Raw genomic sequence first — 42992 nt, forward strand, 5'->3', positions numbered from 1 at the left:
TCCCGCCCCTGTTCGGAAGGGGGGTGACAGACACCACCCCCCCCCCGTGGTTCTGCCCCCGGCCCCCGGAGGGGGGCGGGGAGACGAGGAGGTGGCCGGGGCGGCACCCCCCCCGCCCACTTCGTCATGTGTGCCAAGTGGTCATGAGTTCCGCATGGCCGTGCCGACTCCCCGGCCGTGCGGACTACTTCTTCCGGCCGCGCTTCTCGCGCACCCGCACCGAGATGTGGATCGGGGTGCCCTCGAAGCCGAACTCCTCGCGCAGCCGGCGCTCCACGAAGCGGCGGTAGCCGTGCTCCAGGAAGCCGGAGGCGAAGAGCACGAAGCGCGGCGGCTTGGTGCCCGCCTGCGTACCGAACAGGATGCGCGGCTGCTTGCCACCGCGGATCGGGTGCGGGTGGGCGGCGACCAGCTCGCCGAGGAAGGCGTTGAGGCGGCCGGTCGGGACGCGGGTCTCCCATCCCTCCAGTGCCGTCTCGATCGCCGGGACCAGCTTGTCCATGTGCCGTCCGGTCGCGGCCGAGACATTCACCCGGGGCGCCCAGGAGACCTGCTGCATCTCGGTCTCGATCTCGCGCTCCAGGTAGTAGCGGCGCTCCTCGTCGAGGGTGTCCCACTTGTTGTACGCGATCACGAGGGCACGGCCCGCCTCGACGGCCATCGTGATGATGCGCTGGTCCTGGACGGAGATGGACTCGCTGGTGTCGATCAGTACGACGGCGACCTCGGCCTTCTCGACGGCGGCCGCGGTGCGCAGCGAGGCGTAGTAGTCGGCGCCCTCCTGGAGGTGGACCTTCTTGCGGATACCGGCGGTGTCCACGAACTTCCAGGTCGTACCGCCGAGTTCGATGAGCTCGTCGACCGGGTCGCGGGTGGTGCCGGCCATCTCGTTGACGACGACCCGCTCCTCGCCTGCGACCTTGTTGAGCAGGGACGACTTGCCGACGTTCGGACGGCCGATGAGGGCGATACGGCGCGGGCCGCCGACGGCGGTGCCGAAGGTCTGGGCAGGGGCGTCGGGGAGCGCCTTGAGGACCTCGTCGAGGAGGTCGCCGGTGCCGCGGCCGTGCAGCGCGGAGACCGGGAACGGCTCGCCGAGACCGAGCGACCACAGCATCGCCGCGTCGGCCTCGGCGGACGGGCCGTCGACCTTGTTGGCGGCGAGCACGACCGGCTTGCCAGCGCGGCGCAGGAGCTTGACGACGGCCTCGTCGGTGTCGGTGGCGCCGACGGTGGCGTCCACGACGAAGACGACGGCGTCGGCGGCCTCGATGGCGAACTCGGCCTGGGCGGCGACGGAGGCGTCGATGCCGAGGACGTCCTGCTCCCAGCCGCCGGTGTCGACGACCTTGAAGCGGCGGCCGGCCCACTCCGCCTCGTACGTGACGCGGTCGCGGGTGACGCCGGGCTTGTCCTCGACGACGGCCTCGCGGCGGCCGATGATGCGGTTCACCAGGGTCGACTTGCCGACATTCGGACGGCCGACGACGGCGAGGACGGGCAACGGGCCGTGACCGGCCTCCTCGATCGCGCCCTCGACGTCCTCGAGGTCGAAGCCCTCCTCCGCGGCGAGCTCCATGAACTCCGCGTACTCGGTGTCGCCGAGTGCCCCGTGGTCGTGCTGGTCGTTCATGAAGTCCGTTCCTCGTTCATTCGTGGTGATCGGTGAGCACGGGACAGGAGGTCCCGGGCTCACTACTGAAGTCTCGCTCAGCGCCCGGTGAGGCGCTTGGCGTTTTCCAGGTGGGCGGTGAGCCGCTCCTGGATGCGTGCGGTCGCTTCGTCGAGCGTCTTGCGGGTGCGGCGGCCGGTGCCGTCGCCCGCCGCGAAGGCGTCACCGAAGACGACGTCGACGCGGCTGCGCAGCGGAGGCAGCGCCCGTATCAACCGTCCGCCGCGCTCACTGCTTCCCAGGACGGCCACGGGAACGATCGGCGCACCGGAGCGGACGGCGAAGTAGGCGAGCCCGCCGCGGATCGAGGTGAAGTCGCCTTCGCCTCGGGTGCCCTCGGGGAAGATGCCGAGGACGCCGCCGTTCTCGAGCACGCCGAGGGCGTTGGTGATGGCGGTGCGGTCGGCGCTCGAACGGTCCACCTTCACCTGCCCGATTCCGGTCAGGAACGGGTCGAGAGGTCCGGCGAACGCCTCCTGCTTGATCAGGAAGTGCACCGGCCTGGGCGAGGTCCCCATGAGCATCGGACCGTCGATGTTGTGCGCGTGGTTGACGGCGAAGATCACCGGGCCGGTGGCAGGGACCCGCCAGGAGCCGAGGACCCTCGGCCTCCACAGCGTGTGCATGAGGCCGATGCCGATCACCCGGCCGACGGCGGCGCCCTGCGCGGACGGGAGGGTCACTTCGCTGCCCGCTTCTCCTCAACGAGGGTCACGACGCACTCGATGACCTGCGGGAGGGTGAGGTCGGTGGTGTCGACCTCGACGGCGTCGTCCGCCTTGGCGAGGGGGGAGGTCTTGCGGTTGGAGTCGGCGGCGTCCCGCTTGATCAGCGCGTCACGGGTGGTGGCGAGGTCGGTCGCCTCCTTCCCCTTGAGCTCACCGCTGCGGCGGGCGGCGCGGGCCTCCGGGGAGGCCGTCAGGAAGATCTTCAGGTCGGCGTCGGGGAGGACGGTGGTGCCGATGTCCCGGCCCTCGACGACGATGCCCTTCTCGGCGGCCGCGGCGATGGACCGCTGCAGCTCGGTGATCCGGGCCCGCACCTCGGGGACCGCGCTGACCGCGCTGACCTTGGAGGTGACCTGCTGGGTGCGGATGGGGCCGGACGCGTCCAGACCGTCGACGGTGATCGTCGGGGCGACCGGGTCCGTGCCGGACTCGATCACCGGCTTCCCGGCGGCGCTCGCGATCGCGACCGGGTCGCCGACGTCGACGCCGTTGCTGATCATCCACCAGGTGATCGCCCGGTACTGAGCGCCGGTGTCCAAGTAGCTCAGGCCCAGCTCTGCGGCGACCGCCTTGGAGGTGCTCGACTTGCCCGTGCCGGAGGGGCCGTCGATGGCGACGATCACGGATTCCACGGTGTCGGAGACCTTCCTCATACGCGTTTGCGGGCAGGCCGGAATGCCAAGGTGCCCCGCACAAGGTTACCGAGTGCGGCCCCTTGCCCATGCACCCGTTCCCGGACCCCGCACCGAAGGGCCTCCGGGCTCCCTCCCCGGAGCCACGGACGCCGTCCCGCGCCGGGTCGGGACGCCCCGCGCACGGGTGCCGCCGACCCGTGCGCCGCCGGCGCCGCGCTACTGCCGCAGTGCCCAGTGCTGCCGTGCCCAGTGCTGCCGTGCCACTGCCGCAGTAGTGCCGGTGCTACTGCCGCAGTGCCCAGCCGCGCTCGCGCAGGGACGCGCTCAGGACCGTGGCCGCGGCCGGCTCCACCATGAGCTGGACCAGGCCAGCCTGCTGGCCCGTGGCGTGCTCGATGCGGACGTCCTCGATGTTGACGCCCGCGCGGCCGGCGTCCGCGAAGATGCGGGCGAGTTCGCCGGGCCGGTCGCTGATGAGGACGGCGACGGTCTCGTACGTCGTCGGGGCGGCGCCGTGCTTGCCGGGGACGCGTTCACGGCCGGCGTTGCCGCGGCGCAGGACGTCCTCGACGCCGCCCGCGCCGTCGCGGCGCTTGTCCTCGTCGGAGGACTGCAGGGCCCGCAGGGAGCGCACCGTCTCGTCGAGGTCGGCTGCGACGCCCGCCAGGACGTCGGCGACCGGGCCCGGATTGGCGGACAGGATCTCGATCCACATCCGGGGGTCCGAGGCCGCGATGCGGGTGACGTCCCGGATGCCCTGCCCGCACAGCCGTACCGCCGTCTCGTCCGCGTCCGCCAGTCGCGCGGCGACCATCGACGAGATCAGTTGCGGTGTGTGCGAGACCAGCGCGACCGCCCGGTCGTGGGCGTCGGCGTCCATCACGACCGGCACCGCGCGGCAGAGCGCGACCAGCTCCAGCGCCAGGTTCAGCACCTCGGTGTCGGTCTCCCGGGTCGGCGTGAGCACCCACGGCCGGCCCTCGAAGAGATCCGCGGTCGCCGCCAGCGGCCCCGAGCGCTCCTTGCCGGACATCGGGTGCGTACCGATGTACGCGGTCATGTCCACGCCGAGCGCCTCCAGCTCGCGCCGCGGCCCGCCCTTGACGCTGGCCACGTCGAGGTAGCCACGGGCAGCGCCCGCGTGCATCGCCTCGGCGAGGGTGGCGGGCACGAGCGCGGGAGGCACGGCGACGACGGCGAGGTCGACGGGCCCTTCGGGCGCCTCGTCCGTACCGGCGCCGAGCGCGGCCGCGGTCCTCGCCCGCGCCGGGTCGTGGTCCGTGAGGTGGACCGTGACGCCGCGCGCGGCGAGCGCGAGCGCGGCAGACGTACCGATCAGTCCGGTTCCGATGACGAGGGCGGTTCTCACTGGGCGATGTCCTTGCGGAGGGCGGCCGCGGCACCGAGGTACACGTGCGCGATCTCGGACTTGGGCAGGTCGGACTCGATGTGCGCGAGGATCCGCACGACGCGCGGCATGGCCCCGGTGATGTCCAGCTCCTGGGCGCAGATCAGCGGTACGTCGACGATCCCGAGCCCTCGTGCCGCCGCGGCAGGGAAGTCGCTGTGCAGGTCCGGCGTGGCGGTGAACCAGACGCTGATCAGATCGTCCGCGGTGAGCCCGTTCCGCTCCAGGATGGCGGTGAGCAGCTCACTGACCTGCTCGTCCATGTGCCCGGCCTCGTCCCGTTCCAGCTGGACGGCTCCCCGGACGGCTCGTACCGCCACGTCGTGCTCCTTAACTCCGCGAGTGCTCCGGTCAGCCTAGTCAGCTGCCCGGAGGCACCTCCGCGGCGACCGTCCTCCGAGACGAGGGGCGGCCGCCCCTCGTCTCGGAGGACGGTGCCGGACCGCGGGCCGGATCGCCTGCTGCCCGATGATGTCCTCCGGGAGCCGGACGGCAGCCGCCCGTTCGGCGTCAGCTCGTCACCGGCCTGGGGCAGGGCCCGGGCGATCCCGTCGGCGGCCTTCTCCGGGGGCAGATTACGGCCAATGTCGCCCACACCCGACCCTGCCGCCACTCGGGCTATCACCGACTGTGCATCCGTTGGACACGTGGCGTCACGTCCGGTTGCATGGGAGTTCCCCCTGCCCGCCCGCCCCTGCGAGAGGCGTCCATGAAGCGCTCAGGACCGCTGTTCACGCTGGCCGCCGGGCTGTTGCTCGGCCTGTTCATGCTGTCGCTCAACGCGACGACCGGGGAGCCCGCGACCTCGTCGTACGAGCGTCCGGCCGCAAGCCGGAGCCCCGGCCCCAGCAAGCCCGTGTCTCCGCCCCCGCCGCCGTCCCCGACGCGGACCCCGCCGCCGTCCCCGGCCCCGACTGCGCAGACGCAGGCCAGGTACGCGGGCCGTACGGCCGACGACACCGCGTCCGTCGCCATCACGCTCCGTGGCACCAAGGCCGTCGCGTACTTCTGCGACGGCCGCACCCAGGAGGCCTGGATGCGCGGTGATGTCGAGAGCAACGGCAGCATGCGGCTGACCAGCGACACCGGCGCGGAGCTGGACGGCACCGTGAACGGGGCCGAGGCCACCGGAACGGTGGAGATCGGCGACCGCAACTGGCAGTTCACCGCCCCCAAGGTGGGCAAGCCGTCCGGGCTGTACCGGGCCAGCGCCCAGGCCGGCGGCAGCAAGATCAAGGGTGGCTGGATCGTCCTCCCGGACGGCCGCCAGGTCGGCATCGTCACTCGCGACGGCAAGCCCGCCGCCGCTCCCCCGATCGACCCGGCCACCGGTGCCGTCACCGTGGACGGGACCCAGCTGACCGCCCGCCCCGTCGAACCCTGAGCCTCCCCGAGGTGCGTCATGAGCGTGGACCCGAATGCGCAGAGCCGCGACTACCCGCCGCCGCCACCGCCGCCACCGCCGGGGGCCCCGCCCGGCCGGGCCGGCCCGGGAGCGGCGCGCTTCCTCGTCCCGGCCCTGGTCGCCGCGGTCGTCGCGGTCGGCCTGGGTGCTTACGGGAAGCTGCACGACCCGGCCGGCACCGCATTCAATCTGGCCGGTTTCAGCAGCCCGAGTGCGGTGAAGGCGTGGCTGGCCACGGCGGCGCTCGCCCTCGGGTTCGTGCAGGTCGTCAGCGCGCTCACGATGTACGGGCGGCTGCCGGGCATACAGGCCGCGTCCTGGACGCCCGCACTGCACCGCTGGTCGGGCCGGGTGGCGTTCCTGCTGGCCGTGCCGGTCGCCGTGCACTGCCTGTACGCGCTGGGCTATCAGACGTACAGCTCGCGGGCGATGTGGCACTCGTTCCTCGGCTGCTTCTTCTTCGGGGTGTTCAGCGCCAAGATGTTGCTGTTGCGCATGGAGCGACTGCCGGGGTGGCTGCTGCCGGTCGTCGGCGGGCTGGTCTTCGCCACGCTCATGCTGGCCTGGGCGACCTCGGCGCTCTGGTTCTTCAGCACGTTCGGAGTGACGACATGAGTGACGACACGAGTGACCGCGGGAGTGACCGCGGGAGTAATGAGGGCACCACCCGCCGTACGGTTCTGGTGACCGGTGCCGCCGTACTGGTGGCAACAGGCTGCAGCAAATACGGCGAAGAGAGCGGCGGCGGTCAGACGTCCGCCCCGGCGCCGGCCTCACCGACGCAATCCCCGCCCCCCGCCCAGGAGGAGAGCGCCGGCGCGCAGCCGCCCGCGGGCGAGGCGCTGGGCACCACCTCCGAAGTGCCGGAGGGCGGTGGGAAGGTCTTCACGGCCCAGAAGGTCGTCGTGACCCAGCCCGCCCAGGGCGACTTCAAGGCCTTCACGGCGATCTGCACCCACCAGGGCTGCACGGTCAACAAGGTCGAGAACGGCACCATCGACTGCCCCTGCCACGGCAGCAAGTTCCGTATCGAGGACGGCTCGGTCGCACAGGGGCCCGCGAAACGGCCGCTGGAGGCGAAGCGGATCACCGTCTCCGGGGAGGAGATCCGGCTCACGTAGCCTGTCGCGCATGACTCCGACTCCCGAGGCGCTCGTCCGCGACCACACCATCTACTCCTGTGTGATGGGCTCCCGGGCCTTCGGTCTCGCGACGGACGGGAGTGACACCGACCGGCGTGGCGTCTTCCTCGCGCCGACGCCGCTGTACTGGCGCTTCGAGAAGCCCCCGACGCATGTCGAGGGCCCCGCCGACGAGCAGTTCTCCTGGGAGCTGGAGCGCTTCTGCGAGCTGGCGCTGCGCGCCAATCCGAACGTCCTGGAGTGTCTGCACTCCCCGCTCGTCGAGCACATCGACGACACCGGCCGCGAACTGCTCGCGCTGCGCGACGCGTTCCTGTCGCGGCAGGCGCATGTGACCTTCGTCCGGTACGCCGTGGGGCAGCGCAGGAAGCTCGACGCGGACATACGGCAGCACGGCGCGCCGCGCTGGAAGCACGCGATGCATCTGCTCCGGCTCCTGGCGAGCTGCCGCGATCTGCTCCGTACGGGCCGGCTGGAGATCGAGGTCGGCGAGGACCGCGACCGGCTGCTCGCGGTCAAGCGCGGCGAGGTGCCGTGGCCGCAGGTCGAGTCCTGGCTGGACCGCCTCGGCGCCGAGGGCGACGAAGCGGCCGCCGCGACCCCGCTGCCGGCCGGGCCCGACCGGGCGAGGGTCGAGGACTTCCTCGTACGCGTACGGCGTGCCTCGGCGCTGCAGCAGCATCAGCCTGGTCCGCACGACGAAGTCGCGGAGCGCGTCGTACGCGGCCGCGGGAGCACGGGGTAGCGACGCCCCGGCCGGGGCCTCGTCCAGGACGTCGTGCGGCGCCTCCACCTCAGGGCGCAGGGGGAGGGCCGGGCTGCTCCTCGACGACGGGCGCGAGGTCGGCGGGGAGCAGGGACAGTGTCGTGGATCAGGCATCCCTGCCGTGGATCAGGCGTCCCAGAGAGCCCCCAGCGTCAGCAGTTCGCTCCGGTACTCGATCCGCTCCGCCCACTCCTTGGGCCAGGCGCGCGCGCCCAGGTGCGCCCCCGCGAACGCGCCCGTCAGGCAGGCGATCGAGTCGGAGTCGCCCCGGGTGCAGGCGGCGCGCCGGAGTGCCAGGAGGGGCTCCTCGGGGAAGAGCAGGAAACACTGCAGCGCCGTGGCGAGTGCCTCCTCCGCGATCCAGCCGTCGCCCGTCGTGAGGCACGGGTCGATCTCCGGGTTGGGCTCGCGCAGCGCGGACGTGAGGCGCTCCAGGACGTGCAGGCACTCGTCCCAGCCGCGCTCGATGAACTCCTCGGGCGTCGCGTCGTGCGCGTACGTCCACAGGTCACCGAGCCAGCCGTGGTGGTAGCGGGAGCGATTCTCGTACGCGTACGAGCGCAGCCGGCCGACGAGACCGAGTGGCTCCGTGCCCTGGGCGAGCAGGAACACCGCACGGGCCGTGAGGTCGGACGCGGCCAGCGCCGTGGGGTGGCCGTGGGTGAGCGCGGCCTGGAGCTGGGCCGCGCCGGCGCGCTGTCCCTCGCTCAGCCCGGGTACGAGTCCGACCGGCGCGACGCGCATATTGGCGCCGCAGCCCTTGGAGCCCATCTGGCTGGCCTCCTGCCAGGGCATGTCGCTGTCGAGCTTGTGGCAGGCGACCAGGCAGGTGTTGCCGGGGGCCCGGTTGTTCTCCGGGGAGTGGTACCAGTTCACGAACTCCTCCCGCACCGGCCGGGTCAGCCGCAGCGGGGCGAGCAGCCCCCGGTCCATCGCGGTGCGTATGCCGCGCGCGAGGGCCAGGGTCATCTGGGTGTCGTCGGTGACGATCGCCGGCTGCGGCAGCGCCATCTCCCGCCATGGCCCGCACTTGGCGAGGATCGACGGCACATCGTTGAACTCGGTGGGGAAGCCGAGCGCGTCACCCAGCGCCAGTCCGGTCAGGGTGCCGGTGGCGGCCTGCTTGGTGACGGTCCTCGTCGCGGTCATGTCGTGTGCCGTCCTTCCGGTCGCAGAAGTGGAGGGTGCAGGGCGTTCGCCGGCCCCGCCCGGTAGAGCGCGGCCGGTTTCCCGCGGCCGCCGGTCAGGCGCGCTCCCCCCGCCACGGCCTCGACGAAGCCTGGTGTGGTGAGGACTTTGCGCCGGAAGTTGGGGCGGTCGAGCTCGACGCCCCAGACGGTCTCGTACACCTGCCGCAGCTCGCCGAGGGTGAACTCGGCCGGGCAGAAGGCGGTGGCGAGACACGTGTACTCGAGCTTGGCGCCGATGCGGTCGTGGGCGTCGGCGAGGATGCGGTCGTGGTCGAAGGCGAGCGGAGCGAGATGGGGCTCCCCCCGGCCGGAGGCCGGGGGACTGCCGTGGCTGCCGTAGGGCATCCACTGGGCGTGCGCGGCGTCACCGCCGCCGTGCGGCTCGGGCAGGTCGGGTACGAGTGCCGTGTACGCGACGGACACGACCCGCATCCGGGGGTCGCGGTCGGGATCGCTGTAGGTGCGCAGCTGTTCGAGGTGCAGCGCGGCGGCGGTGCTCGCCGACAGGCCGGTCTCCTCGGCGAGTTCACGGCGGGCGGCCTGGCCCGCGGACTCCCGGGGCAGGATGAACCCGCCGGGCAGCGCCCAGGCGCCCTTGTACGGCTCCTGTCCGCGTTCGACGAGGAGGACGTGGAGCTGCCCCTCGCGGACGGTGAACACGGCGAGGTCGACGGTGACGGCGAACGGCTCGAAGGCGTACGGGTCGTACCCCTCGGGCACCCGCGGGGCGCTCATCGTCGCTCCGGGAGGGGATCGGCGAGGTGCCACCCTTCGGCGAGCAGTGCGTCGACCGCGGCCACGGCGGTGGCCAGCCGTTCTTCGTGCGGGCCGGTCACCGTGACGAACTTCCGTCCGGTGCGGGCGAGCCGGTCGGCGAACCGGGCGGTCATCCAGGGCCGCAGCTGCTCACCGTCGCGCAGCCCGTCATCCTCGAACGGCACCCCCCGGTGGTCGGTGAGCAGCCACAGGTCGCCGCGGCCGCGCGCCGCGATCTCGGCGACCTCGTCGTTCGGCCCGCCCATGTACCGCTCGTGCCAGACGGTGGTCGCGAAGGCGTCGGTGTCGCAGATGAGCACGGGTGAGCCGGTGCGGGCCGCGGCGTTCTCCCGTTCGGTCTGCCGCCGGGCGATGAGCGGGAATTCACCGGCGGTGAAGCGGACGTCGGACCAGGTCGCTCCGGGCCGTTCGGCGCGCAGTCCGGCGAGTTTCCGCTCGCTGAACTCCCTGCCGTACTCGGCGACGCAGCCGGTGCGCGCCCACACCCCGCCGCGTGCGCGGTAGTGCCCCGCGAGCGCCGTGGCCAGGGTGGTGGTGCCGGTCGACTCGGCGCCGAGGACGACGACGCGGCGGGCGAGGGCCGCGCGTACGGGCGGTTCCAGGAAGTCCCAGCAGCCGACGGGGTCCTTGCGTACGGCCGTACCGGAGACCGGGAAGACCGTGCGGCCCGGGTCGACGCACACGGAGTCGGCGCGGAACCTCCGGGCGAGCTCGTCGCCGTACGCCTCGGAGGTGAAGACGGCGTCCACGCGCCGGGGGACGGCCGCGCGGAACACGGCCATGTGCGCGTCCCAGACGGCCGGGTCGGTCAGATCGACGGGGATGTCGTCGATGGCGCCCACGACGCGGACGTCCGGGTGCACCTCGCTTATCCACGCCATGCGTTCGTCGAGCGGGATGGACTCCACGGACGCGGCGCAGACGAGGACGGTCAGCCGCTCGCAGCGGTCGCGTGCGGTCCGTACGAGATGGTGGTGGCCGGCGTGCGGCGGGTAGAACTTGCCGAGGACGAGCCCGTGCCGGTACCGCTTCATGCCGTCGCCTCCGCCAACTGTCGTTCCTGTACGGACAGGTCGCGCGACCAGTTGCGCAGTCCGAGCGCGCAGAGGGTCATGAACCCGATGTACAGCAGCGAGGTGAGATAGAGCTGCTTGTACGCGTACAGCGGTACGTACACGAGGTCCGCGGCGATCCAGAGCCACCACGACTCCAGCCGCTTGCGGCACTGTCCGTACGTCGCCATCAGGGAGAGCGCGGTGGTCAGCGCGTCCCAGAAGGGGACGGTGGAGTCGGTGGCGCGGTCCAGGAGCATCGTCAGTCCGAGGGTCCCCACCACCCCCGCCGCGAGCAGCCACGTCCACTCGGTGCGCGTGGTGCGGCGCACCGGGAGGGCGTCCGAGCCTGGTCCACCCCCGTGGGTCCAGGTCCACCAGCCGTACCCGGCGAGGGTGATGAAGACGACCTGCAGCCCCGCGTCGGCGTACAGGCCGGCCTGGGTGAACAGCAGGATGAAGAGGACGTTGTTGGCGATGCCGATGGGCCAGTTGGCGAGGTGCTGGCGGGCGACGAGCCAGACGCAGAGCGCTCCGCTGCCGAAGCCGAGGACTTCGGTCCAGCTGACCGGGGTGCCGAGCAGCGTGAACAGAGGCCGCTGCAGTGGTTCGAGTACGTCCGCGAGGCTCACTCCGCCCCCTATCTTTTAGAGTCACTCTGACTATAAAGCGGGGAGGGGCCGGCCACAAGCACAAAAAACCCGCGGCCGTCGGACGGCCGCGGGCTCTCCTGGGAAGGGGTGTCTAGTGCCGCGACCGGCAATGTTTGCCCGTCAAGGAGCGTCGTCCGGTGCGTGCCATCGCAAGGCGGCCGGAAGTCCTTGTAGCGGAGCTACCAGGGCTTTTGGCCAACGCAGCGAGGGTGCGTGCCGGACGACGCGACAGGGCAAAGCTTGCCGGGAGGGGCACTAGAGACCGACTTCCTTCATCAGCATGCCGACCTCGGTGTTGGTCAGGCGGCGCAGCCAGCCGGACTTCTGGTCGCCGAGCGAGATCGGCCCGAACGACGTCCGGACGAGCTTGTCGACCGGGAAGCCCGCCTCGGCGAGCATGCGGCGCACGATGTGCTTGCGGCCCTCGTGGAGGGTGACCTCGACCAGGTAGTTCTTGCCGGTCTGCTCGACGACGCGGAAGTGGTCCGCGCGGGCGTAGCCGTCCTCCAGCTGGATGCCTTCCTTGAGGCGCCTGCCCACCTCGCGCGGGAGCGGACCCTGGATGGCGGCGAGGTAGGTCTTCTGGACGCCGTACTTGGGGTGGGTGAGACGGTGGGCCAGCTCGCCGTGGTTGGTGAGCAGGATGATGCCCTCGGTCTCGGTGTCGAGGCGGCCGACGTGGAAGAGCCGGGTCTCGCGGTTGGTGACGTAGTCACCGAGGCACTGGCGGCCGTCGGGGTCCTCCATGGTGGAGACCACACCGGCCGGCTTGTTCAGCGCGAAGAACAGGTACGACTGGGTGGCGACGGTCAGGCCGTCGACCTTGATCTCGTCGTGCTCCGGGTCGACGCGGACGCCCTGCTCGATGACGATCTTGCCGTTGACCTCGACGCGGCCGGCGTCGATCAGCTCCTCGCAGGCGCGGCGCGAACCCATGCCGGCGCGGGCGAGCACCTTCTGCAGACGCTCGCCCTCCTGCTCCGCTCCCGGGAAGGTCTTGGGCGTCTTGATCTGCGGCTTGTTCGCGTAACGCTCGCGGTTGCGCTCCTCGGCGCGGGCGTCGTACTCACGGGAACGGGCAGGGGCGGTGCGGCCGCCGCCGCGCTGCGGGGACTGCTTCGGGCCACCCTTGGCGCCACCGCGGGCGGCTGCGCCACGGCCCTTCTTCGGACCATCGGACGCCGATCCTCCGACGTCGTAGCGGCGCTCCTCGGGACGCGGCTTGCCCGCGCGCTTCTGCTTGTCGTCGCGCTCTCCCCCAGCCTTCGGCCGGGCGGTGCCCCCATCCGGCCCCCGGTAGTTACCGCGTCCGCTGCTGTTCCTGCCGCTGCTTCGCATCAAAGTTCCGTCGTCGTCGTGTCGTCTGCGTCTGTGTCCGGAGCGTCCGGATCGAACGACGGTACGCCTTCCTGCGTCTCGGCCTCGATCGCCTCCGCCTCGGGGAGAAAGGGCGCGAGCTCCGGGAGCTCGTCCAGGCCGCGCAGGCCCATCCGCTCCAGAAAGTAGTTCGTCGTCCTGTACAGGATCGCACCTGTTTCGGGTTCCGCGCCCGCCTCCTCGACGAGACCGCGCTGGAGCAGGGTGCGCATGACGCCGTCGCAGTTCACGCCGCGCACGGCGGAGACCCGGGACCGGCTGACCGGCTGGCGGTAGGCGACCACGGCGAGGGTCTCCAGCGCCGCCTGGGTGAGCCTGGCCTGCTGGCCGTCGAGGACGAAGCGTTCGACGGCCTCGGCGTGCTCGGGGCGGGTGTAGTAGCGCCAGCCGCCGGCGACCAGCCGGAGCTCGAAGCCGCGCCCCTGGACGGTGTACTCGTCGGCGAGCTCGCGCAGCGCGTCCGAGACCTCCCTGCGGGGCCGCTCCAGCACCTTGGCGAGGTGCTCCTCGGTGGCCGGCTCGTCGACGACCATGAGGACGGCTTCGAGCGCGGGCTTGAGATCGCTCATGCCTTTTCCTCTGCTTTCTCAAGGGGCTCGGGGGCTCGGTCGAATTCATCGGTGACGGTCGCCGTCGCATCGCCACCGGCCCAGGTGACGATGAGCTCGCCGAGGGCGTCCTCCTGGTCCAGGGTGACGGCCTTCTCGCGGTAGAGCTCCAGCAGGGCGAGGAAGCGGGCGACGACGGTGAGCGTGTCACCGACGCCCTCGGTCAGTTCGCGGAAGCTGACCTTGCCGCGTTCGCGCAGCATGCCCACGACCACCTCGGCCTGCTCGCGCACGCTCACGAGGGGCGCGTGGATGTGGTCCACGTACACCTGGGGCTTCGGCCTGGGCTGCATGGCCTTGACGGCGAGCTTGGCGAAGCCCTCGGCGCCGATGCTGATGACGACCTCGGGGAGGAGCTCGGCGTGGTGATCCTCGAGCCCCACGGTACGGGGGTAGCGCCGGGCCTCCTCCTCCAGCCGGTGCTGGAAGATCTCGGCGATCTGCTTGTACGCGCGGTACTGCAGCAGCCGCGCGAACAGCAGGTCCCGGGCTTCGAGCAACGCGAGGTCGGCCTCGTCCTCCACCTCGGCGGCGGGCAGCAGGCGGGCGGCCTTCAGGTCGAGCAGAGTCGCCGCGACGACGAGGAACTCGGTCGTCTGATCGAGATCCCAGTCGGGTCCCATGGCCCGGATGTACGCCATGAACTCGTCGGTGACCTTGGAGAGCGCGACCTCGGTCACATCCAGCTTGTGCTTGGAGATCAGCTGGAGGAGCAGGTCGAAGGGCCCTTCGAAGTTCGCCAGCCGTACCTTGAACCGCCCGTCGCCGGCGGGTCCGGGGTCGTCTTCGCCCGCGGGTGCGCGCTCGCCGAGGTGGGTTCCGGGGGGCTCGGTCCCGGATTCCGCGGCGACCACGGGCCCGGGCTCCTCGCCCTCGCTCCCCGCGGGCTCCACCACAGGATCAGCCGCACCAGGGGCCGCGTCGGCCGCCGGGTGGGAGTCGTGTGCCTCACCCCCGGGCTCCACGAGGTCCGCCGGCACGGGCTCCACGATGTCCGCCGCCACGGGGACCACGAGGTCCGCCGCCACAGGCTCCACGAGATCCGCCGCCACGGGGACCACCGGACTGTGTGCCGCCTCGGCCGGCAGGTCGGCGGGGGCCGGGGGGGCCGAGGGGGCCGAGGGGGCCGCCGGCGGCTCGGCCGAAGCCGACGGCTCACGGGGCTCCGGGGGGAATCCCACGGAACGGCCCCCGGGAGGGGACCCGGACGCACCCGGGCCGCGGCCCAGCGCACGCCGGGAGGCGCGCGGCGCTGGGGTGGAGGCGTCGTCGGTCGGGGGCATCGTGGTCCAGGGAGCGGAAGGAACGTCGCGCGCAGGCTACCCCGTCAGCGACCGCGCAGGCGCCGCACCAGGATGCTCGCGTCGCCCCGGGACTCCAGGTCCGCGAGCACGACCGCCACCGCTTCGCGGACGATGCGCCCGCGGTCGACGGCGAGGCCGTGCTCGCCGCGGAGCACCAGACGTGCGTGCTCGAGGTCCATCAGTTCCTCGGCCGAGACATAGACCGTGATCTTCTCGTCGTGCCGCTCACGGCCGCTGGGCCGACGGTTGGCCGTACGGCTCCGCCGGCGCTGAGCCGGAGCCGCAGCAGCGGCGGGACGGCCCGTCGCGGCGGCATTGGCGGGAGACCCGGCCGGGTCGCCGTCCGCGGCCGTACGGCTCCGGGGCTCGGCGGCCTCCGCCTCCGCCGCCGAGTGCTCCTCCGACGCCGGGGACGCCGGCGCGGAAGCGGCCGGCTGCGCGTCCGCCGCCGGGTCGCTCTCGCCCGCCGGCGCCGGCACCCGCGCCTCGCCGTTCGCGCCGGCCGCGCCCCGCCTCGGGGACGACGACTGCAGCGCCGTGCCGCCGGTCGTACGGAACAGCTCGTCGGCCCCCGGCAGACTCACTCGGCGTGACACCGGGCGAGCACCTCCCTGGCGAGCTGGCGATAGGCGGCGGCACCGACGGAGTTGGACGCGTACGTCGTGATGGGCTCACCGGCGACCGTGGTCTCCGGGAAGCGCACAGTGCGCCCGATGACCGTGTGGTAGACGTGGTCGTCGAAGGCCTCGACCACGCGGGCCAGGACCTCACGGCTGTGCACCGTGCGCGAGTCGTACATCGTGGCGAGGATGCCGTCGAGCTCCAGGTCGGGGTTGAGCCGCTCCTGGACCTTCTCGATCGTCTCGGTCAGCAGCGCGACCCCGCGCAGCGCGAAGAACTCGCACTCCAGCGGCACGATCACCTTGTGGGCGGCCGTCAGGGCGTTCACGGTCAGCAGACCGAGCGACGGCTGACAGTCGATCACGATGTAGTCGTAGTCCTGCATCAGCGGCTTCAGCGCACGCTGCAGCGTGGACTCGCGCGCGACCTCGCTCACCAACTGCACTTCCGCCGCCGAGAGGTCGATGTTGCTCGGCAGCAGGTCCATGTTGGGCACGGCGGTCTTCAGCAGGACCTCGTCCGCGGACATGCCCCGCTCCATGAGCAGGTTGTAGACGGTGAGGTCGAGCTCCATCGGGTTCACGCCGAGGCCGACCGACAGGGCTCCCTGCGGGTCGAAGTCGACGAGCAGGACCCGGCGTCCGTACTCCGCGAGCGCGGCACCCAGGTTGATGGTCGACGTCGTCTTGCCGACGCCGCCCTTCTGGTTGCACATCGCGATGATCTTCGCGGGGCCGTGGTCGGTCAGCGGGCCCGGGATCGGGAAGTACGGCAGCGGCCGCCCGGTGGGGCCGATCCGCTCGCGGCGCTGGCGGGCCGCGTCGGGCGCGAGCGTGGCCGCGTACTCCGGGTCCGGCTCGTATTCGGCGTCTGGATCGTAGAAGTGCCCCTCGGGCACTTCGTCGTAGTCGGCGAAGTGGGTGGACTCTCGGCCACTCTCGTTGCCGGCCATGGCGTTCACGTGTTGGCCGTCCATCATCTTCATCGTGTGGGCTGTCGTCGTCATGTGCTGGTGGGTCGCGAAGGTTCGGACAGCGACGGAGCCGACAGCTTCGAGCCCGGACGCAGGACCCTGGTCCTGCGCAGGGATCCCTGCATGACCACCCCCGGGAGAAAATGTCGACTCATTCACAAGTCGTCTTACCTCCTTGGACGTGACCAGGAAAATTTATCGATAGGTCAGCGTGGCACCATGCCGACGGTTGGCGACTCTATGGCGTGTCACCGGTCCGCAGCAACACAATCCGCCGGACCCGGCCCGATGTGTCGGGAACCGAACACCCCGCTGTCAAGGGTGCACAGGCCACTTGGCAAGGTATGGCCGTCGGGTTTCACGGGTGCGCGAAACGGTTAAAGGGTTACGTTCGAGGCGAGTTGAGCGAGAGCCCGAAGTGTCCGGACACACATCCGGCCGGACCTTGCTCGACAAGGTCCGGCCGGTTGCGTGATGTTGACGACCCCTGTTGACAGGCCGGTCGCTCGTCGGTCGCGGTGTCAGCCGAGCAGCGTGCTCAGTTCGACCGACTCGAGGCCGTGCGCCTCGGCGACCTCCTTGTAAACGACGTGGCCGTCATGGGTGTTGAGGCCCTTGGCCAGCGCGGGGTCACGGCGCAGCGCCTCGACCCAGCCGTTGTTGGCCAGCGACACGATGTACGGCAGCGTGGCGTTGGTCAGCGCGTAGGTGGAGGTGTTGGGCACCGCGCCCGGCATGTTGGCGACGCAGTAGAAGACCGAGTTGTGGACCTGGAAGGTCGGCTCGGCGTGGGTGGTCGGGTGCGAGTCCTCGAAGCAGCCGCCCTGGTCGATGGCGATGTCGACAAGGACACTTCCGGGCTTCATCTTGGCGACGAGCTCGTTGGTGACCAGCTTCGGGGCCTTGGCGCCCGGGATGAGGACGGCACCGATGACGAGGTCGGCCTCGACGACGGCCTTCTCCAGCTCGTAGGCGTTGGAGACGACGGTCTTGACCTTGGTACCGAAGATCTTGTCGGCCTCGCGCAGCTTGTTGATGTCGCGGTCGAGCAGGGTCACGTGGAAGCCCAGGCCGACGGCGATCTGGGTGGCGTTCCAGCCGGAGACGCCACCGCCGATGACGACGGCCTCGCCGGCGTGGGTGCCCGGGACACCGCCCGGCAGCACGCCACGGCCGCCGACCGAGCGCATCAGGTGGTACGCGCCGACCTGCGGGGCCAGCCGGCCCGCGACCTCGGACATCGGGGCGAGCAGCGGCAGGGCGCGGTTCGGGAGCTCCACCGTCTCGTAGGCGATCGCGGTGGTGCCGGACTCGAGCAGGGCGTCCGTGCACTCGCGGGAGGCGGCGAGGTGCAGGTACGTGAAGAGGGTCTGGTCCTTGCGGAGGCGGTGGTACTCCTCGGCGATGGGCTCCTTGACCTTCAGCAGCAGGTCGGCAGTGGCCCAGACCTCGTCGGCGGTGGGCAGGATCTGCGCACCGGCGGAGACGAACTCCTCGTCCGTGATCGAGGAGCCGACACCGGCGTTGGCCTCGATGAAGACCTGGTGGCCGTTGCGCACGAGCTCGTGCACTCCGGCGGGGGTGATCGCCACCCGGAACTCGTTGTTCTTGACCTCGCGGGGGATGCCGACCTTCACGTCGATCACGGTCCTTGACTCAGGGGGATTTCTGGTGCACTTCCATAGTTACCCGGATACGCCGGGCGCAACGGGAGAGACCGGGGCGACACCCGGCAGAGCCAGTCTAATGAAGGACTTCTCGCTGTCTAGCCTTGCAAAGCAAAATTCTTTGACTGAAGCACTACGGATTTCGCAGGCCGGAAGTATCGGTTCCAAGCAGTTGCTCGGCCGCGGCACGGTGTAGCCGGGCGGCGGCAGGGTCACCGAGCCGCTCCAGCGTGTCGGCCAGTCTGAGCTGGAGCGCGGCCTGCAACCGCAGGTCCCCGGCCTGCCGCGCCCAGGCGACCGCCTCCTCGCAGGTGCGCAACGACTCCTGCGGCCGGCCGGCGTACTCCTGTACCCGGGCCGCCTCGCTCAACGCCCGTGCATGGCCGGGCAGATCGCCGAGGCGTCGATATCCGGCCGCGGCCGCCCGCCAGCTGCGCAGTGCCTCGCCGTAGCGGCCCGCATAGGTGTGTACGGCACCGAGCCGGCCGTACAGCCGTGCCTCGTCGGCGCGCTCCCCGCGGGCGAGCCGCTGGGAGAGGGCGCGTCCGTACCAGTCGGCGGCGCGCTGCCAGTCCTCCATCTCCTGGTACGCACCCCCTACGGATTCCATTGCGCGGCCGGTCGCGTACGGATCATTCGCCAGGCGTCCGGCGTCCAGCGCCGCCCGGTATCGCACCAAAGCGTCTTCTGTGCGGCCGGTCTGCACATCCAGGTCGGCGAGGTTCAGCAGCGCGGCCGCCCGCTCCCGGTGGAGCTCGCGGCGCTCGGCGACGTCGAGGACCAGCTGATGCAGCCCGTACAGCTCGGGCGCGGCGGCCTCGGTGCCGCGATGCGCGGCCAGGGCCCGGGCGAGCGCTGCGATCAGCCGGCGGGCCAGGGTGTCGAGCTCGCCGTCCGCCACCGCGGCCCGCGCCGCCGCCAGCAGGGCCGGCTGCCGGGCCCGCAGCCAGCCCTCGGCGGCGGCCGCGCTCTCGAAACGCAGGGCGCGCGGCAGCCCGGCGAGCTTCCGGCGGGCCGTGGAGCCGTCCGGTTCGGTGATGGCGCGGCAGGAATGCAGCAGCCGTACGGTCCGCTCCAGCATCCGCGCCCGGGCGAGCTGCACCTCGGCCGGCCGGTCCTCGTCGGCCATCAGCCCGTGCAGCAGCGGCGCGAGGCAGCCGGGCACCTGGTACTGATCACGTTCGGCGCCCGTCCGCAACAGCCCGAGGGCGGCGAAGTCCTCCAGCGTCGACTGGGCCGCCGAGACCGAGCAGCCGGCCAGCGCGGACGCGGTGTGCGCGTCGGCGAGCCCGGCGGGCGCGAGCGCGAGCAGCCGCAGTGCCCGGGCGGCGGGCGCCGGCAGGGATTCGTACACCAGCCGGAACGCACGCGACAGCGGCCTGGCACCGGCCGGCTCCTCGGGGTCGTCGGGCAGCGCCCGCAGCCGCTTGGCGGCGTCGGCGACCGAGGCCTTGGGGCGTGCCGCGAGCCAGCCACCGGCCAGCGCCATCGCGGCGGGCTGTCCGCCGCACTGCTCAACGAGCAGTTCGGCGGCCTGCGGGTCGACGGTGATCCGCACCGAGCCGGTGAACCGGCTCAGCAGCTCGATCGCGGACTTGGGGTCCATCCCGCCGATCGTGCACGGCCGTACGTCGGGAATTCCGGTGAGCGGTCCCTGAGCGACGGCGACGACGAGGCATTCGGGGTTGTCCGGCAGCAGCGGGTCGACCTGCTCGGCGTCGTTCGCGTCGTCGAGAAGCAGCAGACAGCGGCGCACGGCGAGCGCTTCGCGGACCATCTCGCTGAGCAGGTCCTCCGCCGCGCCGGGCGGTGCGCCGATCCCGAGGGCGTCGAGGAGCCGGCGTGCGGTGCGGTCGGTGGGCACGGGCTCGCCGCCCGGTTCGGTGAGGCTCGCCCGGAGCACCCCGTCCGGGTACGCGTCCGCGAGCCGGCGCGCCAGCTCCCGGGCGAGCGCGGTCCGCCCGGAGCCGGGCCGCCCGGCGACGAGCAGCACCCTGGCCCGCGGCGCTTTGCGCCCGGAGATCGTGTCAAGACCGGCCCGCTCGATGTCGGACCGCAGCGCCTTCAATTCCCGCTGCCGCCCGATGAATTGCCCACCCACACCGCTTACGGTGCCACGCCCGGCGGGGTCCGCGGCCACCGGCCCACTCGGTCCGGCCGGCATCGGGCGGTCCGGGGACGACGGTGCACCCGCCCCCTCGGGGCCGTTTCGGTCCACCGCCTGATCCGTCACGGGCCACGCTCCCCGTCCGCCACGAGCCGAGCCCACCGGGGGTCTCCCCGCGGGCGCTCCGAGCGTAATTCAGGCATCTCGCCGAACCGGGCAGACCGCGACGGCGCGTGGCGATCAGATCCCCCGATCGGATCAGCCGATCGTCGGACCGCCCGGACCCGGGCCAAAGCAGCCCCCCACAGCCCGCAGTCGGGAGACGCCCCACCACCCACCGGCAGGCAGCAGCCACACCAAGCCCGTCCGGCGCTTGAGGACGGACACACCGGCCGCGACCGCGGCACCGGGCACACCGCCACCGCACCCCGCCGGAGCCGCGCCGCACGCAATCCGCACCCCCGCCGGAGGCGCCCCGCACACCCCCGGAGGGCTACGCCTCGAACGGCCGCGCCGGCCACTCCGCCTCGGCGGGACGCAGCGCCTCCACACCGTCGCCGGCGAGCGCCGCGGTGAGCGAGAGCACGCCCACCACCAGGCAGTTGTTGTGCAGCTCCCCGTCGAGCACGCCCCGGACCAGGTCCTCCAGCGGCACCCGGGCCAGCTCCATGTCCGCCTCCTCCTCGGAGACGTGGAAGCGTTCGCCCTCCGCCTCGGACAGATCGCGGGCCAGGAAGATCCGTACGGCCTCGTCACAGCCGCCCGGCGTGGTGTAGACGTCGGCGAGAACCCGCCAGTCGACGGCCTTGACGTGGGCCTCTTCGTACAGCTCGCGCTGAGCCGCGGTCAGGGGGTTCTCACCCGGCACGTCGAGCAGGCCGGCCGGGATCTCCCACAGCTTCTGCCGCACGGGGTGCCGGTACTGGCGGAGCACGAGGACGCGGCCGGACTCGTCGAGGGCGAGCACCGCCACCGACCCGGGGTGGACCTGGTAGTCACGGCGCGCGACCGAGCCGTCGGGCATGACCACGTCGTCGGTCCTGACGCTTGTCTTGTTGCCCCGGAACGGGGTCGCCGTCGCAGTGACCCGCCATTCCTCGGGGGTGTCCTTGATGGCCATGAAGCGTCCTCCAGCGAACGAACAACAAACGAACCGTGCCGAACAGAAAGCCGGGGTACGGGGCCCGAAGGACCCGTACCCCGGCCAACCGTATCGCCTGACGCCTACGCGTCCGTCTTCCGCTTGACGGCCGCCTTGATCAGGCCCGCGAACAGCGGGTGCGGGCGGGTCGGGCGGGAGCGGAGCTCCGGGTGCGCCTGGGTGGCGACCAGGTACGGGTGCACCTCGCGCGGGTACTCGACGTACTCGACGAGCCTGTTGTCGGGGGACGTGCCCGAGAAGACGATGCCCGCCTTCTTCTCCAGCTCCGCGCGGTAGGCGTTGTTCACCTCGTAGCGGTGGCGGTGGCGCTCCTCGACGTACGGCTGGTCGTCGTAGACCTCACGGACGATCGAGCCCTCGGCGAGCTTCGCCGGGTACAGGCCGAGCCGCATCGTTCCGCCCAGGTCGCCCGCGCCCTCCACGTACGCCAGCTGCTCCTCCATCGTCGAGATGACGGGGTGCGCGGTGACGGCGTCGAACTCCGTCGAGTTCGCCTCGGGGATCTCGGCCAGGTTGCGCGCGGCCTCGATCACGATGCACTGCAGACCCAGGCAGAGGCCCAGCAGCGGGATCTTGTTCTCCCGGGCGAACTGGATCGCGCCGACCTTGCCGCTGACACCGCGGTCCCCGAAGCCGCCGGGGATGCAGATCGCGTCCACGTCGCCGAGCTGCTTCTTCGCGTCGGCCGGGGTCTTGCAGTCGTCCGACGTGACCCACTTGATCTTGACGCGGGCACGGTTGGCGAAACCGCCCGCGCGCAGCGCCTCGGTCACCGACAGATAGGCGTCGGGCAGGTCGATGTACTTGCCGACGAGCGCGACATTGACCTCGTGGTCGGGGTTGTGGACACGGTCAAGCAGGTCGTCCCACGTCGTCCAGTCGACGTCGCGGAACGGCAGGTCCAGCTTGCGCACGACGTAGGCGTCCAGGCCCTCGGTGTGCAGCACCTTCGGGATGTCGTAGATCGACTTGGCGTCGATCGCGGCGACCACCGCGGCCTCGTCGACGTCGCACATCAGCGAGATCTTGCGCTTGATCGCGGTCGGTACGTCACGGTCGGCACGCAGCACGATCGCGTCCGGCTGGATACCGATGTTGCGCAGCGCGGCGACCGAGTGCTGGGTCGGCTTGGTCTTCAGCTCGCCGGACGGGCCGATGTACGGCAGCAGCGAGATGTGCACGACGAAGACGTTGTCCCGGCCGACCTCGTGGCGGACCTGGCGCACGGTCTCCAGGAACGGCAACGACTCGATGTCGCCGACCGTGCCGCCGACCTCGGTGATGACGACATCGACGTCGTCGGTGGCCATGCGCCGGATGCGGTGCTTGATCTCGTTGGTGATGTGCGGGATGACCTGGACGGTGTCGCCCAGGTACTCGCCGCGCCGCTCCTTGGCGATGACCGTGGAGTACACCTGACCGGTGGTGACGTTCGCGGAGCCGTCCAGGTCCACGTCGAGGAAGCGCTCGTAGTGGCCGATGTCCAGGTCGGTCTCGGCGCCGTCGTTGGTGACGAACACCTCACCGTGCTGGAACGGGTTCATGGTGCCCGGGTCGACGTTCAGGTACGGGTCGAGCTTCTGCATCGTGACCCGCAGGCCCCGCGCCTTGAGCAGCGCACCCAGGCTCGAGGCGGTCAGGCCCTTGCCGAGCGAGGAGGCGACACCCCCGGTGACGAAGATGTGCTTGGTCGTCGTGGCTGTGCTGTTTCGAAAAGCAGCGGGCGGCATGGCCAAGAGGGGGCTCCCGTGGTCGCGAGGTCGTCGTGCGTACCGGCGGTCCCGCTGAGGAGATCCGGAGATTTCCGGGGGTGCCGTCGCTGCGGTTCGGGGGCCGCCATCGCAATGGGGGCGCACCACCGGTCCACGGGCTACCAGGGTATCAGCGCCGCAGGGAGACTGCTTCCGGCCACACAGGGCATCATGGCCATCACGGGCTTCTCCGAGCTCACCCGCCGCTCACCCGTTCGGCGGCGCCGCATTGCCGGGAGCGTCGCGCGGATCACCGGGGTGCGTCGTATCCTGCTCGGACACTTGATTCGGAATATCGCTGCCGACCCAGGCAGGCGACCGGCACAACCAACCCCCGCCCTCCACCAGAACTTCGCCTGGGCGGGACCCCCATACCGGAGCAAGAGCTCGTCAACGACCCATTGACCGTTTGACACCCTTGACCGCAGTAAGAGCCACGCAGGGCGGACGTGGCCGTTCGACTGGAGATCCACGTGGCCGGGCGCATCGAGGACTACGCACTCATCGGAGACATGCAGACCGCTGCCCTGGTCTGCCGGGACGGCACAGTCGACTGGCTGTGCCTGCCCCGCTTCGACTCGCATGCGATCTTCGCCGGGCTGCTCGGCACCGAAGAACACGGTTTCTGGCGGCTCGGACCCGCGTATCCGGGGGGCGCAGAGCCGCCCACGGCCGACCGCCGCCGGTACCGGGGGGACTCCCTGATCCTGGAATCGGAGTGGGACACGCCGCGCGGCACGGTCAGAGTGACCGATTTCATGCCGCCCCGTGACGGGGCACCGCAGCTGATCCGGATCGTGGAGGGCCTCAGCGGGCGGGTGCCGATGCGCTCCGCGCTGCGGATGCGTTTCTCGTACGGGCGGATCACGCCGTGGGTGCACAAGGTCGACAGCCGTACGGTCGCGGTCGCAGGCCCCGACTCGGTGTGGCTGGACACGCCGACGGAGACGTACGGCAAGGACCTGACCACGTACTCCGACTTCACCGTCTCCCCGGGCGACCGGATCGCCTTCACCATCAGCTGGCAGCCGTCGCACCACCAGCCGCCGGCGCTGCCCGACCCCGAGGGGTCGCTGGAGGCCACCGCCGACTTCTGGCGCGAGTGGGTCGAGCACTGTACGTACCACGGCCCCTACCGGGAGTCGGTGGTCCGCTCGCTGATCACGCTGAAGGCCCTCACGTACGCCCCGACCGGCGGGATCGTCGCCGCGCCCACGACCTCGCTGCCGGAGGAGATCGGCGGCGTACGGAACTGGGACTACCGCTACACCTGGCTGCGGGACGCGGCGATCACCCTCTCCTCGCTGCTGCGCACCGGCTACCGGGAAGAGGCCCGGGCCTGGCGCGAGTGGCTGCTGCGCGCCGTCGCGGGCGACCCGGAGAACCTGCAGATCATGTACGGCATCGCCGGCGAGCGTGAGCTCGGCGAGGCGGAGCTGGACTGGCTGCCCGGGTACGAGAACTCCGCCCCGGTCCGGGTCGGCAACGGCGCCGCCAACCAGCTCCAGCTCGATGTGTACGGCGAGGTCACCGAGGCCCTGCACCTCGCGCACATGACCGGTCTGTCGCGCAACGACTACGCCTCCGTCCTCCAGCTCAAGCTGATCCGCTATCTGGAGGACCACTGGGACCAGCCCGACGAGGGCATCTGGGAGGTCCGCGGGCCGCGCCGCCACTTCGTGCACTCGAAGGTCATGGCGTGGGTCGCCGTCGACCGCACGATCAAGCTGATCGAGTCGGGCGACGCGGACGGGCCGCTGGAGCGCTGGCGCGAGCTGCGCGACGACATCCACCGCGATGTCTGCGAGAAGGGCTACGACAAGGAGCGCAACACCTTCACCCAGTCGTACGGCTCGAAGGAGCTCGACGCCTCGCTGCTGCTGATCCCGCAGATGGGCTTTCTGCCGCCGGACGACAAGCGCGTCATCGGCACGATCGAGGCGATCCAGCGGGAGCTGTCCACCCCGGACGGTTTCGTCCTGCGCTACCCGACGGCCGGCGACGAGGCCGGGGTCGACGGTCTCGAGGGCGACGAGGGGGCCTTCCTCGCGTGCTCGTTCTGGCTCGCGGACGATCTGGCGATGATCGGGCGGGTGGACGAGGCCCGGCGGCTCTTCGAGAAGCTGCTTTCGCTGCGGAACGACCTGGGCCTGCTCGCCGAGGAGTGGGACCCGCGGCTGCAGCGCCAGGTGGGCAACTTCCCGCAGGCGTTCAGCCATGTTCCGCTGATCGACACGGCACTCCGGCTCACCGCCTCCGGCGCGTACGGCGGGTGAGGCAGGCCGCTGAACCTGCGTGCATATGCGCGGCAGGACCGCTCGTACCTACGATGAAACGGTCCTGTTCGCGTCCCGGAAGGGGGCCGTCATGGCGCCCCAGCCCGTCGCAGAAGCGGCCCTGAAAGGACTGCGCGAAACCCTCACCGGCGATGTGATCACCCCGGGCGATGCGGGATACGACGAGGCCCGCAAGCTCTTCAACGCGATGATCGACCGGCGGCCCGCGGTGATCGCCCAGTGCGAGACGGCGGCGGACGTGGCCGCGGCGGTGCGCTTCGGCCGTGAGAACGAGCTGGAGCTGGCCGTCCGCGGCGGCGGCCACAGCGTCGCCGGTCTCGCGACCACCGATGGCGGTCTCGTCGTCGATCTGCGCAGGATGCACGCGGTCACGGTCGACCCGGACGCCCGTACGGCACGTGTCGGCGGCGGAGCCACCATGAGCCATCTGGACCGGGCCACCCAGCCGTTCGCCCTGGCGGTCACCGGCGGCCGGGCCTCCACCACTGGGGTGGGCGGCTTCACGCTGGGCGGCGGCTCGGGGTGGCTGGAGCGGAAGTTCGGCCTGGCCTGCGACAACCTCGTCGCCGTCGATCTGGTGACGGCCGACGGGACCGAGCTGCACGTCGACGAGGACGAGAACCCCGAGCTGTTCTGGGCGCTCCACGGCGGCGGCGGCAACTTCGGTGTGGCCACGTCGATGACGCTGAGGCTGCACCCGCTGCCGGAGATGTCCGTCGCCTTCCTCTTCTTCCCGGCGGCCAAGGGGGCCAAGGTGCTTCCCGTCTACCGGGACGTGCTGGAGTCCGCGCCGGACGAGGTCGGCGGAGGATTCATCTATCTCACCGGCCCGCCCGAGGACTTCATGCCCGAGCACCTGGTGAACAAGCCGGTGTGCCTGGTGCTGATCACCTACGCGGGCCCGGAGTCCGAACTGCGCCAGGGGGCCGGGCCGCTGCTCCGCCTCGGACACGAGGCGGAAGTCATCACAGAGCTCCCGTACGCGGAACTTCAGTGCATGATCGACGATCCGCCGGGCCTGCGGAACTACTGGTCGGCGGAGTATCTCCAGGCCTTGCCGCAGGAGGCCGTGGACCTTTTCTGCGCCCGTGCCGACAGCATGATCGTGCCGTCGAATTCGCAGCACATCCTCTTCCCGATGGGCGGTGCGCTGGCCCGCGGCGACTCCGCCTATCCCGTGCCCTGGCGGAGCGCCGAGTGGGTCTCCCACCCCTTCGGGATCTGGGACAGCCCCGCCGACGACACGCGGGGCAGACAGTGGGTCCATGACGCGCGGAGGGATGTCGCGCCCTGGTCCATCGGCCAGGTGTACCTCAACTTCATCGGTGACGAGGGCGAGGCACGGGTGGTGGCCGGCTACGGCGCCGACAACTACCGGCGTCTCGCCGCCGTCAAGGCCCGGTACGACCCGGACAACGTGTTCAGCCGGAACCACAACATCAAGCCGGGCTGACAGTTGTCCTTCGAACTTTTGCCCAGGTAGCGTCCCGGCCATGGAAACACAGGGCGGAATCACCGTGCAGCGGGCGCTCGAGCTGCCCGGGCTCCGCGGCGGGCTCCCGGAGGTCGTGGCGGGCGCCGACCGGCTGAACCGCACGGTCCGCTGGGTGCACGCGGGCGAGGTGCCGAACATCGCGTCGCTGCTCAAGGGCGGTGAGCTGCTGCTCACCACCGGTCTCGGCCTGGGCACCCGGCCCGCCGAACAGCGCGCCTTCGTACGGCGGCTCGCCGAGCGCGGGATCGCGGCGCTGGTGGTGGAGCTGGGCCCCCGCTTCACCCGGCTGCCCGCGACCATCGTCGAGGCGGCGAGGTCCGCGGGGCTGCCCCTGATCCAGCTGCACCGCGAGGTGCCGTTCGTCTCGGTGACGGAGGAGGTCCACACCGAGATCGTCAATGGGCACTACGCACTGCTGCAGCAGGCCGAGGAGGTGCACCGGCGGTGTACGGAGGCGCTGCTCGAGGGCGGCGGAATCCCCCAAGTGCTCCGGATCCTCGCGGACTTCACGGCCAATCCGGTCTTCCTGGAGACCCCGGACGGACAGCTGCTGTACGCGGCCGACAGCGAGTCCGGGCCTGCCGCCGCCGATCCGCTGCAGGTCTGGGACGGGCTGCGCGGCCGGCGCGCGGCCCGGGAGGCCGGTCCGCCGGCGGGGACGGTGCTCGTGGATGTGCCGGGCGGGGGCCACGGCGCCGGCGCGGTACGGGCCCGCCTCGTCCTGCTCGCCGTTTCGTCCCCCTTGCTTCCGGTGCACCGGATGGCCGCGGAACGGACGGCGGGGGTGCTCGCGGTGGTCCTCATGCAGGCGCGCCAGGAGGAGGAGCTGGCGGCGCGCGGCCGGGGAGACTTCCTCACGGATCTCGCCGAGGGGCGGATCTCGGCGGAGGACGCGCCGGCCCAGGCGAAGGTCCTGGGCTTCAAACCGGGCGACGGTCCGCTGCTGCCCGTGGTGATGCGGCTGGCCCCGGAGCTGTCCCCGTCGGGCAACTGGTCGCTGCTGGCCCGCGCGGTGCTCGAAGAGCTGTCGTCCGTCGGCGTACCCGTCCTGCTGGGTGTACGCCCCGTGGAGGGCCGTGTCCCGCTGCTGCTCGGGCTGCGTTCGGAGTCAGAACGTACGGCGGTGGCGGACCGGGTCGCCGCGGCACTGCACGCGGGGCTGCAGCGCGCGGGCCTCGAACGCGCCGGGGCGCACCCTCCGGTGGTCGTCGTCGGCGTGGCGGGCGGCTGGGCGGCGGCGTCGGCGGGCCTGCGGCACGCGGCCGAGACCGCGACGGCGGCGCAGGGCCTCTCCGACCGCCCCTGGTACGACGCACGCCGCCTCGACACCGACCTCCTTCTGTGGCGGCTGCGGGACCACCCCGACCTGGCGGCCTTCGTGGACCGCGCGATCGGCCCCCTCCGGGACCACGACCGCACGTCCCGCCCGCCCCTGCTGCCCACCCTGGAGACGTATCTGGCCCATGCGGGCCGCAAGGCGGAGACGGCACGCGAACTCCACCTCAACCGCCAGACGCTGTACAACCGCCTGGCCCGTATCTCGGAGCTGCTGGGCACGGACCTGGACGACCCCCAGACGGTCCTGGCTCTCTCGTTGGCCCTCAGGGCGCGCCGCCACGCTCCTTGACGGGGTGCGCTTGGACTGGGTGTGCTGTGACGCGGGCGCGCCTTGATCGGGGCGTCTTGACGCGGGCGCTCCTCGATTGAGGCGCCTTGACGCGGGTGCGCCTCGATTGAGGTGTCTTGACGCGGGCGCCCTCGATTGGGCGTGCTGTGACGCGGGCGCCTCGATCAGGGCACGGTCCCCAGGGACTTCAGCCCCCGCCCGGCATGCCGCCGTCAGGCCCGGCCGAGGCGGGGAGGCTGGGTGAGTTCGTCGTAGACGCTCAGGACCTGGGCGATGGTTTCGTCCTCCGTCGGCCAGGTCGCGGCCTGCGCGCGGCCCGCGGCCGCGAGCCGCCGGCGGCCGTCCGGGTCCGCCAGCAGGCCGGTGACGGCGCTGGAGAGGGCCACGGGGTCGCCGTAGGGAACGAGCTCCGCGGCGTCGCCGACGAGTTCGGGGATGCCGCCGACCCGGGTCGCGATCAGCGGCACCCCCAGCCGAAGCGCCTCCTGGGCGAGGAGCGAACGGGCCTCCCACCGGCTGGGAAGCAGGGTCAGATCCGCCGCGGCGAGGAGTTCGGTGATGTCGTCCCGGCGGCCGATGAGCCGCACCGGCAGCCCCTCCGCCTCGATGCGCCGCTGCAGCGACACCCGCTCACGGCCCTCTCCCGCGATCACGACCAGCGGTACGGGGTCGAGTTCGAGCCAGTCGCGGGACGCGTCCAGCAGGGTTCCGTACCCACGGCCGGGTTCGAGCCGGCCCACCGCCATCAGCAGCGGCCGGTCGACGGCGCCCAGTTCGGCCCGCGCCTTGTTCTCGTAGGCGCCCGCGGGGCGGCGCGGCGCCGGCACCGACACCGGTGAGAGCCTGGCGTCCCGCGCGCCCCTGCTGCGGGCCCGGTCGACCAGGTCGGACGAGGTACCGAGCACCACCGCCGCAGCCCGCACCGCCCTTCGCTCCAGCAGCCGCAGCAGCTGGCCGCGCGCCCCGTCGGCGTGCGTCCGGGTGTGCCAGGTGATGACGAGCGGCACGCGCTGCCCGCTGAGAGCCAGCGCGGTGCGTACGGCGGCGTTGAGCCCGTGCGCGTGGACGACATCCGCTCCGGCGCACGCCGCGCGCAGTGCCCCGACCGCCGCCGGGTCGCTGCGTCGCGGGACGGGCACGAAGTGCGCCCCGGCGCCGAGGAAGTCGTAGTCGTGCTCCACGGGAGCGGGGGCGCACACGGTCACCCGCACGCCCCGCGCCACCAGCCCCGCGGCCAGTGACCTGACGTGAGCGCTGCTGCCCGCGCTGCCGCCGCCCAGCACCTGGACCGTACGCAGCTGTGTCACGCGCCAAGGATGCCAGTCCGTACGAACGTTCCGGCACCGCCGAAGCGACGTTCCCGTGTCCGGCGCCTCAACTCCCCCGCCGGGATCACTCACATGGGTGAGCGTACGAGTTCAGCGATCCGGTCGCCGTACGCCGCCGCCGCGACCAGCCCGGCGGCGTGGAACGCCAGCCCCGCGCGGCCGTTGCCCGCGGCGATCGCGGCCCCGAGGGCCGCGCCGAGCGCGTGCGCCCCGGTGTCGCCGAGCATGGTGCTCTCGCCCAGATCGTCGGCGGCGACGGTGGCCGCGGCGGCCATGGGCGCGGCGGCGAGCGGGCCCCGCAGCAGCCCGGGCGCACCGAGCCCGAGCACGGTGAGCGCGGCGCGGCCGGGCCGTACGTCGACGAGGTTCACGAAGTGCGCGGTACCGGCGATCACGACCCCCGCGAGCACCTTGTCGACGGGCCGCTCCTTCATCGCCGCCCCCGCGAGGAGCCCGGCGGCCCCGATCCCGAAGAGCTTCACGGCTCCGCTGGTGACCTCGCCCTGCCGCAGGGCCCCGAGGTGGGCCCTGAACCCCCGCCGGTCGTCCCCGGCGACGTCGTCGTACGCCCCGCAGGCCCCGGCCGCCAGCACGGCGACAGCGGCGGCGGGCACGCCGGCGGCCACCGCGCCGGCCGCCGCACCCACGGCCACGGCGGGCCCGGCGCACAGGTCAACGGTGCGCCCGGCGTAGTTCGTACGCTCCCAGCGCGCATGCCCGCGCGTCCGTGCTCTGAGCGCGCGGTACGCGACACGCGTCACGCCTGCGGCGGTGCCGAATGCGATGACCCTGCTGAACGTTCCCATGATCGTCACCCTAGACCGGGGTGCGCAGGGCGCCGGTGGGTGGGGTCGGGGGCCCTCCGGGTTGCCTCCGCGGGGCTTGGCGGGAAGCCGATGCCGTTCAGTGGCCCGGCACTCTCCGCCACTCCCCTGCGGGGGGACCCTGCCCGCCGTCTAGACCTCGCTGCGCGCAGCCGCCAGCAACTCCTCCGCGTGCGCCCGCGCCGTCTCCGAGTCCTCCTGCCCCGCCAGCATCCGCGACAGCTCCCGCACCCGGTCCTCGCCCGTCAGCACGGTCACCCCGGACCGGGTCACCGACCCGTCGTTGGTCTTCTCGACGAGCAGCTGCCGGTCCGCGAAAGCAGCGACCTGCGGCAGGTGGGTGACCACGACGACCTGCGCCGTCTTCGCCAGCTTCGCGAGCCGGCGCCCGATCTCCACCGCCGCCTTGCCGCCGACGCCCGCGTCCACCTCGTCGAAGAGGTACGTCGGCACCGGATCGGTCCCGGCGAAGACGACCTCCACCGCGAGCATCACGCGCGACAGCTCACCGCCGGACGCGCCCTTGGCGATCGGCCGGGGCTGGGCGCCCGGGTGCGGCGCGAGCAGCAGCTCGACCTCGTCCACGCCGGACGGCGTGTACGCGACGAGCCGGCCGCCGACCTCGATGCCGTCCGGGTCCTCGGACTGCCGGATGGCGAAGGACACGCGGGCGTGCGGCATCGCGAGCGACGCCAGCTCCGCGGTCACCGCCTCGGCGAACCGCGCCGCCGCCTCCGTACGGGCATCGGTCAGCGCCTGTGCCAGCCCGGAGAGTTCGGCGCGCAGCGCGTCGCGTTCGACGGTCAGCTCGCCGATGCGGTCGTCGTCGCCCTCCAGCTCGGTGAGGCGGCCGGCGCTCTCCTCGGCCCAGGCCAGTACGGCGTTGATGTCCTCGCCGTACTTACGGGTGAGCCCGGTGAGCGCGGCCCGCCGTTCCTCGACCGCGGCGAGCCGCAGCGGATCGGCGTCGAGGTTGTCCGCGTACCCGGCGAGTTCTCCGGCGACATCCGCGAGCAGGATGGAGATCTCGCCCATCCGGTCGGCGAGCGCGGCGAGCGCGGGGTCGTGGGACCGTACGGCGTCCAGGGCCCGCCCGGCGCCCGCGACCAGCGTGGTGGCGTCGACGCCCTCGGGGTCCTCCGGGTTTCCGGCGAGCGCGGCGTGTGCGACGGACGCCGCGGACGCGAGGGCCTCGGCGTGGCCGAGCCGCTCGGCCTCGGCGGCCAGTTCGACGTCCTCACCGGCGCGCGGCTCGACGCCCGCGACCTCGTTCAGCCCGAAGCGCAGCAGATCCGCTTCCTGGGCGCGCTCGCGGGCGCGTGTGGTCAGCTCGGCCAGCTCGGCGGTCACCGACCTCAGCCGCCGGTAGGCCGCCGCGTACTTCTCGTGCGGCCCGGTGACCGTGTCACCCGCGTACCGGTCGAGGGCCTGCCGCTGCCGTGCGGGCTTGAGCAGCCCTTGCTGGTCGGTCTGGCCGTGTACGGCGACGAGTTCGTCGGCAAGTTCGGTGAGCATGCCGACGGGCACGGAACGCCCGCCGAGGTGGGCGCGCGAGCGCCCCTCCGCGGAGATCGTCCGGCTGATCAGCAGCGCACCGTCGTCGAGTTCGGCCCCGGCCTCCTCGGCCCGTACGGCCGCGGAACCACCGGCGGGCACGGTGACCCGCCCCTCGACGACCGCCGACTTGGCGCCGAGCCGCACCAGGGCGGGGTCGGCGCGCCCGCCGAGCAGCAGGCCGAGGCTGGTGACGACCATGGTCTTGCCCGCACCGGTCTCACCCGTCACCGCGGTGAATCCGGGCGACAGCTCGACGACGGCATCGTCGATGACCCCGAGCGACCGTATCCGCATCTCCTCCAACACGGGGAAGACCTTACGAGGTCCGGGCCCGGCTGTGCGACGGCCCCCGCCCCGCGCGCACGGAGCCGCAGGTCGGGGACGCCTGCCGTCACCCCCCGGGGTGGCCCTCCCCCGCGCTACCGGGCACGTGTCAAACCCGTCCGGCACTTGGTGACGGACGCCCCCGGGCCACCCCGCGGTACCGGCCACCCCGGGTACCGGCCGCTCCGCGACCCGCCCGCAGGACTCAGTGCGGCGCGCCGCGCCAGCCCGAGACGGGGAGCGCGAACTTCGCCACGAGACGGTCGGTGAACGACGCGTGGTGCAGCCGCGCCAGCCGCACCGGCACCGCACCCCGCCGGACCTCCACGCGGGCCGCCGGGGGCAGCTCGACCGCGCGGCGGCCGTCGCACCACAGCACACCGTGCGGCGTGTTCGGCTGCACCTCCACCGCGAGGACGGACGTCGGCGAGGTGACCAGCGGCTTGGCGAACAGGGCGTGTGCACTGATCGGCACCATCAGCAGGGCCTCGACCTCCGGCCACACCACAGGACCGCCCGCCGAGAAGGCGTAGGCCGTCGAGCCGGTCGGGGTGGCGCAGACGATGCCGTCGCAGCCGAAGCCGGTCACCGGCCGCCCGTCGATCTCCAGGACGACCTCCAGCATCCGCTCGGGCGAGACCTTCTGCACGGCGGCTTCGTTGAGCGCCCAGTCCCGGTGCACTATGTCGCCGTTGCTGCGTACGGCGACATCGAGGGTCATCCGCTCCTCGACCTCGTACGCACGGGTCACGACCCGGTCGACGACCTTGTCCAGGTCGTCGCGCTCGGCCTCCGCGAGGAAGCCGACCCGCCCCAGATTGACACCGAGCATCGGCACACCGGACGCGCGGGCGAACTCCGCACCGCGCAGCAGCGTCCCGTCGCCGCCCAGCACGATCAGCAGCTCACAGCCGTCCAGCACCTCGGGCGTGGCCTCCGGGACCGTCTCCACCGTCGACGGCAGCGGGAGATCCGCCGCCTCGAAGGCGAGCACCCGCACCCCGAGACCGGCGCGCAGCAGGCCCTGGACGACGAGTTCGGCGCTCCGGATGGCCGCGGGCCGGCCGGTGTGCGCCAGCAGGAAAACCGTGCGGGTACGTGTCTTCGTATCCGTGCTCGTATCGCTCAACGCGGCCCCTCCGCCACTGCACGATCGACATCCGCCGGGTCGAGGTCCGGTGCCCCGGCCCGGAGCCACAGAAAGTACTCGACATTGCCGGAGGGCCCGGGCAGCGGGCTGGCGGTCACTCCGAGCACACCCAGGCCCAGCTCGCCGGCCTGCCGCGCCACGGTCCGTACGGCCTCGGCGCGCAGCTCCGGGCTGCGCACCACTCCGCCGCTGCCGAGCCGCTCCTTGCCGACCTCGAACTGTGGTTTGACCATGAGGACGAGATCGGCGCCGGGCGCCGTGCAGCGCACCAGCGCGGGCAGCACGAGGCCGAGCGGAATGAAGGACAGATCACCGACGATCAGGTCCACCGCCTCCCCGTCGATCGTCTCCAGGGTCAACTCACGCACATTGGTACGGTCCTTGACCGTCACACGTTCATCGCTCTGCAGGGACCAGGCGAGCTGGCCGTAGCCCACGTCGACGGCGACGACATGCGCGGCCCCGGCCCGGAGCAGGACGTCGGTGAACCCGCCGGTGGACGCGCCCGCGTCCAGCGCCCGCCGCCCCTCGACCTTCAGCCCCTGCGGTACGAAGGCCTCGAACGCGCCGGCGAGCTTGTGGCCGCCGCGCGAGACGTACTCGGGATCGCTGTCGTCCTGGGCGACGACGATGGCGGCACTGGTCTCGACCTGGGTGGCGGACTTCGTGGCGGTGTTTCCGCCCACGGTCACCCGCCCTGCCGCGATCAACTGGCTCGCGTGCTCGCGCGAGCGGGCGAGCTTGCGGCGTACCAGCTCGGCGTCGAGACGGCGGCGTGCCACTCCTGCCACGTTCGGTTCAGCTCCTGTGGTCGTACGAGTCTTCCGGGCGGGCGTCCAGCGCGGTCAGCGCGTCACGCAGCCCTCTGTGTACATCCTCGTACACCTCCAGGTGGCCGTCGGCCGGGAGGTGATCGGCATCAGCCAGTCGCTCCAGGTGCGCGTCCACCCCTGCGTGGCCGGTGGGGACGCGCGCGACGCCGAGGGGGGCGGGCGCGGCGGGGTCGTGCGCCCCGGCGGCGGCCTCCCCGGACGTTTCCGGCGTTTCCGGTTCCGGGCCCGGCATCGAGTCGCTCATGCCCAGACGCTACCGCGAAGCCCTGGGGTACCGTCGATCACGATGGCGACCACGGAGGAGTGCCGCAGCGCACTCGACAGACTTTCGGACAACCTGGCAAAGGCGGACGGTGACGTGCGCAGCGCGACCGCGCTCGACCGTTCCCTGAGCTGCCACATCAAGGACCTGGACATCACCTTCACCGGGCGCCTCTCGGCGGGCCGGATCGAGGTGGTGGACACACTGGACGGCCCACCGGCGCACAAGGCGGAGATCCGGCTCGCGATGACCGGTGACGACCTGGTGGCGATGGTCGACGGGGAGCTGAACTTCGCGAAGGCCTGGGCCTCGGGCCGGGTCAGGCTCGAGGCCGGCTTCCGCGATCTGCTGCGCCTCAGGGCGCTGCTGTAGTCACCGCATCGGCAGCGGCGCCGGACGGCTCCCCGGAAGCCTCCTGGGGCGTCCTGGGGGCCGCCCTACGGCGCCGGGCCAGCGGCACCACCAGCGGCGTACCCGTCTCCGGGTCGTCGATCACCTGCGAGCGCACGCCGAAGACCTGTTCGACCAGCTCGGCGGTGACGACATCGCCGGGCGCTCCCTCCGCCTCGATCTTCCCGTCCCGCATCGCGATGAGGTGGGTCGCGTACCGGGCGGCCTGGTTGAGGTCGTGGAGCACGGCGACGAGGGTGCGGCCCTGCGTCTCGTGCAGCTCGCCGCAGAGGTCGAGGATCTCCAGCTGGTGCTGGATGTCGAGGAACGTGGTGGGCTCGTCGAGCAGCAGCAGCGGGGTCTGCTGGGCGAGTGCCATCGCGATCCAGACCCGCTGGCGCTGGCCGCCGGAGAGCTCGTCGACGTAGCGGTCGGCGAGTTCGGCGACCCCGGTCGCGGCCATCGACTCCTGGACGATCCGTTCGTCCTCCCGGGACCACTGGCGCAGCAGGCCCTGGTGCGGGTAGCGGCCTCGGGCGACGAGGTCGCCGACGGTGATGCCGTCGGGGGCGATCGACGACTGGGGAAGCAGCCCCAGCGTCCTTGCGACCTTCTTCGCGGGCATCGAGTGGATCGTCTGCCCGTCGAGCAGCACGCGGCCCTGGCTGGGCTTGAGCATCCGCGAGAGCGCGCGCAGCAGCGTGGACTTGCCGCAGGCGTTCGGGCCGACGATCACCGTGAACGAGTTGTCGGGTATCTCGACCGAGAGGTCCTCGGCGATGACCCGCTGGTCGTAGGCGAGGGTGACCGATTCCGCGGTGAGGCGCTGCATGGACGTACTCCTGGGGTTCTTCACGGTCGTCGGGTGCGGGTCTGCGGTCGTACGCCCGGGCCGGGCGGGGCTCGTCATATCCGTCCCGCCCTGCGTTCGGTGACGAGCAGCCAGAGCAGATAGCAGCCGCCGAGCACGCCCGTGACCACACCGACCGGCAGTTGCCGGTCGCCGAACGCCGACGTGGCGATCCAGTCCGCGCTCAGCAGCAGGGCGGCGCCCATCACGGCGGACGCGGCGAGGTTGGGCCCGGGCGAGCGGGTCAGCCGGCGGGCCAGCTGCGGCGCGCTGAGCGCCACGAAGGCGACCGGCCCGGCGGCGGCGGTCGCGGCGGCCGTGAGCAGGACGGCCGAGCCGATCAGGACGGCCCGGGTCCGCTCGACCCGGACGCCGAGCGCGTACGCCGCGTCGTCGCCCATCTCCAGCATCCGCAGCGGTCGTCCGTAGCCGAGGCACAGCGGGACGAGCACCGCGCAGACGGCGAGCAGCGGCCAGAACTGGGCCCAGTCGCGGCCGTCGAGCGAGCCGGTCATCCAGAGCACGGCACGGGTCGCGTCGACCAGGTTGGCCTTGGTGAGCAGGTAGTGGGTGACGCCGGTGAGCATCGCCATGACGCCGATGCCGACAAGCACCAGCCGGTAGCCGTGCACCCCTCGCTTCCAGGCGAGCAGATAGACGCCCAGACCGGTCAGCAGTCCGCCGGCGACCGCACCGCCCGCGACGGCGAACGCCCCGCCCTGGAACAGCACGATCACGATCAGCGCGCCCACCACCGAGCCCTGCCCGAACCCGAGCACATCCGGACTGCCCAGCGGATTGCGGGAGATGGACTGGAAGACGGCACCGCCCACCGCGAGCGCCGCACCGACCAGCAGGCCCACCAGCACCCGCGGCAGCCGCAGGTCGTTGACGATGAACTCCTGCGCGGGCGTGCCGTTGCCGAGCAGCGTGGCGACGACCTCGCCGGGCGTCATCGGGAAGTCGCCGCTGCCGACGAGCAGAACGGCCGCCGCCAGGGCGGCGGCGAGCAGCAGCAGGACGACGACGGACGCCCTCGGGTCCACACGGACGGAGAGTCCGCCCGGAGTACGTATCGCTTTCACGGCTCTCACAGCTGCGCCATCCTCTTGCGGCGTACGAGGTAGATGAAGACCGGGCCGCCGATGACCGCGGTGACGATGCCGACCTGCAGCTCGGAGGGCCGGGCGACGACCCGGCCGATGACATCGGCACCGAGCAGCAGCACCGGCGAGAGCACGGCCGCGTAGGGAATGATCCATCGCATGTCGGGCCCGGTGATGGCCCGTACGAGATGCGGCACCATCAGCCCGATGAAGACGATCGGCCCGCAGGCCGCGGTCGCGGCTCCGCAGAGCAGCGTGATCGCGACCATGGCCAGCACGCGGGTGCGCGTGAGATGGGCGCCGAGCGCGCGGGCGGTGTCGTCGCCCATCTCCATGGCGTTCAGCGGCCGGGCGATCAGCAGCGCGAGCAGTACGCCGGCGCCGATGAACGGGGCCACCTTGCCGATGGTCCCGGGGTCGGCCGATGCGAGCGATCCGACCGTCCAGAAGCGCAGCCGGTCCAGCGCCGCGGAGTCCAGCAGCTGTACGGCGTTGACGTACCCGTAGAGCGCATAGGTGGCCGCGGTGCCGGCGAGTGCGAGCCGCACCGGCGTGGCGCCCCGGCTGCCGCCGAGGACGTACACGACCACCGACACGATCCCGGCGCCGAGGAAGGCGAACCAGATGTAGTCGGTCAGCGAGGTGACGCCGAGGAAGCTGATGGCCGAGACAACAGCGGCAGCCGCGCCCGCGTTCACCCCGAGAATGCCCGGCTCGGCGAGCGGGTTGCGGGTGAGCGCCTGCATCACCGCGCCCGCCAGACCGAGCGCCACACCGGCCAGCAGCCCGAGCACGGTCCTCGGCACCCGCACATCGTGAACGATCACGTCGTTGCCGGTGCCGGAGTTCTGGAAGAGCCCGTGCCACACATCGCCGACCGGGACCGACTTGGCACCGATCGCGATGCTCGCGACGCAGACCAGCAGCAGGACACCGACGGACAGCAGCAGCCCGGCGGCGCGCAGCGCATGACGCTTGCGCGGCTCCGGCGCTGCGGCTGCCGAAGTCGGTTCCGCGCTCTGTTCGGGGAGACTGTCGACCAACACGCGGTTAGGTTAGCCTACCCTCCCATTGTGCTCGGATCAGGGAACCCCGCCGGGCCCCGGGTCACCAGCCCAGCCTGGCCAGCGCCTTCTCCGCATCGAGCGTGCTCCCAGCATCCCCCGCGTGCGTCCACGCCGCAGCGCACAACGCCCGCAGCCCGTCCAGCGGTTCGCCTTCCCCGTCCAGTACGAGCGTGTCGACGCGGACGGACGCGGTCCAGCCGCCACAGCCGAATCCGGGCCCGGCTTCGACCACTCCGGGCTGCCCGGTCAGCAGCCCCCGCAGATCCGCGTCCACATATGTCGGCCGGTGCTTCGGTTCCGCCGCCAGCAGCTGCGCCGCGTTCGTCACCCCGGTCAGAACGAGCAGCGAGTCCACACCCCCGTTGAACGCGCCCTCGATGTCCGTGTCCAGCCGGTCCCCGACCACCAGCGGCCGCTCCGCACCCGTCCGCAGAATCGTTTCCCGGTGCATCGGCGGCAGCGGCTTCCCCGCGATCTGCGGCTCGGCACCCGTCGCGATCCGTACGACCTCGACCGCCGCGCCGTTCCCCGGCGCGATCCCCCGCGCGCTCGGAATCGTCAGATCCGTGTTGGACGCGAACCACGGCACCCCGCGGGCGATCGCGTAACACGCCTCCGCGAGCCGCCCCCACGGCTGCTCGGGACCGCCGTATCCCTGTACCACGGCGGCGGGATCGTCGTCCGCGGAATCCACCGGCTCCAGCCCGCGTTCGCGCAGCGCGACCCGCAGCCCCTCGCCGCCGATCACCAGCACCCGCGCGCCCGCCGGGACCTGCTCGGCGATGAGCCGCGCCACCGCCTGCGCCGAGGTGATGACGTCCGCGGGCGCCGCCGGCACTCCCAGCTCGGTGAGATGGTGCGCCACCGCGTCCGGAGTGCGCAGCGCGTTGTTCGTGACGTACGCCAGATGCATCCCGCCGTCGCGCGCCGTCCCGAGCGAGTCCACGGCGTACGCGATCGCCTCCCCGCCCGCGTACACCACCCCGTCGAGGTCGAGCAGTGCCGTGTCGTACACGGCGCACAACGCCCGTGCGCTGCCGCTCGGCCTCGTCCTGGCCTGCTCGCCCATACTGTTCCGCTCCTTCATGAGTGGCTTTTATTGATCGCTCGCTGCTCCCCCGATCATCGCTCATCGCCTCAGCCACATACGATGCCTGAATGAGCACGAGAGGTGACGCGGCCGACGACGGTCTGCACATGATCCCGTTCCGCGGACTGCGCTATGTCCCCGAGCGGGTCGGCAGCCTCGCCGCCGTGACCTCACCCCCCTACGACGTCGTCGTACGCCCGGACGGACTGCACCACCTGGAGTCCGCGGATCCCTACAACATCGTCCGGCTGATCCTCCCCCAGGCAGCCACTGCCGAGGCCCGCCACGAGCAGGCCGCCGAGACCCTGGACCGCTGGCTGGCCGAGGGCGTCCTCGCACCCGATCCGGTGCCGTCGCTCTACGTCTACGAGCAGCGCAGGGGCGACGTTCTGCAGCGTGGGATCATCGGCGCGCTGGCACTGTCGGCCCCGGACGAGGGCATCGTGCTCCCGCACGAGGACGTGATGCCGCACGTGGTGGCCGACCGGGCGGCCCTGATGCGCACCACCGCCGCCAATCTGGAGCCGCTGCTGTTCACGTACCGCAGCGACGGCAGCGCGACCGGGGCTTCCGCCGTCATCGAACGCGTCATCCACGGCTCGCCGCTGCTGGCCACGACGACGGAGGACGGCTTCAGCCACCGCCTCTGGTCGGTCACCGACCCGGCGGACCTGGCGGGGATCTCCGCGGACCTCACCCACCAGCAGGCTCTGATCGCCGACGGGCACCACCGCTGGGCGACGTACCTCCGTCTCCGCGACGAGCAGCCCGTTCCCGGGGCGTGGGACTACGGCCTGGTGCTCCTGATCGACACGGCCCGCTATCCGCTCCAGGTCCGCGCGATCCACCGCCTGCTGAACCGCCTCCCGGTCGCGGACGCGCTCGCCGCGGTGGAGGGCCTCTTCCGGGTACGGGACGTCGACGGCCCGCTCCCGCACGCCCTCGAAGTCCTGGCCTCCGCGGCCGCCGAAGGCAACGCCTTCCTGCTCGCGGGGGACGGCCGCTTCCATCTCCTCGACCGCCCGGACGCCGACCTGCTGGCCCGTACGGTCCCGGCAGGCCGCCCGGACGCCTGGCGCAAGCTCGACGCGACCGTCCTGCACGCCACGCTGCTGGACCACATCTGGCGCATCCCGGACCTGCCTGAGGACATCGCCTACATCCACGACACCGAGGCGGCGGTCGTCCAGGCCGAGCGCCGTGGCGGTACGGCGGTGTTGATGCATCCCGTACGGGAGGACGTCGTCCGGGAACTCGCCCAGCAGGGCGTCACGATGCCGCGCAAGTCGACGTCGTTCGGCCCGAAGCCGGCGACGGGCCTGGTCCTGCGCAGCTTGAACTTCGACTGACGAACCGGCCCGTACGGACCGTGCGACGAAACGCGGACGGACCGGCACCCGAGTGGGTGCCGGCCCGTCCGTGTGTCAGCGGAGGTACGGCCGGATCAGCGGATCAGGCCTTGTCCGTACCCGTCTCGTCCTGACCCGCATCCTGACCCTCGTCGTCGGCCGCTTCGACAGTCGCTTCCTCCGACTCGTCCTCGGCCGGCTCAGCGGCGTCCGGGCCATCGGCGTCCGACTCGTCGGTCATCGCGTCGACGAACTCCACGCCGTCCATCTCGGCGAGCCGGTCGGAGGCGTCCGTCGCCCCGTCCTTGTCCGCCTCGACGGCCTTGGCGAACCACTCACGGGCCTCGCCCTCGCGACCGGCCGCCAGCAGCGCGTCCGCGTACGCGTAGCGCAGTCGCGCGGTCCACGGATGTACGGAGTTCGACGCCAGCTCCGAGCTCTGCAGGGTGACGATGGCGGCCTCCAGCTGCCCCATGTCCCGGCGGGCCCCGGCGGCGACGAGCCTCATCTCGACCTGACCCGCCTTGTCGAGCTTCTGCACCTCGGGCTCACCGGCCATCGCCAGCGCGCGCTCGGGGCGGCCCATGCCACGCTCGCAGTCGGCCATCACGGGCCACAGCTCGACGCTCCCGGTCATCCGGCGAGCCGCCCGGAACTCCGCAAGCGCCTCCGAGAACTTCTGCGTCGCGTACGCGGCGAAGCCGGCGGCCTCCCGCACCGCTGCGACCCGCGACGCGAGCCGCAGCGCCACACGCGAGTACCCGTACGCACCCTCCGGGTCCTCGTCGATCAGCCGCGCGACCATGACGAGGTTCCTCGCGACGTCCTCGGCAAGCGTCTTGGGCAGGCTCTGAAGCTCCTGCCGCACGTCCTTGTCGATCTCGTCGCCGGTAACGTCCTCGGGGATCGGCAGCCGCTTGATCGGCTCCCGGTCACGGTCCCGGTCCCGGTCGTCCCGACGCCCGTACCCACCACGGTCGTCCCGCCCGCGGTAGCCCCCACGGTCCCTGTCGCGGTCACGGTCGTCCCGGCGAGGCCCACGCGCACGGTCGTCACGACGGTCGTCACGGCGGAAGCCGCCGCGGTCATCATCCCGACGCGGACCACGGTCGTCACGGCGGAACCCACCGCGGTCATCACGACGGTCATCACGACGCGGAGCACGGTCGTCACGACGGTCATCACGACGGAAGCCGCCGCGGTCATCATCCCGACGCGGGGCACGGTCATCACGGCGGAAGCCGCCGCGGTCATCATCACGACGCGGACCACGGTCATCCCGACGGTACCCGCCGCGGTCGTCACGACGGTCATCACGGCGGAAGCCGCCGCGGTCATCATCACGACGCGGGGCACGGTCATCCCGACGGTCGTCACGACGGAACCCACCGCGATCGTCACGACGGTCATCACGACGCGGGGCACGGTCATCGCGACGGTCATCACGACGCGGGGCACGGTCATCGCGACGGTCATCACGACGCGGGGCACGGTCGTCACGACGGTCATCACGGCGGAAGCCGCCGCGGTCATCATCCCGACGCGGACCACGGTCATCCCGACGGTCGTCACGCCGGAACCCACCGCGATCGTCGCGCCGGTCATCACGACGCGGGGCACGGTCGTCACGACGGTCATCACGGCGGAAGCCGCCGCGGTCATCGTCCCGACGCGGACCACGGTCATCCCGACGGTCGTCCCTGCGCCCGTAGCCGCGATCGTCCCGCGGGAAACGGCTTCCACGGCCGTCGTCCCGCCGGTCGTCACGACGCCCATAGCCGCGGTCGTCCCGCGGGAAGGAACCACCGCGGTCGTCACGGCGCTCACCGCCGCGGAAAGCACCACCGCGGCTGTCGTCCCTACGGTCGTCACGACGGTCGTCACGACGCCCGTATCCACCACGGCTGGCGTCCCCGCGGGGCCCGCCCCGGTAACCGCCCCGGTCGCCGCCACCGTCCCGGCGACGCGGCTCGCGCTCCGGACGGTCGTCGGAGGAGTTGGTGGACATCGTCATGGCTCCTGTCTTCTGCTAACGCAGTCATTCTCGCGCAGCCGGCCACCGGATGCGCTTCGGAGAAAATCAAGCAAAACAAAAAGGACCCGTGGTCCCAGCTGAACGCTGGGACCACGGGTCCTGAAAGATTGTTCGGCGGCGTCCTACTCTCCCACAGGGTCCCCCCTGCAGTACTATCGGCGCTGAAAGGCTTAGCTTCCGGGTTCGGAATGTAACCGGGCGTTTCCCTAACGCTATGACCACCGAAACCCTATCGGGTTCGAGCGAACAAGCACACTTTTCAATTAAGTCAGTGGATCTGGTTCGACCGGTGCGACTGTTCGCAACCCGGGAACCACACAGTGGACGCGAGCAACTGAGGACAAGCCCTCGGCCTATTAGTACCGGTCAGCTTCACCAGTTACCTGGCTTCCACATCCGGCCTATCAACC

The 42992-nt window shown here is 71.9% G+C and carries 37 protein-coding genes, 2 rRNA genes and 2 pseudogenes; 9 read left to right on the forward strand and 32 right to left on the reverse strand.

The features are described 5' to 3' along the window. Positions 1–184 precede the first annotated feature (184 nt). The 5 genes from der to aroH all read right to left on the reverse strand — a co-directional run bounded on the left by der (position 185) and on the right by aroH (position 4763). Positions 185–1633: a ribosome biogenesis GTPase Der gene (gene der, locus AC0699_RS02130; protein ID WP_478654507.1), complete on the reverse strand. Its 1449-nt coding sequence runs from the start codon at positions 1631–1633 to the stop codon at positions 185–187. 77 nt (positions 1634–1710) lie between these two features. Further along, complete coding sequence (locus tag AC0699_RS02135) at positions 1711–2298, reverse strand: lysophospholipid acyltransferase family protein (RefSeq protein WP_478654637.1); 588 nt, start codon at positions 2296–2298, stop codon at positions 1711–1713. 53 nt (positions 2299–2351) lie between these two features. Further along, positions 2352–3032 (reverse strand): (d)CMP kinase, encoded by a 681-nt coding sequence (gene cmk / locus AC0699_RS02140; protein WP_478654510.1) that lies wholly within the window; start codon positions 3030–3032, stop codon positions 2352–2354. A 286-nt stretch (positions 3033–3318) separates the two neighbouring features. After that, complete coding sequence (locus AC0699_RS02145) at positions 3319–4404, reverse strand: prephenate dehydrogenase (protein WP_478654513.1); 1086 nt, start codon at positions 4402–4404, stop codon at positions 3319–3321. Next, positions 4401–4763 carry a chorismate mutase gene (aroH, locus tag AC0699_RS02150; protein WP_469771975.1) on the reverse strand — a complete coding sequence of 121 codons (363 nt, stop codon included), beginning with the start codon at positions 4761–4763 and terminating at the stop codon, positions 4401–4403. Before aroH ends, AC0699_RS02145 begins: the two co-directional genes overlap by 4 nt. Positions 4764–5152: 389 nt before the next feature. Between aroH and AC0699_RS02155 the strand changes: the two genes are divergently transcribed. The 4 genes from AC0699_RS02155 to AC0699_RS02170 are packed head-to-tail and all read left to right on the forward strand — an operon-like array spanning position 5153 to position 7735. Continuing rightward, positions 5153–5827, forward strand: coding sequence for a hypothetical protein (locus AC0699_RS02155; protein ID WP_478654515.1), 675 nt, complete (start codon positions 5153–5155; stop codon positions 5825–5827). Positions 5828–5845: 18 nt separating this feature from the next. Beyond that, positions 5846–6463: a DUF6529 family protein gene (locus AC0699_RS02160; protein ID WP_478654517.1), complete on the forward strand. Its 618-nt coding sequence runs from the start codon at positions 5846–5848 to the stop codon at positions 6461–6463. Then, positions 6460–6969: a Rieske (2Fe-2S) protein gene (locus AC0699_RS02165; RefSeq protein WP_478654519.1), complete on the forward strand. Its 510-nt coding sequence runs from the start codon at positions 6460–6462 to the stop codon at positions 6967–6969. The genes AC0699_RS02160 and AC0699_RS02165 overlap by 4 nt, the downstream gene beginning before the upstream one ends. Before the next feature lie 10 nt (positions 6970–6979). Further along, on the forward strand, positions 6980–7735 hold the full coding sequence (locus AC0699_RS02170; protein ID WP_478654521.1) for a nucleotidyltransferase domain-containing protein: 756 nt from the start codon (positions 6980–6982) through the stop codon (positions 7733–7735). Positions 7736–7882: 147 nt separating this feature from the next. Here the strand turns inward: AC0699_RS02170 and AC0699_RS02175 are convergent, their stop codons facing one another. From AC0699_RS02175 to AC0699_RS02235, 13 genes and pseudogenes are all read right to left on the reverse strand, one after another. Then, complete coding sequence (locus tag AC0699_RS02175) at positions 7883–8905, reverse strand: ADP-ribosylglycohydrolase family protein (protein ID WP_478654523.1); 1023 nt, start codon at positions 8903–8905, stop codon at positions 7883–7885. Beyond that, a complete protein-coding gene (locus AC0699_RS02180; RefSeq protein WP_478654525.1) occupies positions 8902–9681 on the reverse strand; it encodes an NUDIX hydrolase in 780 nt (259 codons plus the stop codon). The genes AC0699_RS02175 and AC0699_RS02180 overlap by 4 nt, the downstream gene beginning before the upstream one ends. Next, positions 9678–10757, reverse strand: a complete 1080-nt coding sequence (locus AC0699_RS02185; RefSeq protein WP_478654527.1) for an AAA family ATPase — start codon at positions 10755–10757, stop codon at positions 9678–9680. Before AC0699_RS02185 ends, AC0699_RS02180 begins: the two co-directional genes overlap by 4 nt. After that, a complete protein-coding gene (gene pnuC / locus AC0699_RS02190) occupies positions 10754–11407 on the reverse strand; it encodes a nicotinamide riboside transporter PnuC (RefSeq protein WP_478654529.1) in 654 nt (217 codons plus the stop codon). The genes AC0699_RS02185 and pnuC overlap by 4 nt, the downstream gene beginning before the upstream one ends. Before the next feature lie 276 nt (positions 11408–11683). After that, positions 11684–12766 carry a pseudouridine synthase gene (locus AC0699_RS02195; RefSeq protein WP_478654532.1) on the reverse strand — a complete coding sequence of 361 codons (1083 nt, stop codon included), beginning with the start codon at positions 12764–12766 and terminating at the stop codon, positions 11684–11686. Next, on the reverse strand, positions 12766–13374 hold the full coding sequence (gene scpB / locus AC0699_RS02200) for an SMC-Scp complex subunit ScpB (protein WP_469771986.1): 609 nt from the start codon (positions 13372–13374) through the stop codon (positions 12766–12768). The genes AC0699_RS02195 and scpB overlap by 1 nt, the downstream gene beginning before the upstream one ends. Then, entirely contained in the window at positions 13371–14696 is a 1326-nt protein-coding gene (locus tag AC0699_RS02205; protein ID WP_478654535.1) for a segregation and condensation protein A, read from the reverse strand. Before AC0699_RS02205 ends, scpB begins: the two co-directional genes overlap by 4 nt. A gap of 44 nt (positions 14697–14740) precedes the next feature. Beyond that, positions 14741–15301 carry a hypothetical protein gene (locus tag AC0699_RS02210; RefSeq protein WP_478654639.1) on the reverse strand — a complete coding sequence of 187 codons (561 nt, stop codon included), beginning with the start codon at positions 15299–15301 and terminating at the stop codon, positions 14741–14743. Then, complete coding sequence (locus tag AC0699_RS02215) at positions 15298–16428, reverse strand: ParA family protein (protein ID WP_469772008.1); 1131 nt, start codon at positions 16426–16428, stop codon at positions 15298–15300. Before AC0699_RS02215 ends, AC0699_RS02210 begins: the two co-directional genes overlap by 4 nt. Positions 16429–16832: 404 nt before the next feature. Then, positions 16833–17948: an alanine dehydrogenase gene (ald, locus tag AC0699_RS02220; RefSeq protein ID WP_469772009.1), complete on the reverse strand. Its 1116-nt coding sequence runs from the start codon at positions 17946–17948 to the stop codon at positions 16833–16835. A 147-nt stretch (positions 17949–18095) separates the two neighbouring features. After that, a pseudogene (locus tag AC0699_RS02225) lies at positions 18096–20211 on the reverse strand (tetratricopeptide repeat protein); the annotation flags it as partial. A 367-nt stretch (positions 20212–20578) separates the two neighbouring features. Further along, complete coding sequence (locus AC0699_RS02230) at positions 20579–21205, reverse strand: NUDIX domain-containing protein (protein WP_469771989.1); 627 nt, start codon at positions 21203–21205, stop codon at positions 20579–20581. A 104-nt stretch (positions 21206–21309) separates the two neighbouring features. After that, entirely contained in the window at positions 21310–22977 is a 1668-nt protein-coding gene (locus AC0699_RS02235; protein ID WP_478654643.1) for a CTP synthase, read from the reverse strand. A 494-nt stretch (positions 22978–23471) separates the two neighbouring features. Between AC0699_RS02235 and AC0699_RS02240 the strand changes: the two genes are divergently transcribed. The 3 genes from AC0699_RS02240 to AC0699_RS02250 all read left to right on the forward strand — a co-directional run bounded on the left by AC0699_RS02240 (position 23472) and on the right by AC0699_RS02250 (position 28417). Further along, complete coding sequence (locus AC0699_RS02240) at positions 23472–25274, forward strand: glycoside hydrolase family 15 protein (RefSeq protein WP_478654645.1); 1803 nt, start codon at positions 23472–23474, stop codon at positions 25272–25274. A gap of 91 nt (positions 25275–25365) precedes the next feature. Beyond that, complete coding sequence (locus tag AC0699_RS02245; protein WP_478654538.1) at positions 25366–26748, forward strand: FAD-binding oxidoreductase; 1383 nt, start codon at positions 25366–25368, stop codon at positions 26746–26748. 40 nt (positions 26749–26788) lie between these two features. Beyond that, complete coding sequence (locus AC0699_RS02250) at positions 26789–28417, forward strand: PucR family transcriptional regulator (RefSeq protein WP_478654540.1); 1629 nt, start codon at positions 26789–26791, stop codon at positions 28415–28417. A 212-nt stretch (positions 28418–28629) separates the two neighbouring features. Here the strand turns inward: AC0699_RS02250 and AC0699_RS02255 are convergent, their stop codons facing one another. The 6 genes from AC0699_RS02255 to AC0699_RS02280 all read right to left on the reverse strand — a co-directional run bounded on the left by AC0699_RS02255 (position 28630) and on the right by AC0699_RS02280 (position 34677). Beyond that, complete coding sequence (locus AC0699_RS02255; RefSeq protein ID WP_478654543.1) at positions 28630–29724, reverse strand: glycosyltransferase family 4 protein; 1095 nt, start codon at positions 29722–29724, stop codon at positions 28630–28632. An 89-nt stretch (positions 29725–29813) separates the two neighbouring features. Then, complete coding sequence (locus AC0699_RS02260; RefSeq protein ID WP_478654546.1) at positions 29814–30551, reverse strand: hypothetical protein; 738 nt, start codon at positions 30549–30551, stop codon at positions 29814–29816. Between the two features lie 150 nt (positions 30552–30701). Then, a complete protein-coding gene (recN, locus tag AC0699_RS02265; protein ID WP_478654648.1) occupies positions 30702–32420 on the reverse strand; it encodes a DNA repair protein RecN in 1719 nt (572 codons plus the stop codon). A gap of 235 nt (positions 32421–32655) precedes the next feature. Beyond that, positions 32656–33579 carry an NAD kinase gene (locus AC0699_RS02270; RefSeq protein ID WP_478654548.1) on the reverse strand — a complete coding sequence of 308 codons (924 nt, stop codon included), beginning with the start codon at positions 33577–33579 and terminating at the stop codon, positions 32656–32658. Further along, a complete protein-coding gene (locus AC0699_RS02275) occupies positions 33576–34391 on the reverse strand; it encodes a TlyA family RNA methyltransferase (RefSeq protein ID WP_469771995.1) in 816 nt (271 codons plus the stop codon). Before AC0699_RS02275 ends, AC0699_RS02270 begins: the two co-directional genes overlap by 4 nt. 7 nt (positions 34392–34398) lie before the next feature. Further along, positions 34399–34677: a hypothetical protein gene (locus tag AC0699_RS02280; protein ID WP_478654552.1), complete on the reverse strand. Its 279-nt coding sequence runs from the start codon at positions 34675–34677 to the stop codon at positions 34399–34401. Positions 34678–34719: 42 nt separating this feature from the next. Here AC0699_RS02280 and AC0699_RS02285 point away from each other — a divergent pair, with 42 nt between their 5' ends. Continuing rightward, on the forward strand, positions 34720–35067 hold the full coding sequence (locus tag AC0699_RS02285; RefSeq protein ID WP_478654554.1) for an SCP2 sterol-binding domain-containing protein: 348 nt from the start codon (positions 34720–34722) through the stop codon (positions 35065–35067). Here AC0699_RS02285 and AC0699_RS02290 read toward each other — a convergent pair. The 4 genes from AC0699_RS02290 to AC0699_RS02305 all read right to left on the reverse strand — a co-directional run bounded on the left by AC0699_RS02290 (position 35051) and on the right by AC0699_RS02305 (position 39177). Then, positions 35051–35917: an ABC transporter ATP-binding protein gene (locus AC0699_RS02290; RefSeq protein WP_478654556.1), complete on the reverse strand. Its 867-nt coding sequence runs from the start codon at positions 35915–35917 to the stop codon at positions 35051–35053. The genes AC0699_RS02285 and AC0699_RS02290 overlap by 17 nt on opposite strands. A 74-nt stretch (positions 35918–35991) precedes the next feature. Continuing rightward, on the reverse strand, positions 35992–37029 hold the full coding sequence (locus tag AC0699_RS02295; RefSeq protein WP_478654559.1) for a FecCD family ABC transporter permease: 1038 nt from the start codon (positions 37027–37029) through the stop codon (positions 35992–35994). After that, complete coding sequence (locus AC0699_RS02300) at positions 37026–38087, reverse strand: FecCD family ABC transporter permease (RefSeq protein ID WP_478654563.1); 1062 nt, start codon at positions 38085–38087, stop codon at positions 37026–37028. Before AC0699_RS02300 ends, AC0699_RS02295 begins: the two co-directional genes overlap by 4 nt. Before the next feature lie 61 nt (positions 38088–38148). Continuing rightward, positions 38149–39177: an HAD hydrolase-like protein gene (locus AC0699_RS02305; RefSeq protein ID WP_478654566.1), complete on the reverse strand. Its 1029-nt coding sequence runs from the start codon at positions 39175–39177 to the stop codon at positions 38149–38151. Between the two features lie 89 nt (positions 39178–39266). On the opposite strand from AC0699_RS02305, the gene AC0699_RS02310 reads away from it, so the two are divergent. Next, positions 39267–40547 carry a DUF1015 domain-containing protein gene (locus AC0699_RS02310; RefSeq protein ID WP_478654569.1) on the forward strand — a complete coding sequence of 427 codons (1281 nt, stop codon included), beginning with the start codon at positions 39267–39269 and terminating at the stop codon, positions 40545–40547. A 103-nt stretch (positions 40548–40650) separates the two neighbouring features. Here the strand turns inward: AC0699_RS02310 and AC0699_RS02315 are convergent, their stop codons facing one another. The 4 genes and pseudogenes from AC0699_RS02315 to AC0699_RS02330 all read right to left on the reverse strand — a co-directional run. After that, positions 40651–41415: a tetratricopeptide repeat protein gene (locus tag AC0699_RS02315; RefSeq protein ID WP_478654650.1), complete on the reverse strand. Its 765-nt coding sequence runs from the start codon at positions 41413–41415 to the stop codon at positions 40651–40653. A 144-nt stretch (positions 41416–41559) separates the two neighbouring features. Next, positions 41560–42555 (reverse strand): annotated as a pseudogene (locus AC0699_RS02320) (hypothetical protein); the annotation flags it as partial. A 136-nt stretch (positions 42556–42691) separates the two neighbouring features. After that, positions 42692–42808: ribosomal RNA gene (rrf, locus tag AC0699_RS02325) — 5S ribosomal RNA — on the reverse strand. Positions 42809–42918: 110 nt separating this feature from the next. Beyond that, a 23S ribosomal RNA gene (locus tag AC0699_RS02330) occupies positions 42919–42992 on the reverse strand; the annotation flags it as partial.

Source organism: Streptomyces sp. NPDC043870 (assembly GCF_056435785.1).

Bases quoted from the DNA above. Each gene is read 5' to 3' on its own strand.
- AC0699_RS02205 (WP_478654535.1), bottom strand. From the start codon at position 14,696: ATGCCCCCGACCGACGACGCCTCCACCCCAGCGCCGCGCGCCTCCCGG.
- AC0699_RS02175 (WP_478654523.1), bottom strand. From the start codon at position 8,905: ATGACCGCGACGAGGACCGTCACCAAGCAGGCCGCCACCGGCACCCTG.
- AC0699_RS02180 (WP_478654525.1), bottom strand. From the start codon at position 9,681: ATGAGCGCCCCGCGGGTGCCCGAGGGGTACGACCCGTACGCCTTCGAG.
- AC0699_RS02260 (WP_478654546.1), bottom strand. From the start codon at position 30,551: ATGGGAACGTTCAGCAGGGTCATCGCATTCGGCACCGCCGCAGGCGTG.
- AC0699_RS02160 (WP_478654517.1), top strand. From the start codon at position 5,846: ATGAGCGTGGACCCGAATGCGCAGAGCCGCGACTACCCGCCGCCGCCA.
- AC0699_RS02170 (WP_478654521.1), top strand. From the start codon at position 6,980: ATGACTCCGACTCCCGAGGCGCTCGTCCGCGACCACACCATCTACTCC.
- AC0699_RS02230 (WP_469771989.1), bottom strand. From the start codon at position 21,205: ATGGCCATCAAGGACACCCCCGAGGAATGGCGGGTCACTGCGACGGCG.
- der (WP_478654507.1), bottom strand. From the start codon at position 1,633: ATGAACGACCAGCACGACCACGGGGCACTCGGCGACACCGAGTACGCG.
- AC0699_RS02250 (WP_478654540.1), top strand. From the start codon at position 26,789: ATGGAAACACAGGGCGGAATCACCGTGCAGCGGGCGCTCGAGCTGCCC.
- AC0699_RS02155 (WP_478654515.1), top strand. From the start codon at position 5,153: ATGAAGCGCTCAGGACCGCTGTTCACGCTGGCCGCCGGGCTGTTGCTC.
- AC0699_RS02285 (WP_478654554.1), top strand. From the start codon at position 34,720: ATGGCGACCACGGAGGAGTGCCGCAGCGCACTCGACAGACTTTCGGAC.
- AC0699_RS02245 (WP_478654538.1), top strand. From the start codon at position 25,366: ATGGCGCCCCAGCCCGTCGCAGAAGCGGCCCTGAAAGGACTGCGCGAA.
- AC0699_RS02195 (WP_478654532.1), bottom strand. From the start codon at position 12,766: ATGCGAAGCAGCGGCAGGAACAGCAGCGGACGCGGTAACTACCGGGGG.
- AC0699_RS02235 (WP_478654643.1), bottom strand. From the start codon at position 22,977: ATGCCGCCCGCTGCTTTTCGAAACAGCACAGCCACGACGACCAAGCAC.
- AC0699_RS02185 (WP_478654527.1), bottom strand. From the start codon at position 10,757: ATGAAGCGGTACCGGCACGGGCTCGTCCTCGGCAAGTTCTACCCGCCG.
- AC0699_RS02305 (WP_478654566.1), bottom strand. From the start codon at position 39,177: ATGGGCGAGCAGGCCAGGACGAGGCCGAGCGGCAGCGCACGGGCGTTG.
- AC0699_RS02135 (WP_478654637.1), bottom strand. From the start codon at position 2,298: ATGCACACGCTGTGGAGGCCGAGGGTCCTCGGCTCCTGGCGGGTCCCT.
- AC0699_RS02310 (WP_478654569.1), top strand. From the start codon at position 39,267: ATGAGCACGAGAGGTGACGCGGCCGACGACGGTCTGCACATGATCCCG.
- AC0699_RS02290 (WP_478654556.1), bottom strand. From the start codon at position 35,917: ATGCAGCGCCTCACCGCGGAATCGGTCACCCTCGCCTACGACCAGCGG.
- recN (WP_478654648.1), bottom strand. From the start codon at position 32,420: ATGCGGATACGGTCGCTCGGGGTCATCGACGATGCCGTCGTCGAGCTG.
- AC0699_RS02165 (WP_478654519.1), top strand. From the start codon at position 6,460: ATGAGTGACGACACGAGTGACCGCGGGAGTGACCGCGGGAGTAATGAG.
- AC0699_RS02280 (WP_478654552.1), bottom strand. From the start codon at position 34,677: ATGAGCGACTCGATGCCGGGCCCGGAACCGGAAACGCCGGAAACGTCC.
- scpB (WP_469771986.1), bottom strand. From the start codon at position 13,374: ATGAGCGATCTCAAGCCCGCGCTCGAAGCCGTCCTCATGGTCGTCGAC.